We start from the raw sequence: 57,671 nt of genomic DNA, 5'->3' as shown, positions 1-57,671 counted from the left end.
ACCTCGCCAACGAGGTCACGGCCCTCAAGGAGCGCACCGACGGCGAACTCCAGGTGCACGGCAGCGGGGCCCTCGTCCGCTCCCTGCTGGCCCTCGACCTGCTCGACACCCTGCACCTGATGACCTTCCCGGTCGTGCTGGGCGCCGGCCGCCGCCTGCTCACGGAGGGCGCCGTACCGACCGCCTTCCGGCACGCGGGCGGCCGGGTCACGGCAGCGGGCGTCTCCATCCAGTCGTACGAGCAGGCCGGGCGTCCGGAGTACGGCTCGTACTAGGAGCCGAGCCTCCAGCACCCTGCTTCATGGGGGAAGGGCTCTCGGCCCGCAGCCCCCACGGACATCAGCCGCGGGGCGAGGCACGTCCGACGCGGGTCAGGTGGTGGAGCCGCCGTCGACATGGATCGAAGCGCACGCCTTGCCGTTCGTCCGCCCGGGAGGGTCTCGCTCAGCCCACCAACGGCCACATACTGCCCTGGGTCTCCGCCACCCCCACGGTCCTGCGCTCGCGTCGCGACATCTCACAGGCCTCGGCGATCCGCAGTGCCTGCAAGGCCTCCCGTCCGTCGCACGGATTGGCCAGCGCCCCCCGTACGACGTCCACGAACGCGCACAGTTCGGCCTCGTAGGCGGGCCCGAACCGCTCCAGGAACCCCGTCCACGGCTTGTCCGCGGCCGGCGGCCCCGTCGGCTCGGTGGACGCGATCGGCGTCCGGTCGTCCAGGCCCACCACGATCTGGTCCAGCTCCCCGGCCAGCTCCATGCGCACGTCGTACCCCGCCCCGTTCAGGCGCGTCGCCGTGGTCGTGGCCAGCGTGCCGTCGTCCAAAGTGAGCAGCGCCGCGCCCGTGTCGACGTCGCCCGCCTGCCGGAACATCGCCCCACCCGCGTCGGACCCGGCCGCACACACGTCGACCACCTCGCGCCCGGTCACCCAGCGCAGGATGTCGAAGTCGTGGATCAGGGTGTCCCGAAAGAGCCCGCCGGACACCGGCAGATACGCCGCCGGCGGCGGCGTCTGGTCGGAGGTCAGTGCCCGCACGGTGTGCAGCCGTCCGAGCCGCCCCGAGCGCACCGCCTCGCGCGCCCCCGCGTAGCCCGGGTCGAAGCGGCGCTGGAACCCCATCTGCAGGATCGTTCCGGCCGCCTCGACCTCGCCGATCGCCTCTAACGTGCCCGCCAGATCGAGGGCGATCGGCTTCTCGCAGAACACGGGAAGCCCCGAGCGCGCTGCCCGACCGATCAGTTCGGCGTGCGCCGACGTCGACGTCGTGATCACCACGGCGTCCACGCCCCAGTGGAAGATCTCGTCCACCCCCGGCGCCGCCGTCTCGCCCAGACGGTGCGCGAGCTCCTGGGCCCGCGCCGGGTCGGCGTCCGTGAGGATCAGGGAGCCGACCTCCCGGTGCCGGCTGAGTGTGTTCGCGTGAATGGCCCCGATGCGGCCTGTACCGATGACTCCGATGCGCATGGGAACAAACTGCGTGCGGAGTCGCCACGATGTCAATGCGCATGTCCGGACAACCGAACTACACAACTTCCCGTCAACAACGCACGGAGCTACGCTCGGCCCCGTGCCGAAACCAGAGGTGGTCCCGACCGTGCCGCTCGATCTCCGTGTGGATCGCAGCAGCCCCGTGCCTTTGTACTTCCAACTGTCCCAGCAACTGGAGGCCGCGATCGAGCACGGAGCGCTCACCCCCGGCAGCCTGCTGGGCAACGAGATCGAGCTTGCCGCGCGGCTCGGCCTGTCGCGGCCCACCGTGCGCCAGGCCATCCAGTCGCTCGTCGACAAGGGCCTTCTCGTGCGCCGCCGGGGCGTCGGCACCCAGGTCGTGCACAGCCAGGTCAAGCGGCCGCTGGAACTCAGCAGCCTCTTCGACGACCTGGAGGCGGCCGGTCAGCGCCCCGCGACAAAAGTCCTCGTCAATACGGTCGTCCCCGCGCCCGCCGAGATCGCGGGCGCCCTCGGCCTGGCCGAGGACAGCGACGTACACCAGGTGGAACGGCTGCGCCTCGCGCACGGCGAGCCGATGGCGTACCTGTGCAACTACCTGCCGCCCGACCTGCTCGACCTGGACACCGGGCAACTGGAGGCGACCGGCCTCTACCGCATGATGCGGGCCGCGGGGATCACCCTGCACAGCGCCCGCCAGTCCATCGGCGCCCGCGCGGCCACCGCCGCCGAGGCCGAGCGGCTCGGCGAGGAGGCGGGCGCCCCGCTGCTCACCATGCAGCGCACCACCTTCGACGACACCGGCCGCGCGGTCGAGTTCGGCACCCACACCTACCGGCCGACCCGCTACTCCTTCGAGTTCCAGCTGCTCGTCCGGCCATGAGCATCGCCCTCGTACGGTCCTGACGAAGCCCGTTCTGTACACCGGGTTCGTCGCAATGTCAGGACAAAATGACCACCGTACCCTGGAGGGCGGAAACGGTCGGGCGATCTCTTGTTGTCCACTGCTGTCCATTGCTATCCATTGCTTTCTCCTGCCATTCGCTGCCATTCGCTGCCATTCGCTGCCATTCGCTGCTATTCACTGGCATTCGATGGCATGAGCCGCAGCGGGTTCGCGAGGCGCGGGACTGTTTTCTCCGCCGCGTGGGCCCGCCGGGGCCCCGCCCTCGCACCCGCACCGCGCTCGGAAATCGGCAGGAACCGCCCCATTCTTCCCCCATGCAGCACACAGCGTGAACGTGCGGCAGAATCGGGCCCGATGAGCACCTACGGCAACTTCAGCGCCCCCATCGGCTCCCGCCGCGCCACAGCGCTGCGCACCGTCGGTACAAGGGAGCGTCGTTCGCACCTGACGGCGCCCCGCGTGCCGACTGTCGGCATCGACATCGGCGGCACGAAGGTGATGGCGGGTGTCGTCGACGCCGACGGCAACATCCTGGAGATGCTCCGCACGGAGACCCCGGACAAGTCCAAGAGCCCCAAGGTCGTCGAGGACACCATCTGCGAGCTGGTCCTGGACCTGTCCGACCGGCACGACGTGCACGCCGTCGGCATCGGCGCGGCCGGCTGGGTCGACGCCGACCGCAACCGGGTGCTCTTCGCGCCTCACCTGTCCTGGCGCAACGAGCCCCTGCGCGACCGCATCGCCGGCCGTCTCGCGGTTCCCGTCCTCGTCGACAACGACGCCAACACCGCCGCGTGGGCGGAATGGCGGTTCGGCGCCGGCCGCGGCGAGGACCACCTCGTCATGATCACGCTCGGCACCGGAATCGGCGGCGCGATCCTGGAGGACGGCCAGGTCAAGCGCGGCAAGTACGGCGTCGCGGGGGAGTTCGGCCACATGCAGGTCGTGCCCGGCGGCCACCGCTGCCCGTGCGGCAACCGCGGCTGCTGGGAGCAGTACAGCTCCGGCAACGCGCTGGTCAGGGAGGCCCGCGAACTGGCCGCGGCCGACTCCCCGGTGGCGTACGGCATCATCGAGCACGTCAAGGGCAACATCGCCGAGATCACCGGCCCGATCATCACCCAACTGGCCCGTGAGGGCGACGCCATGTGCATCGAGCTGCTCCAGGACATCGGGCAGTGGCTCGGCGTCGGCATCGCCAATCTGGCCGCCGCGCTCGACCCGTCCTGCTTCGTGATCGGCGGCGGTGTCTCGGCCGCCGACGACCTGCTGATCGGCCCCGCGCGGGACGCGTTCAAGCGGCAGCTCACCGGTCGCGGCTACCGCCCCGAAGCCCGTATCGCCCGTGCCCAGCTGGGCCCCGAGGCCGGCATGGTCGGCGCCGCCGACCTCGCCCGGCTGGTCGCCCGCCGCTTCCGGCGTGCCAACCGCCGCCGGGTCGAGCGGTACGAGCGCTACGAGCGGTACGCGGAGGCCCGCCGTACGTCCGAGGGGTCCGCGTGACCGCTTCGCTCCCTCACCAGACCGCGTCGTACCCGGCCGGTCAGACCGGGCCGGCCGAGGACCGCCGGCACAAGATCCGCCGCCGGGCGCTGACGCTGAGCATCATCGTCCTCCTGATCGGCGTCCCGGCCGGCTACCTGGTGATCTCGGCCAACCAGAGCCGCGACAGCGGCAAGGTCAAGGAGGCGAAGTACTCGGCGACCGGCCTCACCGCGGGCTGGCCCTCCAAGGTCCAGCGCCGGCTGTACCAGATCCCGGTCCCGCACCCGGCGGACCGGGTCGCGTACTACGAGACCAACAACTGGAAGACCAGCCGCCTGTACATCCAGTTCCGCACGTCTGACGCGGGCCTGGACGCCTTCCTCACGGGCATGGGCGTCAACCGGGGCCAGCTCAAGCAGGACGACATCACCATCGGCGCCCGTGACCAGCACATCACCGGCTGGTCCTTCAAGGGCCCCGGCCCATGGTCCGGCTTCGTCCACCGGCAGAAGAACCCGGCCCCCACCCAGGACATCGTCGTCAACCTGTCCGACCCGGCGTCCCCCATGGTGTACGTCGTCTCGCGCGCCGTTCCGTGACGAGGGGCTCCGGCCGGTCGCCGGGGCCGATTGTCAGACCCCGCCCGTAGAGTCGAAGACGACTGATCCGACACACGGGCGGGAGGTGGCAGGACGTATGAGCGACACGGCATCGATGGCCGGGCGTGCGGGGGAGAGCGTCCCCCTCCGGCTCGCCGCCGTCTTCCTGCCCGCGCCCCTGCCCCGCGAGGGCCGCGTCGCCTTCTGGGACCCCGAGGACGCCGAGGTGCCCGCCGCCCCCGGCGAGATCACCGTCGTACGGTGGCACGGTGCCGGAGTACGTCGCAGGACCGCCCCGGCGCTGTCGCTGCCCGTCGGCGAGGCCCTGCCCCTGCTCGTCCGCGCCCGGCGTGACCCCGCCGCCCACCCCGCCACCGCCTGCTGGGGCGCGGCCGCGCTGCACGCGCTGCGGCTCATCGCCCGCGGCCGCCTGCTCCCCGGCCTGACAGCCACCGGCCACGACGCCTGGCGGGCCGGCCCCCTCGACCCGGACGACATCGCCCACCTGCGCGCGGTCGCCGCCGCCCTGCCGTACGAGGGACACGCGGTCCCGCTGTCCGGCCCGGGCCCGATCCGCCTGCCCGAACCGGAAGCGCTGATGCGCTCGTTCCTGGACGCGGTCGCGGACACCCTGCCCCGCACCCCCGCCGCGCCGTACGCCTCCGGCAGGCCCTTCGCCGCCCGCCAGCCCCAGCGTCTGCCCGACGCCCAGGACTGGGCCGCGGAGGTCGCCGCCGGGATGGACGCGGGCGTGCGGATCTCGCTCCGCCTCGACCTGTCGGCGTACGACCTCTTCGACGACTCGGGCGTAGGGGCCCGCAGCGCGGGCGCGGCGATCGTCCAGGTGCACAGCCTCGCCGACCCCACGCTCATCACGGACGCGGCGGCCCTGTGGGCGGGCGCGGCGGACACGGCCTTCGGTCCCCGCGCGCGGGTGGACGCCGCTCTCGCGGTGCGGCGCGCGGCCCGGGTCTGGCCACCGCTCGACCAGCTCTCCGAGCAGGACGTGCCCGACGTACTGGCCCTGTCCGACGAGGAGTTGGGCGATCTGCTCGGGGCCGCCGCGACCCGGCTCGCCGCGGCCGGGGTCGCCGTGCACTGGCCCCGGGACCTCGCCCAGGACCTCAGCGCGACCGCGGTGGTCCGGCCCGCGCCGGGCTCGGCGACCGACGGCACCGGCTTCTTCGAGAGCGAGGAACTGCTCCAGTTCCGCTGGCAGCTGGCGCTCGGCGGGGACCCGCTCAGCGAGGCCGAGATGGACGCGCTCGCCGAGGCCCACCGCCCCGTGGTCCGTCTCCGGGACCAGTGGGTGCTGGTCGACCCGGCTCTCGTCCGCAAGGCCCGTAAGCGCGAACTGGGTCTGCTCGACCCGGTCGACGCGCTCTCCGTCGCGCTCACCGGCACCGCGGAGGTCGACGGCGAGACGGTCGAGGCGGTACCGGCCGGCGCCCTGGCCGCCCTCCGGGACCGCCTCACGGCCGGACTGCGGCCCGCCGAGCCGCCCGCCGGCCTGCGGGCCACCCTCCGCGACTACCAGCTCCGCGGTCTGGCCTGGCTCGACCTCATGACCTCCCTCGGCCTCGGCGGCTGCCTCGCCGACGACATGGGTCTCGGCAAGACGATCACCGTCATCGCCCTGCACCTGCGCCGGGCCCGCCGGGAGCCGACTCTCGTGGTCTGCCCGGCCTCCCTCCTCGGCAACTGGCAGCGGGAGATCACCCGGTTCGCGCCCGGCGTCCCCGTCCGCCGCTTCCACGGCCCCGAGCGCACCCTGGACGACCTCGACGGCGGCTTCGTCCTCACGACGTACGGCACGATGCGGTCGGCGGCACCGCGGCTGGCCGAGCAGCGCTGGGGCATGGTCGTCGCCGACGAGGCACAGCACGTGAAGAACCCGTACTCGGCGACCGCGAAGGCGCTGCGTACGATCCCGTCGCCGGCCCGCGTTGCCGTGACCGGCACCCCGGTCGAGAACAATCTCTCCGAGCTCTGGGCGCTGCTGGACTGGACGACACCGGGGCTCCTCGGCCCCCTGAGGTCCTTCCGCGCCCGGCACGCGCGCGCGGTGGAGAACGGTGAGGACGAGGAGGCGGCCGTCCGGCTCGCCCGACTGGTGCGCCCCTTCCTGCTGCGCCGCAAGAAGTCCGACCCCGGCATCGTGCCCGAACTGCTGCCCAAGACGGAGACGGATCACCCGGTCCCGCTCACCCGCGAACAAGCGGCGCTCTATGAGGCGGTGGTGCGTGAGTCGATGCTGGCGATCGAGACCGCCGAGGGGATCGGCCGCAGGGGTCTCGTGCTGAAGCTGCTGGGAGCGCTGAAGCAGATCTGCGACCACCCCGCGCTGTATCTGAAAGAGGAGGTCCCGGTGACGGCCGGCGACAGGCTCGCCGCCCGCTCCGGGAAGCTCCTCCTCCTCGACGAACTGCTGGACACCCTGCTGGCCGAGGACAACTCGGCGCTCGTCTTCACGCAGTACGTCGGGATGGCCCGCCTGATCGCCTCCCATCTGGCCGCCCGCGCGGTCCCGGTGGACCTCTTGCACGGCGGCACGCCGATAGCAGAGCGGGAACGGATGGTGGACCGCTTCCAGGACGGGGCGACCCCGGTCCTGGTGCTGTCGCTCAAGGCGGCCGGCACGGGCCTGAACCTCACCCGCGCGGGACACGTCGTCCACTTCGACCGCTGGTGGAACCCGGCCGTCGAGGAACAGGCCACCGACCGCGCCTACCGCATCGGCCAGACCCAGCCGGTCCAGGTCCACCGCCTCATCACGGAGGGCACGGTCGAGGACCGTATCGCGGAGATGTTGGAATCCAAGCGAGCCCTCGCCGACGCGATCCTCGGCTCCGGCGAGTCGGCCCTCACAGAACTGACGGACCGCGACCTGTCCGACCTGGTCTCCCTCCGGAGGACATCATGACGGCCCGCCCCGCCGACGCGGCCCGCCGGGCCCTGCGGGAGGCGCGGGAGGCGCGCGAGAAAGCGGACCGGGAGAAAGCCGACCGGGAGAAGACGACGGACGCCGACGGGCTGAGGGCGCCGTTCGGACGGGCCGAGGACCAGCCCAGGGCGAAAGGCACCGGCGACGACGCGCCGGCCCGTCCCGGAGGTGCCGCGACGGACCGTACCGAAGATGCCGCGAAGTCCCGCGCCGAGGCTCCCGAGGCTCTTGAAAGTGAGGGCGAAAGGTCCCGGCGCCAGGAAGCGCGCCCCGCGGATGTCGCGCGCGAGGCGTTGCGTGCGGCGCGCAGCGAGGCCCGCCAGGCTCACGGCGACGCCATGCCGCCCGAGGGCGGTGGTGCACCTCGGGGTGAGGCCCTTCGGCGACCCGGGCGAACCGCCGCCACGAGCCGGGAGCGCGGCCCGGCGGCGGTCCGTCCGGACGCGTCTGTGCGGGCGCGTGACCTGCGGGCGCTGTTGGCCGACGTGGCCGACGCCTTCCGGATGCCTGACATGGCGGTCACGCCGGAGGGGGACCCCGGCGACGAGCACGGTGAGCGGCACGAGGGTCCCGGCCCCCTCACCGGAACGCCGACTCCTGCGACGACCCCGGAGGACGTCGGCGCCGCCGACACCAGGCCCGCCTCAGCCCTGTCAACGGCGCGTACGGCCACCCGCCCGTCGACCTCGGGCTCGGCGCCCGCCGACCTCGACTTCCGGCTGCCTCCTTCGGCGCCCGCCGGCCCTGGCTCGCGGCTCTCACCCCCGGTGGCGGCCGATCTGGGCTCCCCGCTGTCGTCTTCGGCGCCTGCTGATCCCGGTTCCCGGCTGTCGTCTTCGGTGCCTGCTGATCCTGGTTCCCGGCTGTCGTCTTCGGTGTCTGCTGATCCTGGTTCCCGGCTGTCGTCTTCGGCGCCCGCAGATCCCGGCTCCCCGCTGCCCCCTCCAGCACACGTCGGCCCCGGATTCCCGTCCGCGACCCTCCCGCCGGTCACCCCAACTCCACCGCCCTGGCCCCACGGCACCGCACCCTCCACGCCCGCTCCACCCCGCCACCCCCGCTCCATGGCCGCCCCCGCACGTGACGGTGAGCTCCGCCGTACCTTCCCCGCGTTCCCGGCCCTGCCGTCCGGCGGGGGCGGGTTCGCCGAGACCTGGTGGGGGAACGCCTGGGTCGCCGCGTTGGAGGAGGGCACGCTGGACACCCAGCGGCTCGTGCGTGGTCGTGGGTATGCGGAGCAGGGACACGTGGACGCCATCACCGTGACGCCGGGTCTCGTCCTCGCCTATGTGCAGGGGAGCCGCCCCCGGCCGTACCGTGTCCAGGTCCGGCTGCGCACGCTCGACGACGCCGACTGGGACCGCTTCCTGCACAGCGCAGCCGAACGGCCCGCTGACATCGCCGCGTTGCTCGACCGGGAGATGCCCCACACGCTGGCCGACTCCGGCGTGCCGTTGCTGCCGGGTCCGGGCGACCTCGACCCCCGGTGCAGCTGTCCCGACTCCGGCCACCCCTGCAAGCACGCCGCCGCCCTCTGCTACCAGACCGCACGTCTGCTGGACGCCGACCCGTTCGTCCTGCTCCTGCTGCGCGGTCGCGGCGAACACGAGTTGCTCGGCGCCCTGTCCCGACTCAGTGCCGCCCGCGCGGCCCGCGCCGCCCAGGAACGGGGCCCGGCACCCCTGCCCGGCGTACGGGCCACGGATGCCCTCAAGCCCCGCCAACTCCCGCCCCTCCCTGCACCGTTGCCGACGCCCCGGCATCCGGAACAGCCCCCGGTGTACCCCGCGACCGCGGGTGGCCCGGACCCCTTCGCCCTGGACCAGCTGGCGACCGACGCGGCGACCCGCGCCCACGCCCTGCTGGCCACCGGCCGTGACCCGGTCGGCGAACTGACCCTGTGGCAGGACGCGGTACGGCTCGCCGCGGCCCGCCCCGGTTCGGGCCTCACCGCCGGTACCCGCGCCCTCTACTCCTCACTCACCTCCGCCACCGGCCGAGCCCCGGGCGACCTGGCGCGTGCGGTCGCCGCCTGGAGACAGGGCGGCCTGGAAGGACTGAGCGTCCTGGAGGAGCCCTGGGACCCACCGGCCGGCCGCTTCGACCGTGCCCGCCCCCTCCTTCTCGCCGCCGACCTCCCCGCCTTCCGGCCCTGGCACAACCATCTCACCCACCCCCGCGGCCACGTCCAGCTCCGCCTCGGCCGCGACGGCCTCTGGTACGCCTACGAGTCCGAGCCCGCCCACGACGACTGGTGGCCCCGCGGCACCCCTGACCTGGACCCGGTCGGCGCACTGACCGGCCTGTGAGCACCGGGCGCACTCAGGGACGACGGACGCGCGCCGGCGGTACTGCGCCCCACATGCGCAGGCGAGATCCTCCTGACCGCGAAGGCACCGGGGTGCGAACCGGTGGACGCCGTCGTCACGGCCGAGTAGCACCGCTTCCCTCACTTCGCCGACGGACTCGTGGCCGAGGATCGACCCGGCTGTCGGCTGAGGACCGGGTCAGAGCCGGACGGCGATCAGGACGGTGTCGTCGCTGTTGCCGGTGGCGGGAAGAAGATCGGCCAGGAGGGCGTCGGCCAGGGTCTCGGGGTCGGACTGCCGGTGCCGGGTGAGGGAGTCGGCGAGACGGCCCAGGCCGGTGTCGATGTCCTCGGTACGGCGTTCGATCAGGCCGTCGGTGTACAGGACGAGGGTGGAACCCTCGGCGTAGGGCGTGCGGGCCTGGGGGCGGGGGAGGTGTTCGGGGCGGGCCGCGAGCGGGGGGTCGGTGGCCTGGTCGAGGAAGGTGACGGTGCCGTCGGGGTGCAGCAGGGCCGGGGGAGGGTGGCCGGCGCTGCTGTAGGTGACGCTGTGGTCGTCCCGGTCGATGAAGGTCGTCACGGCGGTGGTCGATTCGGCGCCGTCGACGGAGCGGGCGTACAGGCCGAGGGCCTCCAGGGCCTGGGCGGGGCCGTCGGCGACGCGGCAGGCCGCGCTCAGCGCGCTGCGCAGCTGCCCCATGACGCCGGCGGCGGCGAGACCGTGTCCGACGACGTCGCCGACGGCGACCGCGAGATTCCCGCCGGGCAGGTCGGCCAGGTCGTACCAGTCGCCGCACACGTTCAGCGCGCCGACGGCGGGCCGGTACCGCACGGCTGCCGCGTGCTGCCCCGACGGGCCCGGCGCGGGCAGCATCGCCGCCTGCAGGGCCAGGGCGACCTCGCGTTCGCGGGCGTGCGCCCGGCGCAGACGTTCGTTGACCTCCTGCAGTTCCCGTGCGCGGGTGTACAGCTCGGCCTCCAGCACCCGGGACCGGCTGTCGCCGCCCGGCCCGCCGAAGGCGCGGATGAGTTCGGTGACCTCCTCCACCCGGTGCGCGACCAGCGCCACCCGCCCGTCGGAACCGAGGACGGGCGCGTTCACCGGGCTCCAGTAGTGCTCCTGCCACACGCCGGGCCGCTGGGGATCCTCGATGTCGTAACGCAGCAGCGCCATCGTGTCGCGCTCGCCGGTGGCCACCGTACGGAGCATCGACGCCTCGGTCTCCCGCATACCGGCCGCGGCCGGGTCGTTCGGGTTCTCGGGGAAGACGTCGAAGATGTAGCGGCCCAGCAACTGCTCGCGGGTGCGCCCGGACAGCCGTACGAAGTCGTCGTTGGCGTCGGCGTACACCAGGTCGGGGGTGAGCAGCGCCACCATGCCGGGAAGGGCCCGGAAGACCGCGGCGTAGTCGATCTGCGGTTTCCTCATGTCCTGCCTGTCTGAGTCGGAACCGAGCGTCGCTGTGCTGTTCCAAGATTAGAAGCGAAAACGCCAGGAGGCCCTGGCACTGCTCCGTCCAAGGTCCCGACCGTGGCGTGGCCCAACCTGGTGAAGCACCGGCCGGAGGGCACGGTGGTGCGCTCGACGGCGGTGCGGGTGCGATTCTCCGGTCCGGGTGCGATTCCCGGCTTGGCCGATCCCGGGCGGACCGCAGGGGGGGGGGCGGACCGCCGCGGGGCTTGCGCCGGGGCGGGCCCTCGCCGCGGCGCAGGGCCTCCGGAGAAGGTCACCTCGATCGCCTGCCGCGCGCGCAGCGGGCGATCAGCCGCGCGACGGGGTGGTGAGGCCGGTGGTGACCAGGGGGAGGCCGGTGGTGACCGCGGCGAGGCCGTAGCCGGTGTCGGTGGCGTCGGCGCGTAGCCGGATCACCCGGACGGTTCGGGTGCGGAACGAGGCGCACCACCGTCAGGCGCACTGGGCCCGGTGCACTGGGCTCGGTGCACTGGGCTCGGTGTCGTTGCGCTGAGGGCGTGCGACCGCGGCAGGAGCCGAGCCGAGCGTGGCGGCCGGCTCCTGCGCGGAGGCGCTTGGCGTACAGGGACCAGTGTGGAAGTTCTTCTGTCCCTGTACGCGAAGTGTCTACATGACCGGCCCAGCGCGGTGTTCAGTACTGCTCGGTCTCCACAAAACCGGCATCCGCGTCGCCGTCCGCGTCGAAGGCGGCGACAGTCGTCGGGTCGAATCCGGGCGGGCTGTCCTTGAGGCCCAGGCCCATGCCGGCCAGCTTCGCCTTGACCTCGTCGATCGACTTCGCACCGAAGTTGCGAATGTCGAGGAGGTCGGCCTCGGAGCGGGCCACGAGCTCACCCACCGAGTGGACGCCCTCGCGCTTCAGACAGTTGTACGACCGAACGGTGAGGTCGAGATCCTCGATCGGCAGTACCAGGTCGGCGGCCAGCGCGGTGTCCGTCGGGGACGGGCCCATGTCGATGCCCTCGGCGTCGATGTTCAGCTCACGAGCCAGACCGAACAGCTCGACCAGGGTCTTACCGGCCGACGCCATGGCGTCACGCGGACGCATGGCCTGCTTGGTCTCGACGTCGACGATCAGCTTGTCGAAGTCGGTGCGCTGCTCGACACGGGTGGCCTCGACCTTGTACGTGACCTTGAGAACCGGCGAGTAGATGGAGTCGACCGGGATACGACCGATCTCCTGGCCCACCTGCTTGTTCTGCACGGCGGAGACGTAACCACGGCCACGCTCGACCGTGAGCTCCATCTCCAGTTTGCCCTTGCCGTTGAGCGTGGCGAGGACGAGGTCGGGGTTGTGCACCTCGACACCGGCCGGGGGCGCGATGTCGGCGGCGGTGACCAGACCCGGGCCCTGCTTGCGCAGGTACATCACGACCGGCTCGTCCTGCTCCGAGGAGACGACCAGCTGCTTGATGTTGAGGATCAGGTCGGTGACGTCCTCCTTGACGCCCGGCACGGTGGTGAACTCGTGCAGAACGCCGTCGATGCGGATGGACGTGACCGCCGCACCCGGGATCGAGGAGAGGAGCGTACGACGCAGGGAGTTACCGAGGGTGTAGCCGAAGCCCGGCTCCAGCGGCTCGATCACGAACCGGGAGCGGAACTCGTCGACGACCTCTTCGGTCAGGGATGGACGCTGAGCAATCAGCACGGGGTGTTGCCTCCAGAGGTTTGGCGCCCGCTATGTGACGCCGTAGTCACCACGAAGGGTACGGGCGATACCGGCGATACGGTCTCCGATGGCCGCGCCGTACTTCTTCGTGGTGCACGGCCACCGCAACCTCGACCGCCTCACGGGATGAGCTTCGATGCTCGTCCCCGATGGCCTGACCTCGTACTTCGTCCTTCGAGACGGGCTCCTGACCGAGGTCGCACCGGGGATGGTGAAGCCGGAGCCCGGCCGGTCAGGCGTCGATGATGACGGGGATGATGAGGGGCCTGCGGCGGTGGGTGCGGAAGGCCCAGTTCGCCACGGCGCGCGCGATGAGCTGTTCCAGCTGGCGTGCGTCGCCGACGCCCTCCTGGGCCGCGGTCGCCAGAGTCTTCTCGATGACAGGGATGACCGGTTCGAAGGTGGTGTCGTCGTGGACGAACCCGCGGGCCAGGAAGTCGGGAGCCTCGGCAAGGGAGCCCGTGTCGGCATCGACGATCGCCACCACGGTGACCACGCCTTCCTCCGCGAGGGTGACGCGATCCTTCAGGGACGCCTCGGTGGCGCCGCCGACCTCCATGCCGTCCACATAGACGTTGCCCGCGGGCACCTTGCCGGTGATCGACGCACGCCCGTCCACGAGGTCGACGACGACGCCGTCCTCGGCGATGACCACCCGCTCGGGGTCGACCCCCGTACGGATGGCCAGGTCGGCGTTGGCCCGCAGGTGCCGCCATTCGCCGTGTACGGGCATGACATTGCGGGGCTTGACGATGTTGTAGCAGTACACGAGTTCACCTGCGCTCGCGTGCCCGGAGACGTGCACCTTGGCGTTGCCCTTGTGGACGACATGGGCACCCCACCGGGTCAGCCCGTTGATCACCCGGTAGATGGCGTTCTCGTTGCCGGGGATCAGCGAGCTGGCGAGCAGGACGGTGTCGCCCTTGCCGATGCGGATCACGTGGTCGCGAGTGGCCATCCGGGACAGAGCCGCCATCGGCTCGCCCTGGGATCCGGTGCACACCAGGGTGATCTTGTGGTCCGCCAGTTTCTCCAGTTCCTTGGTACTCACGACCAGGCCGCTGGGAACCTTCAGGTATCCGAGGTCGCGGGCGATGCCCATGTTGCGAACCATGGAGCGGCCCACGAAGGCGACCTTGCGGCCGTGCTGGTGCGCGGCGTCCAGGACCTGCTGGATGCGGTGCACATGGCTGGCGAAACTGGAGACGATCACCCGGCGCGGGGCGGTACGCATCACCTGCTCGATCGCCGGGTTCAGGTCGCGCTCGGAGGTGGTGAAGCCAGGGACCTCGGCGTTGGTGGAGTCGGTGAGGAAGAGATCGACGCCTTCCTCGCCGAGGCGGGCGAAGGCGCGCAGGTCGGTGATGCGGTCGTCCAGCGGGAACTGGTCCATCTTGAAGTCGCCAGTGTGCAGCACCAGCCCGGCCCTGGTGCGGATCGCGACCGCGAGGCTGTCGGGGATGGAGTGGTTGACCGCCACGAATTCGCAGTCGAAGGGGCCGAAGGCGCGCCGGTCGCCCTCACGTACCCGCACTGTGCGCGGCCGGATTCCGTGCTCTTTGAGCTTGGCCTCCAGGAACGCCAGTGTGAGCTTCGAGCCCACGACAGGGATGTCGGAGCGCTCTCGCAGCAGATACGGCACGGCACCGATGTGGTCCTCGTGGCCGTGGGTGAGGACCACCGCCACGATGTCGTCCAGGCGATCACGGATCGAGGTGAAGTCCGGCAGGATCACGTCCACGCCGGGCTGGGTCTCTTCGGGGAACAGCACGCCGCAGTCGACGATGAGCAGCTTGCCGGCATGCTCGAAGACGGTCATGTTGCGGCCGATCTCACCCAGACCGCCCAGGGCGGTGACCCTCAGCCCTCCTTCAGGCAGGGGAGGGGCGGCTTTCAGTTCAGGATGGGGATGACTCATATTCTGACGTTACCGGAGAGTCCGCCGAGCTGATCCACTGGCTGCCCGACCAGCCGTCAGGGGGAGGGCTCGTCCGGCTACCGCACCGTCGCCTGCCAGGGGAAGACAGAACGTGTTCACCGTGTGGTGTTCAAGCTGCTGGTTGGGGAGATCCCGGAAGACTTTCAGATGAGTCACGCCGAGCCACGGGGATCGAACCACACTCGATGCCGCAACCCGCGTCACCTGGAAGCCGTGACGAGGGAGGAAGCTCTTCGAGGCCGGGATGCGGACAGGGCACGCGCCCGCAGGACCCACTGCCGACACGGTCACGAGTACACGCCGCTGAACACGTACCTGGGACCCCCGAGGGTTCCGGCAGTGCCGGACGTGTCGCAGTGAGAGGAACAAGAGCCGTTGTGCGTGCTACTGCTTGACCAGGCTGAAGTCGCCCTTGTTCCCTGCCACGTCGTACCAGGTCCCCGTGTAGCGACCGCCATCTGAAGCTTCTCGCAGCCCACTATGGAATGCGACGTACTTTGGCCCGACGTTGTTTTGCTTGATGCTGATGACTTCTTGTTGTCGAACACACACTTCACCCGAGAACTTGCTTCGGTCTGTGGTGCTGACGTATTTCGCAGTGAAGCTCTCGCCTTGACTATCGACAATCTCGATGGTCTCGGTCCCTACGGACCCTCGCTTGATGGTCCAACGGCTACCCACTGGCAATGACATGTTGACTCCCTTGTGTGTGCAGGCCGCACCCTCCGACGCGTAGCACATTCGGTATTGTTCCTTGACCGCGCCGAGAGGTGGTGGTGCATGAGGTTCATGCTGTCCTCAGAGAGGGGTCGAGGCGCATCCAATACACCCATGTGTGGATGTCGCCCGCCCCGTCGATCAAGCAAGGCCCGCCAATTGGGCTCTAGCTGTATTGATCGCGCTTCGCCGCCATCGCAACGTCCTCGGCCTGGATCCGTTGGCTTCCGCGCGCTACTCGGGAGGTGCCATAATGCAGTACTCGACGCATCTCCACTCATGAGCGGTCAACTTCCACGCACAGCACCCCAGGTCGGTGGGCATGTCAGGAATGGGATCGGGAATCCGGTCGACGAACTTGGTGACGATCTCACCATCCTGAACGTTCGACATCGCAACCTGGCGACCGAAGTCGACTTTCATGAAGTCAACTACCCTACCGATATGCCGGACGGAGTAGTTCTTTGCGACATCCGGATGCCTGTCGAACACCGCCTGAAGGTCGTCGAAAAAAGCGGTGTCGTGAGTTGGTCCGATCTTGGCCTTAATCTTCATGGATGCTCCGGGGGCGCTGGTTTTCCCTGGTCACTCATCCTGCGCATAGCGCCTGATGAGCAGCTACACCACTATGGTTGTCCCATCTGATTGATGTTGCCACCGGAACGGCTGCAAGACCGCCGACCGGGTAGTCGCGCCGCACTTGGACACGGCGAAGTCGACCTCCTCTCTCTTGCTCAGATGGAAAGCCCTGATCAGTTCGTGAACAAGGCCAAGTGATGCTGCGCCGACATCAACGGCATTCTTCTCCGTTCCCTGGTGCACCTCTGACCCGGGAGGGTCGCATGGTGATGTGGTTCGGTTCCTCTGGGCCACGAGGGGCACGTCGGGAGACTTCAAGTACTCGACCTGGGCCTGGGGCCGGTCACGGTGTCCTGGACGGTGGCCATCCTCGGCTTCGTCGGCTACCTGGCCACCTCCCGTAAGGACGTCCAGCGCGACATCGCACAGTGATACGCCGACAAGCGCCGAGCGGCGCCGCAGTCACCCGGCAGACAGGCTGTCGTGGAACGCTGGGCCGACGAACAAGCGGCCACGGTGGTCGGCGACCGCGCCGGCACCGCACTGGTCCGCTTCGCGCTGGCCGTCGTACTGCTCCTGGCCTCGCCCCGGACCGGCGGGTGACCGCGCGGTCGGTGAAACCAAGTGCGCGTGACGGCTCCCGGCGTCCGGCCGTGAGCGCTGCCCGCGCGAGCAGAGCGCGTACGACCGCTTCCGGATCTGGGCGACGCGGGGCGCAGGCGGTCCAGGGCGCGCCCTGTGGGGTGGGTCCCTCGGCTTCGCCCTGCTGCACGCCGCCGTACTGGTTGCCGTGGTCAGGGCGCTGGACGTGACCGTGCCCGCCGGTCATGTCCTGCTGGCCTACCTCCTTGCCAGCGGTGCCGCCGCACTGCTGCCCACCCCGGGCGGCCTGGGCTCGCTCGACGCCGCGCTCGTGCTGACGCTCACCGCTGCCGGAGCGCCCCCGGCCGCGGCCCTGTCGGCGGTCTTCGGTTACCGCCTGCTGACGGCCTGGCTGCCGCTGCTCCCCGGCCTGCTGGTGCTGGCGCTGCTCGCCCGCCGCTCCGTCCTGTGATCGAGGCCGGGCGCCGACGGGGTCCGCAACCTGAACGTCCCGGTCGGCATCGCAGACCGCGATCTGCGCGTGTGGCCCGGCCGTTGACTGTCACCTGGACGGCCCCGGACATGAGCGGTGCAGCTCAGCCGTTCGGCCCCGCCGGGGTCGTGGTGGTCTTGAAGCCCTCGGTCTTGTTGGCCTGGATGGCGAAGTCGTTGGTGAACGTCTTGCTGAGGTCCACCGACGACTTCACGTTGCCGACCAGCTGCTCAGTCGCCAGAGAGGTCTTCGGGCCGCCGGCCGGCATCAGGCCGTCGGGGAGGAACTGGCCCTTGTCCTCGGTCAGGGCCGATATGTAGTCGGCCTTGGTCACCAACTGGTTCGACACGTACGACGCGGGCAACTTGTTCGCGATGTCGGCCGCGCTGTGCGTGTTGATCCAGTGCATGGTGGCGACCAGCGCGTCGACGACCTTCTGCACGGTGGCCTTGTGCGAGTTCACCCAGTCGGTGCGGGCGAGCACACTGGCCGCGGGATAGGCGCCGCCCATCGCCGCCGTGGCGCCGGAGGTGGTGGCCAGGTCGACGGCGGAGGTGCCGACGCCCTTCTTCTGGATCGCGGCCACCGTCGGCTGCGTCGTCATCACGCAGTCGACCTTGCCCTTCTGCAGCGCGGCGATGGCGGTGGAGCCCGCACCGACCCCGATCCGGTGGAACTGGCCGGTCTTGACGCCCTTCTTGGCGGCCAGGAACTGGGTGAGGGTGTCGGTGCCCGAACCCAGGTCGGTGACGCCGAGGGTCTTGCCCTTGAAGTCGGCGCCCGAGTGGACGCCCGACTTCGTGGTGCACATCTCGCGCTCGCCCGGCGCGCCCGAGAGCTGGACGACGTCCTCGACCGCCTTGCCCTTCGCCTGGAACTCGATCGTGTGGTTGTACCAGGCGCCCGCCATGTCTACCTGCCCCGATGCCATGGCTTCCTCGGCGCCGACACCGCCGTCCTGCTCGGTGCTCAGCTGGACGTCGACGCCGTACTTCTTGTAGAGACCGAGCTGCTGGGCGAGCTGGTACGGCAGGTAGATCTGCTTGTCGAGGCCGCCGGCCATGAGCTTTACGGTCGGTACGGAACCCGAACCGCCGGTCGAGGCGGACGAGTTGCCGGAACAGGCGCTGACCGCGCCGAGGGCGAGGACGGTGAGGACGGACGCGGCGACGGCGGCGGGTCGTCTGGACATGGCTGACCACATTCCTTTGCTGAGGGTTCTGCGATGACATTGAGGGAAGTGCGGGGGCGTCAGAGGGAGTTGGCCTCAGACGGCGCCGGTGGGCGCCAGGACAGCAGCCGGTGTTCGAGCTTGCCGATCAGCCACTCGGCGCCGAGCACGATGACCGAGATGACGAGCATCGTCGCGAACACGCCGTCGGGGTCGAAGTTGTTCTGCGCGGTCTTGATGACCAGGCCGAGGCCGCTCTGCGCGCCCAGTACCTCGCCGACCAGGGCGCCGACGACGGCGAAGCCGAAGGCGCTGTGCAGGCTGGCGATGATCCAGGTGAGCGCGGACGGCACGATGACGTGCCGGGTGATCTGCAGCTGCGAGGCGCCGAGCACCTTGGCGTTGGCGAGGATGTTGCGGTCGACCTCACGCACGCCCTGGAAGGCGTTGAAGAAGACGATGAAGAACACCAGCACCGCGGCGAGCAGGATCTTCGGCAGCACGCCGATGCCGAAAGCGACGATGAAGATCGAGCCGAGGACGATACGCGGGATCGCGTTGACCATCTTGATGTAGGGGCCGAGCACGTCGGCGAGGAAGCGGCTCTGGCCGAGCGTGACACCGAAGACCACCCCGGTGACGGCCCCGAGGGCGAAGCCGGCGAGCGCCTCCTGGATCGTGGTCCAGATGTTGGAGTAGAAGGACCCGAACTCGGTGCCGTGCTGGAAGAGGTCGACCAGCCGCTTGGCGATGCCGGACGGCTGCCCGAAGAAGAACGGGTCGACGATTCCCCAGGTGGTGAACGCCTGCCAGCCGCCCAGGACGAAGGCCGCGAGGCCGACGCGGGCCGCCCACACCTGCGCGGTGCGTCGCCGGGAGGCGCGCTTGGCGGCGTCCGCGGCCGCGGACGGTGCGCCGCCCTTGGCCAGGCCGGCGGAAACCGCGGACGTCGTGCTCATGCCGTACCTCCTGCGGTGCGGGCGTAGGCGCGCTCCACCTCCTCGCGCAGCGAGTCCCAGATCAGGTGCTGAAGTTCGATGAAGCGGGGCTGGAAGCGGATCTCCTGGACCGCTCCGCGCGGGCGCGGCAGGTCGATGTCGAAGACCGCCTTGATCGAGCCGGGGCTGGACGTCATGACGACCACCCGGTCGGCGAGCGCCACGGCCTCGTCGAGATCGTGGGTGATGAAGATGACCGAGGGACGGATCTGCTCCCACAGCCCGAGCAGCTCGGTCGACATGATCGCCTTGGTCTGCACGTCCAGAGCGCCGAACGGCTCGTCCATGATCAGGATCTTGGGCTCGTTGATCAGCGCCGCGGCCATCGCCACGCGCTTTCGCATCCCGCCGGAGAGCTGGTGGGGGTAACGATCCTCGAACCCCGTCAGGCCCACGCGGCGCAGCCAGTCGCGCGCCGAAGCCTGCGCCTGCTGCTGGGGGACGCCGCGGAAGACCGGGCCCATCAGCACGTTGCCGAGGACGCTCTTCCAGGGCAGCAGCGCGTCGGTCTGGAACATGAAGCTGACGCCGTCGGTGACGCCGTCCACTTCTCGGCCGCCGACCTTGACCGAGCCTTCGCTGGGCCGGTCGAGCCCGGACACCATGCTCAGCGTCGTCGACTTGCCGCAGCCGGTAGGGCCCACCACCGCGCAGAACTGGCCCGGCTCCACCGTGAAGGAGACGTCCTCCAGCGCGGTGAACACCTCACCCGCAGGAGTCAGAAACCGTTTGGTGAGTCCTGAAATCTCGACTCGCGCACTGTCCCGGCCGATCTTCTCGGCGACGGGGCTCGTCGCCACATCGTTTCGCGAAGCCATTCGAGGCCGTCTCCTTCCTTACCTCGGAGGTCCTCGGAGGTCGAGGAAGGCAGACGCTAAAGGCCGCCAGGTATTACGTCGCTGTTTCAGACGTATCGCGCGTTAGTCGTGTTAACGGGGGTTCTGCGCGTTCTGCTCAGCACGTCGGGGGCTGGGCAGAATGTCCTCGGTGGGACACAATCACGCCACCACGGGTACGGCGAACGGGCCGGGCCCGGCAGCACGACAAGGGCGAAGGCACCTGTGATGCCCATCCGTACCCGGATCGGCCGCGGCGGGAAGGGGAGGCTCTCCGCGCGGATCCTGGCCAACCAGCTGGTCATCCTGACCCTGACCGGGGCCATCGGCTTCGTACTGTTCGCGTTCGCCCAGCGGACCGAGATCGACCGTGCCTACGAGCAGCGGGCACTGGACATCGCCCAGACCACGGCCGCCGAGCCGCAGATCCGGCAGACCATGGAGTACGGCGGTGGCGGCGACATCGTGCAGACCGTCGCCCAACGGATCCGGAAGGCATCGGGAGCCTCGTACGTGGTCGTGATCGACCTGCACGGCATCCGCCACTCGCACCCCGACCCGGCACTGATCGGAGAGCCGGTGGGCGACCCCATCGCGGTGCTGGACGGCCGCCCGCACGTGGGCTCCGACCAGGGTGCGACCGGTCGGTCCGCCAATGGAAAGGCTCCGCTGTACGGACCCACGGGCGCGCTGGTCGGCGAGGTGTCGGCCGGCATCCCGGAACACGATGTGCTCGGTGAGCTGTGGCGGGAGCTGCCCACCTTCGGCCTGTACAGCGCGATCGCCGTCGCACTCGGCTCGGCGGCGGCGTTCCTGCTGGCCAGGCGGCTGAAACGGTCGACCTTCGGGCTGGAACTGGAGGAGATCGCCGGACTGCTCCAGGACCGCGAGGCCATGCTCCACGGGATCCGGGAGGGCGTGATCGCCTTCGCTCCCGACGGCCGGATCACCGTGGTCAACGACGAGGCCCGCGACCTGCTCGGCCTCGGCACGGCCCTCGGCAGCAGGCTCGACGAGGTGCTGCCCGACGGGCGGCTGCGCCGCGCCCTCGACGGCACCCTGCCCGGCACCGACCTCAGCGTGCTGACCGACGACCACTGCCTGGTCGTCAATCGGATGCCGGTGACACTGCACGGCCGTGAACTGGGCGCGGTGGTCACCGTACGCGACCGCACCGAGCTGATCGGGCTGCTGCGTGAACTGGACTCGGTGCGCGGGCTGACCGACGCCCTGCGCGCCCAGCAGCACGAGTTCACCAACCGCATGCACACCGTGGCCGGGCTGCTGGACATCGGCGACCACGACGCCGCCTACGAGTACGCCGTCGAGTCGGCCGGCGCCGACCAGGCGCTGACCGAGTCCGTACGCGAACGGATCGGCAACGCGCTGCTCGTGGGGCTGATCGTCGCCAAGACGACGGTGGCCGCGGAACGCGGGGTGAAGGTGGTGCTCAGCGACGACTCCGCGCTCGGCGAGGACCCGCCGCATCTGCGCCGACTGCTGACCATCGTCGGCAACCTGCTGGACAACGCGATCGACGCCGCGGCCGGCGGACCGCCCCCGGCGGGCGGCCGCGAGGTCGAGCTCTCGCTGATCGAGGCTGTCGACCAGGTGATGGTGCGGGTCGCGGACAGCGGCTTGGGGATTCCGCCGGGCGTTGCCGAGTCGATCTTCGAGGACGGCTGGTCGACCCGGCCCGACCGGGGCACCGCCCGGCGCGGGCTGGGGCTGGCGCTCGTCCACCGGCTGGCCCAGCGGCACGGCGGCACGATCGCGGTCAGTGAGGGGCCGGGCGCGGTCTTCACCGTCGCGCTTCCGCTGCCGGACGGAGCCCCCGTACCGCGAGACGCACAGTTCACGACGGCCTCACCGACAGGAGGCGACCGCGGATGATCCGGATCCTGGTGGTGGACGACGACTTCCACATCAGCCACATCCACTGCGACTACGCCTCCCGCGTCGAGGGCTTCGAGGTGGTCGGCCGGGCGGCGACCGTGGCCGAGACGCTGGACGCCGTGCGCACCCTCCACCCCGATCTGCTGCTGCTCGACGTCTTCCTGCCGGACGGCAGCGGACTCGACGTGCTGCGACAGCTCAGCGGAGACGAGGGCGGCGCCCGCCCCGACGCGATCATGATCACCGCCGACCGCGACATCACCTCGGTACGGACCGCCATGAAGCTCGGCGCCGTGGGCTACCTGGTCAAGCCGTTCGGCGCCGCCGACCTGGCCGAGCGGCTCACCGCCTACCGCGAACTCCAGCACCGCGTGGACGCCCTCGGCCTGGCCCCGCGCACCGACCAGGCCGACGTGGACGCCCTCTTCAGCGCTGCCCGGCCACCGGCGGTCCCCCGGGTCCCGGCCAAGGGCCACTCCGCGCCGACCCTCGCCCTCCTGCACCAGGTCCTGCGCAGCGCCCAGGACGCCCTCTCCGCGGCCCAGGCCGCCGAACTCACCGGCGTCTCCCGCGCCACGGCCCAGCGGTACCTCTCCTACCTCGTACGGGAGGGCATGGTCCGGCTCGAACTCCGCTACGGAACCACCGGCCGTCCCGAACACCGCTACCGGATCGTGCACTGAGCATCCGCCGCAGGCGCGCACGGCAGCGTCAGCCCGCCAAGATCATCGCTTGGTGGGCTGGCGCATCTGTGCCATGCCCCCGCTTCAGATGCAGATCACCATCTTTCCGCGTGTGCGTCCGCGCTCGGCGTGCGCGTGGGCGTCGGCGATCCGCTCCAGGGGGTAGGTCTGTTCGATACGGGGTGTGTAGCGGCCTTGCCGACCCAGTTCCGCGGCCGCGGACAGGAGGGTGGAGTCGTTCTCCGCGTTGACCACATGCGTGCCCAGACGCTGCCCGCCTACGTGGTCGGCGACCGTCGCGACGCGCGTCGGGTCGCCCGTGATCGCGACGAGGTCGTCCAGGGATCCGGAGGCCGCGGTGTCGAGCGCGATGTCGACGCCGTGCGGAGCGAGAGCGGAGAGGCGCTGCGCGAGGCCGGGGCCGTAGGTGGTGGGAACGGCGCCGAGAGAGGTGAGGAACTCGTGGTTGCGTTCGCTGGCTGTCCCGATCACGGTGGCACCTTGTGCCACAGCGATCTCGACTGCCGCGCTGCCCACACCTCCGGCGGCGCCTTCGACGAGAAGGGTGCGCCCCGCGAGGGAGCCGAGCGCGTTCAGGCCACGCATCGCGGTCACGGACGCGAGACCGGCGCCCGCGGCCTGCTCATCGTTCCACGTGTCGGGGGAGTGGGCCCAGGCCGAGAGGATGACCAGCTCTGCGGTTGCGCCGGTGACACCGCCCAGCCCGAAGACGCGGTCGCCGATGCTCACCCCCTGCACTCCGTCACCGACTTCGTCGACCACGCCGGCGGCGTCGCGCCCGGGAATGGCGGGCAGCTCCAGGGGAAGCAGTTGGCGCAGGTCGCCGGCGCGCAGCTTCCAGTCGATGGGATTGACGCTGGCCGCCGCGACGCGGACACGGATCTCACCAAGTCCGGGGTGGGGCTCGGGGGCCTGCTCGATCACCAGGCTCTCCACTCCGCCGTATTCGTGACTCCTCCCCTTCGTGAACGAAGGGGCTTCTCACTCGACTCCGAGAAGTCTCGTGACGGTCAAGCCCTGACCGCTGCCGAGGCAGACCCGCAGCGTACTACGCCGCTTCGCGGCTCCGCCAATCAGGATGCGTTTCCCGCCCGGCCTGAAGGCCGGGATTCCCACGCAAGATCACGGATGGAAGCGGGCTGCACGCATAATGTCCTGCCTTACCTTTATGGGTCGAAATAATGGTGTTCATTCGACGCCCGTTACTCTGATGAGGTGCAAATCGGCACGCCGGCTGCCTTCCGGCCAGAGGAGGACGGGTGCGGATCGGTGAGGTTGTCGAGCAGGCGGGCGGCCACCCGCCCCGAAAACCACGATCCTGCCCGTCGTCGGAATACCTGCCGTTGAGCCGATGCTCCGGAAGATATCCAGAAGGTCGGTCACCATCTGGATACCAAGACCGGAGACGGGAGACCCTCCATGACGCAACGGCCACCGCTGCCACCCGACTTGTTCGACGAGCTGTGCCCGTCCTCGCTGCTGCCTTTCCGCTTCGGTGACAAATGGGCACCCCTGGTCCTCCGGTGCCTGGAAGACGGCCCGCGCAGATACTCCGAACTCCGCGTGCCACTGGGCCGCGTCACCCCGAAGACGCTCACCCAGTCGCTCCGCGGCTTGGAGCGGAACGGGTTCGTGTCACGCACCGTGCACGCCGACCCGAAACTGCGGGTGGAGTACGCGCTGACACCGCTGGGCCGCAGCACGCTGGAGCCGCTGGCCGCCGCGTGCCGATGGGCGACCGAGCACTGGGACGAGCTGCTCGACGCCCGCGAGGGCGGCATCTCCTCCATCGGCTGACTCGAACCTGCGTTGGCGCGTGCCGCACCGGACGAGCCGCACCTCTGTGTTGACTCGGGGAATCGCCAACAGCGGTGTCCGCGGCCCAGCCGTAGCCGCCGCCGCAGTGAAGATGTCGGAGGTCTCGGTGAAGCCAGCCCGGTCTGCTGAACGACGCCGGCCGCGTCGTGCCCCGGGATGTGTCCGGGACAGGCGCCGATCCTGTGGCCGCCTTGTCTGCAGGGCCCGGACCACACGAGCTGGTGGGACCGGACCCGGCTGTCACGCGGCTGTGGAGGCGGCGGCAGACCGAGAGGGGTTGGCGCACGGTCAGGGACGGCCAGGACCCGGGCCCCGGTGGCGTGGTCGAGGCGGCCGGTGGGCTCGTCCGCGAGGATCAGCCGCGGCGCCTGCGCCAGCACGCGGGCCACGGCCACCCGCTGGGCCTGACCGCCGGAGATCTCGTCGGGCAGGCGGTCGGCCGGCCCCGCCGCGCCGACCACGCCGAGCGCCTCGGAGACCGGCCGACTCGTCTGGTCTGCCAGCCGACAGCCTCATCCCCACTCTGGACGTCAGGAGGAGGCCGGCCCGGCGGGCGGCGGCTGAGCATGGTTCAGGGGCCTGCGCTGGGAGCGGGGCCGTGCCGGAGGCGGGTGACGATGCGGCTCGCGGCGGTCTTCTGAAGCAGGCCGTAGGCGAGGACCGGCAGCAGCAGGTGGGGTTTGTCGGGCAGGGACGCGGTGATCAGCACCGCGCTGGCGCTGCTGTTGTTCATGCCGCAGGCGAGAGTCAGCGACGAGGCGGTGCCCGCCTCAAGTCGCAGGACGAGGGCGGCGGCCCGGCCGAGGGCGAAGGAGAGCAGGCAGACCAGGGCCGCCACGGCCAGGGCGGCGGCGAACAGCAGCGGGCGGGGCCTCATGAGGACGGAGCCGAGGGCGCCGCTGGCGTTGACGTAGGTCAGCAGCAGCGAGCCGGTCAGGGCCAGGGGCGTCACCGTCAGCTGGAGGCGGTGCAGCAGGCGCGCGGGCAGGACGAGCGCGCCCAGGAGGCCCGCCGCACAGGGAAGGACCACGGCGGTGAGGGCGAAACCGCCCTCGGCCAGCCGGCCGGTGGCGGCGAGGGTCTGTGCGTAACCGCCGCTGAGCAGCGGCGCCAGGGTCTGCAGCAGCAAGGGGGTGGTGAGCGGGCTGAGGAGGGTGGAGGCCAGGACGAGGCCCACCATCGTCGGCTGGTCGCCGTCGCCCTTGTCGGTCCACACGGTGGCCCCGGCGGCGACGGGCATCGCCACGACGAGGATCATCGCGGTGAGCAGTCCGCTGCCGCCGTCGGTGTCAGGGGTGCGCCGCAGCAGGAACGCGACGAGCGGCACGACCGCCAGCGGGATCGCGAGGTGCAGCACGAGCCCGGCGAGCAGCGCCTTCGGCCGTCGCAGCAGGCGGCCCAGCGCGCGGACGGGGACCTGGAGCCCTGCCGAGAACAGCACCAGGGACAGCAGGAGCGGTGCGGTGTGCAGCGTCAGGTGCGTCGGCGTCAGCGGTAAGGGATGGGGGCGCCGCAGCCACAGGCCGGGGCCGGGCAGGAACAGGGCGAGTACGTAGGCGAGAACCACGGCACGGCCGAGCCGGTGCCGCAGCCAGGACGCGGCGCGGATGTGCATGGGCCCATCGTGATCAGGCCGCACCCGGCATGCCGGGAAAGCCGCGCGGCAGTCAGGATGCGTTCAGGTAACCGCTGGCACCGTCTGGCCCCATGACCTACGAACTCTCCGAGACTCCTGAGGCCGAACCGGGCACGAGTGCCTCTGCGCGTCCCTCCCACCGTCTGCGCTGGAACAAGGTCCCCGAGGTCACCGCCTATTTCTGGATCATCAAGGTGCTGTGCACGACGGTCGGCGAGACCGCGGCCGACCTGCTCAACGAGAAGGCCGGCCTGGGCCTGACGGGCGTGTCGGTCCTGATGAGCGCGCTGCTCGCGGTCGTCCTGGTCGTGCAGTTCCGTACGACCGCCTACCGCGCGGGCGTGTACTGGCTCGCCGTCGCCCTGATCAGCGTCGTCGGCACGCTGATCAGCGACAACCTCACCGACAACATGGGCGTACCGCTGGAGACGACCACCAGCGTGTTCGCCGTCCTTCTCGCCGTCGTGTTCGTCGTCTGGTACCGGCGCGAGCGCACCCTCTCCATCCACAGCATCGACACCACCAGCCGCGAGGCGTACTACTGGCTGGCCGTACTGTTCACCTTCGCCCTCGGAACGGCGGGCGGCGATCTGGTGTCCGAGCGCATGGACCTGGGCTACTGGCTGGCTGCGGTCCTGTTCGCGCTGGCCATCGCCGCCGTGGCGATCGCGCACTTCGCGCTGGGCCTGGACGCGGTCTGGAGCTTCTGGATCGCCTACATCCTCACCCGCCCGCTCGGCGCCTCGATCGGCGACTACCTCTCCCAGCCGACCGGCGACGGCGGCCTCGGGTTCGGCACCGTCGTCACCAGTGTGATCTTCCTGGCGGTCATCCTCGGCCTGGTGGTGTACCTGATGGTGACCCGCAAGGACGTGGCGGACCCTGCGCGCGTGACGCGGCAGGCGGCCTGAACGGTTCGGAAGGCGTTCAGGAAGCGTGCAGGCGATCACCGACAAGGTCGGACACCACGGTCGGCCTCCGTGGTCGGCCCGTGTGTCGCAGGGCGCCCGTCACGTGGCGACGGGAGCCCTTTCACACCGTGCTGACCCGCCCGCTCGGCGCGACAGCCGGCGACTTCCTGACCAAGCCGGTCGCGAAGGGCGGTCTCGACCTCGCTGCGGCGGGTTCGTCGGCCGTGCTGTTGGCCGTACTGGTCGGTCTGACGGGTTACGCCCACGCTCAGGAGCGCCGCAGCCTCGCCCCGTCTGCGGCCCTGCCGCCGCAGACGGGCGACTACGACCGGGCCACCGAGCGGGCCGACTGAGCGCGAACGGCGCCACGCTCGTCCGGCAGGCACGGCAGAGTTCCTGCGCCACCTCAGCACGTGACCGCTACGACGTGGCGAGAGAGGATGCGCCTGCCGGATTCGTCCGGCGAGGATGAAAGCGCCACCAGGAGGTGGGCCGATGTTCACGAGGCCATGTCCGGCCTGCCGGGCACGCGACACCCTGGGGAGGAGGTCGTGAAGCCCGCCCGCACCACGTCTGCCACGCCCGAACCGTCGGACGGACCTGTCCGGGGGCTCTCGGCGTGGCGGTTCGTGTTGGTGTTCGGGGGCGTCAGTCTGCTGATGGACTTCGTCTACGAGGGCGCTCGCTCCGTCACCGGCCCACTGCTCGCCCACCTGGGAGCCTCGTCCGGATCGACTGGTCGGACGGCCGTGGATACTGCGTGCCCGGCTCGGTCCGCGGCGATGAGCGCACTCGCGGTCAGCGGCGGGGCGTCGTAGTCGGATGCGGCCGCCATCAGGCGGCCCGCCGACTCCGCCCCGGTTTCGGGCGGGATGACGAGCAGATCCCAGCGGCCGGTGCCATAGGAGAGCAGCAGCAGCTTGTGCGGGTCGATCTCCGGCGTGAACCAGCCGACCTTCACGACATGGCCGTTGACGGGCACTTTGCGCGGGATGACCGGCCAGTGCTCGGGGTTGACGGCGATCCGGGTGATGCGGCCCCACACGGGGTCCAGCGCATCGGTCAGTGCGGGCAGTTCGCGCAGCAGGTCGCGCGAGCGCGGCCACCAGGCGCCGTCCAGGAGTCCACGGGAGGGGCCGTCCGTCTTCAGCACGAGACGGGCGGGAGGTGCTACTACGGCTACGGGTGCGGGCCGCGGCAGAGTTGCTTCGAAGGTCGCGGTCATGATGGAGACCCGTCTCCGGGCCGCCCCGGTGGCACGGCCCGGTTTTCATCTCTCGCCGAGGACGACCCGGCGTGGAAGCCGGTGTGCGAAATGCCCTCGGTCTCTGAAGCCTACTCCTCTGCCAACTCGCCGTGGTGGCCGTCGTACCGGCAGCAGTGGGCCGACAAGAACCATGGGCCGTCGTGGGTGATCAGAGGGGCCCGCTGCACGAGCCGAGCGCCAGGGGCCGCCCGCCTGCGTCGTCGCAGCCGGTCTGTCTCCGCGGCACTTCACGGGGTGCCACACGACAGACGGCAAGGCGAACGGTGTGACTGGCAGCGGAGTCACTTCGTCGTCCTGGGAGCAGTTCATGACCGACGGACCCGTCACCCCGGCGTCGGGCGCCGGCCGGTGGCTCGGCGGCCACCGCACATTACTCAGCTGCGCCGGAGCGGCTGTCCCGAGCGGCAGGAGTAGGCTGACAACGTCGAGGGCACCTCGTACGCCGGTGTCCGAGCCGGTCTCGTCCTCGGCGCACGTGAGATGCGGGCCGCTCAGGTCCGGGCCAGGTTCCGCCCCATGACATCCGAAGCCCCGTACCGCCCAGCGCTTCCCGAGGCCGCGCACGAGCCGAGTGGGCACCGCCGGGTGGAGGTCCGCCTGGTCTCCGCGGACCCCGAAGCGGCCCGACGCGTCGCGGACGTGCTCCGGTTGCTGTTCGCCGGCGACGAGCAGCGCAGCTATCCCGCGGGCCCCTCGGGGACGGGGACGAGGCTCCACCTCACACTGGACGCCTCGCTCGCCGCCGGTCCGCTCAGCTCCTGGCTCGATTCCAGCAGACCGCCCGTCGATCGCGCCCACCGGGGCGAGACCGCCTGACGGCCCCGTCGCCCGCTCCACGTCCCACCCGGTCCAAGCCCGTGTAGCTCCCCTGTCCGCCGCCCGTGCGACTCGCATCCGTTCTCAGCGATGCCGTACGCACTCACCGTCGCAAAGGCGCAGCCCAAGACCCCGGCCGCACTGTCGTCACCGAGGTCTAGGACCGCGCATGTCCCTCCGTATCCTCCGCCCCCCGTCCACCGTCCCGCCGGAAGGGACTCCACCGTCCCCGGAGTGCGACGGGAGGGCCGCCTTCCTGCGCGAGGGAACGGGTGCCGAGCGCACCGGCGGTGCGCGGCGGTCCTCGGCGATCACGGCGTTGATCGTCTTCCTCCCGCTTCCTGGCACTCGGTCCGGCCGTCCGGCCGCTGTGGGGGCGCCTGATCCAGCCCCTCGATGTTCTGCTCGCCGCGGCGCTCTGCACCGTCACGGGCCTGGGCCTCACGGTCGGCTTCCACCGCGGCCTGACCCACGGCGGCCACCAGGCCGTACGGCCGCTGCGCACCGTGGTCGCGGTGGCCGGGCCGATGAGCTTGCAGGGTGACGTGATCGGCTGGTTCGCCATCCATCGCCGCCACCGCCCCTTCCCCGCACCCCCCTTCCCCGCACCACGCCGACCCCACCTGCGCCCGGCACCGCGCCGACCGCGGTCGGTCCGACCCGTACGCCGCCGCGATCCGCCTCTTCGAACGCCTCAACTGGCCCAGGGATGTGCGATGGCCCACCCCGGGCCGTATCGCCGCCCGCCGCGTGTGAACCCGAACGACCGCATCCGCTGAAGGAGTCCCATGACAATCGCCCCGCCGCCGTCTCCGCTCTCCTCGCCGTCCGCCGTCCGCCTGCGTCTGGTGTCCCAGCCGGCACAGGGCCACATGCCCCGGCGCATCGACGGCGCCTGGTGGCCCCACTCGCCCGATCTGGCGTCCGAACTGCCCAGGTTGCTGGGCGGACTGCCGCACGCCTGGGGACAGGTCACCAGCGTCCTCGTGGACGAGGCCGTATGGTCCCCGTTTCCGGGTCGGCTGCTCGTCGCCAACCAGGTGGTACGCCTGCACCGGACGACCATCCAGCACTCCCCGTCCACCGTCTGCCTGTTGGCGCCCGGCCGCGGCCGGTGGGACCTGCTGGTGGTGCCGCCCGCGGCCACGGACGCGGAGGCGGGGCGGCTCATGGAGAGGATGGCCACCGTCGTGGAGGACGGCGTGAGGTGGGGAGTCGCAGTCGCTTGACGCCGCGCTGACGGCTCGCCTGGGCCCATCGCCCGCGTGGGCCTCGACGCGAGCGACTGGGACGAGACCCCGGGCCATCTGTTCGTCGACGGGCCACCGGCGTCACCCGCGCCGACCCGACCGGCGCCGCACCGCAGAGTTCCCGGCTGAGCCGGGCCGACGCACCAGAGCCTCAACAGCAGCCCGAGACCCCGGCCGCATCACAGACGACAGGCCGGGGTCCTCCCGTGCCGTGTGCTTCCCGGACCGCTCGGGTCCGGGACCGTCATCGACGTAGGGAAAGTGAGAACCATGGGTGTTCTGATCACCGTGCTGGTGGTGTGCGCCGTGGCCGGGCTCGTCCTGCTCGCCCTGAGCCTGCGCAACGTCCAGCAGTACGAGAAGGGCGTGGTGTTCCGCTTCGGGCGGCTGCTGCCGGACATCCGCGGGCCGGGCCTGCGGGTCATCCGGCCGATCGGGGACCGGATGCGGAAGGTGTCCGTACAGACCGAGGTCCTCGGTATCCCGCCGCAAGGGTCCATCACCGCCGACAACGTGACGCTCACCGTCGACGCGGTCGTCTACTTCAAGGTCATCGACCCCGTCAAGGCCCTGGTGAACGTGCGCAACTATCCTGCCGCCGTCTCCCAGATCGCCCAGACGTCGCTCCGCTCGGTCATCGGCAGGGCCGACCTGGACACGCTGCTCTCCGACCGTGACCACATCAACGCGGAACTCAAGAAGGTGATGGACGCCCCCACCGAGGAGCCCTGGGGGCTGCGCATCGAACGCGTGGAGATCAAGGACATCGCCCTACCGGAGTCGATGATGCGCTCGATGTCCAAGCAGGCCGAGGCCGAGCGGGAACGCCGTGCCCGGGTCATCGCCGCCGACGGAGAGTTCCAGGCGTCCCAGCGGCTGACCGACGCCGCCGCGACCATGGCCGACACCCCCGGAGCACTCCAACTGCGCCTGCTGCAGACCGTGGTGGACGTCTCCGCCGAGAAGAACAGCACCCTCGTGATGCCGTTCCCCGTGGAGATGCTCCGCTTCTTCGACCACCAGAGCAGGGAAACCGACGGCGAGTCCGACGGACGGGTCACGCACCGGAGCACCCGGCACCCCACGGCGCCCGCGGCCGTCGTGATCCCCGAACCCGCCATCCCGGCACCGGCCATCCCGGCACCGGCCATCGCGCCCGCCTTCTCGCTGAGCGGAGAGCGGGTCGGCTCCGGCGGCAAGCGGATCGGCAGCCGTGCGGAGGTGGCCCGGGAGCGGGGGGACGACTGGCCTACCCGGAGGGACGCCGAGGAGTCACTGAACGGCTGACCGCTCCGCCGCCGGGGTGACGCGGATCGCCTTGGTGCTGCGCGGTGCCGCTGATGGCCCTGGTGACAGTACGTCACCGGGGTCGCAGCGGCCCGGGGTGGCTGAAGCGGCCGGCCCGCCGTTGGATGCGATGCCGGCGGGTGCGGTGGCGTACCGGCGGATGCGCGGCCCGCGCGTCGGCGCGGGCGTAGAAGACGTGCTCTGTGGCCTGCCACAGCGCGACGTCCAGCGCGTTCCCGCCGACCTGGTCGAGGTCGCCCTCGGTGGCCAGCAGGCCGAGCTTCAGCACCGTGTCGGAGAGGGTGCCGGCCGGGTCGAGGGCCGCCTCGAAATGGATGCGGCCCTCGGTGAGCGTGCCGGTCTTGTCGGTGACCAGGACGTCCATGTCGCCGAGGTCCTCGATGCACACCAGCCGTTTGACGAGGACCTTGCGCCGCGCCAGCTGCCGTGAGCCGGTGGCCAGGCTCGTGCTCACCACGGCGGGCAGCAGCTGCGGGGTGATGCCCACCGCGATGGCCAGCGAGAAGAGCAGGGCGTCGAGCAGCGGCCGGTGGAGCAGGAGGTTGACGGCGAAGATGCCGGTGGTGAGGGCGGCGGCGACCTTGAGGAGCAGCATGGAAAAGCGGCGCAGCCCCGCCTGGAAGTCGGTCTCCGGCTGTCGTTCTCCCAGCCCCAGTGCGATCCGCCCGAACTCGGCTCGGCCCCCGGTGGCGACGACCACTCCGGTCGCGCTGCCCCCGTGCACCACCGTCCCCATCAGGGCGCAGGAGGTCAGCTCGGCCAGTGCCGCCCCCGCGGCGACGGGCTCCGGGTCCTTGTCGGCGGGGGCGGACTCCCCGGTGAGGACGCTCTCGTCGCAGGCGAACGCCGTGCACTCCAGCAGGCGCAGGTCCGCGGGCACCACCTGCCCCAGCGTCAGACGTACGACATCGCCCGGCACCAGCTCGGTCACATCGACCTCGGCAGCCGCGCCACCCCGGACCACGACGGCCGTGTGCCGCACCCGCGAGTGCAGGGCCTGAGCGGCCTTCTCCGCCCGGTACTCGTTGACGAATCCCAGCGCCACGCTCAGCACCAGGATCCCCGCGATGATGATCGCGCCGGTCCGCTCGCCGAAGAAGTACGAGACCCCTGCCGTCACCGCCAGCAGGATCAGCAGGGCGCTGCGCAGCTGCCGTCCGAGGACCGCCAGGACGCGGACGTGGTGCGTGCGTACGGCGTTCGGGCCGACGGCCGCGAGCCGCTCGGCCGCCTCACCCGTCGCGCCCCCCGACAGGCCCTCGGGACTGCTTGCGAGCGCGGCCAGCACGGCTTTCGCGTCTTCCGCGGCAGCCTCCCCCACCCGCAGCTCCGCTGCCCGGCCGGTCACTGACTCCAGGTCCAGTCGGCGACCTCGGGCAGGTCCTCCCCATGGGCGCGGATCCAGTGGTGATGGCGGTAACGGACGTCGACCATCTGCTGCCGCAGCGCAGCCGCGCGGACCGCGAGAGCGGGCACCCTGTCGATGACGTCCATGACCAGCCGGTACCGGTCGAGGTCGTTGCGGACGACCATGTCGAACGGGGTCGTGGTGGTGCCCTCCTCCTTGTAGCCGCGTACGTGCAGGTGCGGGTGGTTGGCGCGGCGGTAGGCGAGCCGGTGGATCAGCCATGGATAGCCGTGGTACGCGAAGACGACGGGTTTGTCGGGGGTGAACAGCGCGTCGTACTCGCTGTCGGGCATCCCGTGCGGGTGTTCCTCCGCGGGCAGCAGACGGGCGATGTCGACGACGTTGACCACCCGTACCGCGAGTTCGGGCAGGTGGTGGCGGAGCAGCGAGGCCGCGGCCAGTACTTCGAGGGTGGGCACGTCGCCCGCGCAGGCGAGTACCACGTCGGGCTCGCCGGGCTCGGACTCGGTGCCGGCCCAGTCCCAGATCCCGGCGCCGCGGGCGCAGTGCGCGCGGGCGGCGTCGAGGTCGAGCCAGTCGAAGCAGGGTTGCTTGCCCGCGACGACGACGTTGACGTAGTCGCGGCTGCGCAGCACGTGATCCGCCACGCACAGCAGGGTGTTGGCGTCCGGCGGACAGTAGACCCGAACGACTTCCGGCGACTTGTTGAGCACGTGGTCGACGAAACCGGGGTCCTGGTGTGAGAAGCCGTTGTTGTCCTGGCGCCACACGTGTGAGGTGAGCAGGTAGTTGAGGGAGGCGATGGGGCGGCGCCAGGGGAGGCGGCGGGCGACGCGCAGCCACTTGATGTGCTGGTTCGCCATGGAGTCGACGATGTGGACGAAGGCTTCGTAGCAGGAGAACAGGCCGTGCCGGCCGGTGAGGAGATAGCCCTCCAGCCAGCCCTGGCAGGTGTGTTCGGAGAGGATCTCCATCACCCGGCCGCCGCGCTCCAGGTGCTCGTCCGTGGGCAGTACCTGGGCCTCCCACGCCTTGCCGCTCGCCTCGTAGACGGCCTGGAGGCGGTTGGAGGCCGTCTCGTCGGGGCCGACCAGCCGGAAGTCGCGACGCTCGCCCGTGTCGGCCATCACCTGCGCCAGCAGGTCGCCGAGGACACGGGTCGGCTCGTGCGCTGTCGCGCCGGGCTTGTCGACCGGGACGGCGAACCGCTCCAGGGGTGGCAGGGGCAGGTCGCGCAGCAGCAGGCCGCCGTTGGTGTGCGGGTTGGCGCCCAGGCGGTGCGCGCCGTCGGGGACGCAGGCCAGGACCTGTTCCCGAGGGCGCCCGCGCTCGTCGAAGAGCTCCTCGGGCCGGTAGGAGCGCAGCCATCGCTCCAACTGCCGCAGGTGGTCCGGGTTTTCGCGCACGGTCGGGAGCGGCACCTGGTGCGCTCGCCAGGTGCCCTCCACCGGGACGCCGTCGACTTCGGCCGGTCCGGTCCAGCCCTTGGGCGTACGCAGCACGATCACCGGCCACCGCGGCCGTTCGGTGACGGCGGAACCGGCGCCTTCGTTGCGGGCGGCGTGCTGGAAGGCGGCGATACGGTTCAGGGCCTCGTCCATGGCGTAAGCCATCGCGTGGTGGACGGCGCGGGGGTCGTCCCCCGTGACATGGAGGGGCTCGTGGCCGTATCCCCTGAGCAGGGAGTCGAGTTCGGGCTCCGGTACCCGGGCCAGAATCGTCGGGTTGGCGATCTTGTAGCCGTTGAGGTGCAGGATCGGCAGGACGGCACCGTCTCGTACCGGGTCGAGGAACTTGTTCGAGTGCCAGGAGGCGGCCAGCGGACCCGTCTCGGCCTCACCGTCCCCGATCACGCAGGCCACCAGGAGCCCCGGACTGTCGAACGCGGCCCCGTAGGCGTGCGAGAGGGAATAGCCCAGCTCGCCGCCCTCGTGGATCGATCCGGGGGTCTCGGGCGCGACATGACTGGGGATGCCGCCTGGGAAGGAGAACTGCCGGAAGAGGCGGGTCATGCCGGCCGCGTCCCGCGTGATGTCCGGGTAGGTCTCGGTGTAGCTGCCCTCCAACCAGGAGTTCGCCACCACGGCCGGCCCGCCGTGACCGGGCCCCCAGACGCAGATCGCGTCCAGGTTCCGAGCCTTGACGACCCTGTTGAGGTGGGTGTGGACCAGGTTCAGCCCCGGTGAGGTGCCCCAGTGCCCGAGCAGTCGCGGCTTGACGTGCTCAGGTGTCAGGGCCTCGGTCAGCAGAGGGTTGGACATGAGGTAGATCTGCCCGACGGCCAGGTAGTTCGCCGCCCGCCAGTGGGCGTCCAGAGCGCTGAGCTCCTCCTCGTCGAGGCGGTCGGGGATGCCAGGAGTGTTGAGGGAAGTCTCGGTAGGGGGGCCGAGTGGCATGACAAACCCTTCTCGCAGGGACCTGATCAGGAATTTCCGGGACTGAGACCGGGGAGGTGTTCGGTTTCGTCGATGAAGGCGCGGGCGACGTCCGCCAGGCGGCGGTTGTGGGCGCGGGCGTAGGCGCGCAGCGCCGTGAAGGCCCGTTCCATGTCCGTGTGGCGGCGTTCGGCGAGCTTTCCCTTGGCCTGTTCGATCAGGACGCGGCTGTTGAGGGCGGTCTGCAGCTGTTCGTTGAGGAGGGTGCTGCGCTCCGTGGTGCGTTGTTGCAGCAGGCTGATGGTGGCGACGTCGGCGAGGGCCTGTGCGAAGGGGGTGGCGCTGGGGCTGATGGGCGCCGGGGTGGTGTGGAACAGGTTGAGGGCGCCGACGACCTCGTCGCGCAGGCGCATGGGCAGCGCCTGGACGGCGGTGAAGCCGATGCGCTGGGCCTGGGCGGTGAACAGGGGCCAGCGGACGGCCTCGTCGCGCAGGTCGTGAACGGAGACCGCGATTCCGCTGTGGAAGCAGTCCAGGCAAGGGCCTTCGTGGTTCTGCAGCTGGAAGAGTTCCAGGAGGCGCACCCGTTCGTCGGAGGCGGCCATGACGCGCAGCACTCCGTCGCGGTCGGCGAGCAGGACGCCCGCCGCACTCGCGTCGAGCAGATCGACGCAGCGGTCGGTGAGCAGTCGCAGGAAGTCCATGAGGTCGAAGTCGGCGACGAGACTGTCCGCCAGCTCGACGAACGTCCGGGCCATCAGCTGTTCCTTCATCGTGCGCACCTCTGTGTATGGGGCGTGAGCATCAGGGCTCCTCGTCGGGAGGTCGCGCATCCGGCGGTTGGATGTCGGACGGTGTCATCTCCAGGGGGAAGCGGAGCCGATGGGCGACCACGTCGGCGGCAACCACCGAGATGCGTGTCCCCCGGGCGTACGCGTGGGCGCGCAGCCGGATGAATGCTTCCTCGACGCCGACGCCGAGCTGGACCACCAGGATGCCGGTGGCCTGGTCGATCTCGGCCCGGTAACCGCCCAGGTCGTCGGAGAGTGCGGAGTCCGGCCGGTCGGTGCCGGCCGCTTCGGTGTCGAACGGGACACCCGTCTCACTGATCCTGGCATCGAGCAGAAGCAACGTGGCTGTGTCGGCGAAGGCCATCGCGTCGGCAACCGCGTCCGCGTCCAGCTCGACCGAGCTGCCGGAGTAAAGGTCGAGTACGCCGGGGCTGATGGCCCCGATCTGCAGGGGCAGAGCGAAGACCGCCCTGGCCCCGGCTTCCAGGGCCGCGTCGGCGAACACCGTCCAATGCCGTCGGAGTTCACCGGCCGACAGATCGGGGCAGAGGACCGCGGAGCCGAGGACGAAGGCATCCACGCACGGTCCCTCACCCAGTGCGAGCTGGAGTTCTTCCATCTGTTGACTGACGGAGTCGGTGCTGCACAGCGGATGACTCGCCCGGTCGCGGGACATCGCGGACACCCCGGCCCCGCCGACCGGCAGCGTCGCCACAGCCGCCGTACACACGTCGATGAGGCCCACCCGGGCGCCGCGCAGGGCCGCCTGCTCGGCCACGAGAGCCTGGATCCGCGCCGACCGGCTGCCGGGGATCACGGTGACCACCGGATCAAGGGGGGTACCAGCGCCAGGAACACGGCACCGGCGGCCGGTCCGCGGACGTTTCCGACGTCCTTCCGGTTCCGGCAGCGCAGGGAGGCCATGATCGGTTCGTCGGCCCCGCCCGCCATGGTGACACCGAGTGATGCCTGACGCTCGGAGAGGAGCGGTTCCTTCGACCCTCGGGTCACGTTGCGGTGCTGCGGCACCGTAACCATCAGCCCGGCGAAGGCGCAGCCGGCGCCGGTGATCCGGTCGACGGCGGGCGTGAGCGCTCCGTCGCATCCCGGCCACCCCAAGCCGCCTCGGCGTAGGACGAGAGCGGCGCGAGCGGACGTGAGCCCTGCCGGCGGATGGACAGCCGCAGAGTGGAGCATGACACCTCTGTTTCAGCCGTTCAGGTGTTCTCGGGACCGCTACCGGGCACCGAACTCGATGTGCCGGGCTGTGTACCCGGCGGGGTGCGACCGAGGTCGGGGCGTACGAGGACGTGAATGGTCACCCGTCGGGGTTCCGCGCTCCGAGGCTCGATGCCCGACAGGGATCTCCTTGAAGATGCGACGGGTCCGGACGGGAATCCGCTCCTGTGGCATCGTGGTCAGCAGGCCGTGCGTCCACCGGGGTCCTGGGCGTTCGCTCACCAGCATAGTCCCCGGCCCTTCGCCGGACAGGTCCGAACGGGCCGGAATCCGACAACCGGGCGGCTGCGGAAAGGCGTGGGGAAGCCGGGGGCGAGCCGATGGTGACGTCTGGTCCAGGTAGAGGGTCCGGGCAGAGCGTCTGCCGGGCAGCCTCCCGGCGTCCTGCTTCCGTGAAGCCCAGCCTCGCCTCTTGATCGCCCAAGCGATCGGGATTCCGCGTCCTTCGAAGTGGCCGCTGCTTTTGGGCAGGCGGAGCGGTGCCGCAGTCGGTCCGGCCCCTGGCACGCTGGTGCACGTCTGCCGGCGGACCTCGCCGAAGCGACCGGGCTGGCGGGCGAGGTGTGCGGATGCCCGTGGCGTGGGCCACGGCTTCGGTACTCGTGGCGCCGGTTCATCGTGTCTTCCAGAAAGTAGGCCAGATCGTGCATGGGCGAGGGCCTTCATCGAGGGCGGGGCCGCAGGGCCCACTCATCCGACGCGGGAAGAACTCGAGGGAACTTGCCGCGCTTTACTTCCGTCGCAGCCTGCCCCGTTCGAGCGATTCGCCGGGAGCGTGCGTCGGTTGTGGGCGGTGAGCGGTGGCCGGTGCGTGATGATCGAACGATGTGCATGCTTGTGGGACGGGAAGGCCGTCGCCGATTCGCGAAGGTGATCGGCAATGGGCCGGCCAGGCCGGCGGGGGACAGTTGTGGCCGAGGGTGAGCGGAAGCCTGACAAGGCCAGGGTGGACCGGTCGGAAGGATTCGGAGAGCGGTTGCTGGGGGTGCTGCTGGACCGGGCGCACGAGATGCCGCCGCAGTTGATCGCTCCGTTGATCGCGGAGGAAGTTGCCCGAGTCGGTGGACGCGAGGTCTCGATCCTCCTGCAGGATTATGGGCAGGAGTTCCTGGTGCCGCTGCCTGGGAGGGGACTGCTGGTCGGTGAGCCCGAGGAGATCGGTGACTCCGCGGCGGGCACGGCTTTCCTGCGGATGGCCCCGGTCGAGGTCCCGCAGACCGACGGCATGCGGATGTACTTGCCGTTGCTGGACGGCAGCGACGAGGTGGGGGTGATGGCTCTTACGCTGGGCAGCGTCGATGACGACGACCGGCGGCTGCTACGCAGGCTGGCGGGTCTGGTCGCCGACATGCTGGTCACCAAGCACGCCTATACGGACCGGTTCTTCCAGGCCCGGCGCCGAGAGCCGATGAGCGTGGCCGCTGAGATGCAGTGGACTCTGCTGCCGCCGCTGTCGATGTCCGTGCCGCAGGTCGAGGTGGCCGGCATCCTGGAGCCCGCCTACGACATCGCCGGCGACAGTATCGACTACGCACTCAACGACGACATCCTCCACGCGGCCGTGATTGACGCGATGGGCCATGGCCTGGACGCGGCCACCATGGCGACCGTCGCGGTCGGCGCCTACCGGCACGCCAGACGCGCCGGCATCAGCCTCGCCGAGAAGTACGCGTTCATGGACCAGGCGATCGCCGAACAGTTCGGGCCCGACCACTTCGTCACCGCACAGATGATGAACTTGGACATCGCCACCGGCCGCCTGAAATGGGTCAACGCGGGCCACCCCGCACCTCTGCTGATCCGCAACCACGAGGTCGTCCGCCAACTGGGAGGCCCCACCACCCTGCCCGTCGGCCTCGGCGGCCCATCACCCCAGATCAGTGAGTACACACTCCAGCGTGGCGACCGGGTGCTGTGCTACACCGACGGCCTGACCGAGGAGCGCGGCATGGACGGGCAGCAGTTCGGCGAGGAACGACTCATCGCCTGCGTCCACAGCATCGAGCGCAGAGAGGAAGGACCACGGGCAACAGCACTCCGGCTCTCCCACGCCCTGAAACAGGAACGCGGGACGACCAGTGATGACGCGACCCTCTTCCTCATCGAGTGGCGCGGCGGCGCGGCCGACCACCTCGCCGTCCTGGAGTAAGCCACGCTCATAGCGGCGCAAGCCGCACTGATGTCCGAGGAAGACAAGCCGCCGCCCGGGATCGTGGCAGACCTCAGCGGCGGGACCTCCATGGACTCCATTGGGATCAACGTCTTCGTGGCCGCCCACCGGCGTGCGAGCCACGCTCAGGGGTGGCTGCGCATCGTTGCGGCTCATCGCTGCGGGTCGGGTCTGGTTTCGGCCGGCCGGCTGCGATTGCTGTGCCAGTCCAGTATGAGGAGCGTGGCGTCGTCCTTGAGGCTGCCGTGGCAGGCGTCGAGCACCGCGGCGGTCAGGCTCCGGACGGCTTCTCGCGGGTGCAGCGCGCGGGTGTCGTGAACGACCGAGGCCAGGTCGACGGCCGCGGCACCGCGCTCCTGCATGCCGTCGGTGAGCAGGACCGGGCGGTCCCCGGGACGCAAGAGCAGTTCCTGGAGGCGGTAGGGGGCGGATGCCACCACACCGAAGGGCTGGGCGGCCTCGCAGCAGGGAGCCGAGGGTAGGAGTTGGTGCTGGATCTCCGCGGCCAGGCTGGTCTCGGTGGTGCGCCGGCCCAGGTGGTACAGATCGGTGAAGCGCCCGTCCGTGACGATGATGTAGGCCAGTGCGTGGGCCGCGTCGCGGACCTGTCGCAGCACGGTGTCGTCCGCGGACTGCAGGGTCACCTCCAGGACGCCGATGCAGTCGCCGCGGTTGGTGACCGGCGTGATGACGCGCCGTCCGCCCTGGCCGTCCGGCTCCACACGCTGGCGCTGGCTCTGCAGAACGCTGTCGTAGACGCTGCCCTGCAGGTCGATCGGCTCGCCAGGGTCGGCGGGCTCATCGCCGGCCGCGGCGAGGCGTACCAGCCGCTGGCCGATGAGGTCGACGAACAGGAAGGACACGGTCTCGGCACCGAACCGCTTCTGCAGGTCGTGTGCCACGACGCCGACGGACTCACCGGGCGGGGCCGCTTCCGCAGCGGCCAGCAACTCGCCCAGTTCCAGATCTCCACCCTCCACGGCAACCTCCTGTCGTAGCCGACCTCTCCGAGGATGTGACCGAGGTACAGCTCGCCGGGCTGGAGGACCTCTCCCTCCGGGGTGATCGTGATCTCACGGGCGGAGTTGGGGCGGTGGGCGTCCGGTACCTCGGCGGCGTAGAACCGACCCGCCGAGGCGGCCTCAGGCCGGCCAGGGTCGCGTCACAGAGCGCACTGACCTGGTCACCGACGCCCTGGCCGCGGCTGTTGGCACCCGCGGTGGCAGGGTTGACGGCGTCATCCGCCGCAGCCACATGCCCGTGGACAACAACATCCCGGCTGCGCCGGTCGCCGACGGCATCGGCGCGGTGGTCATGACGCGGATCCAGGGGCCTGCGGTCCGCGACCCCGGCGGCGCAGGAACCGGCCGTGCGCGGCTTCCTCGTGAGTCACGATGTATACGTCGATGTCGTCGCCGGAGCCTTCCACGATGGCGGTGCCCACGCCCCGGCTGAACAGCCCTTTGATACGGCTGCGCCGCGTGGCGCCGATGACGATCTGGGTGACGTTGGCCTGCCGGGCGAATTCCACGACGGCCCGGGCGGGGTCATCCCCGACCGCCGTGTGGTAACTGCCGCCGAGGCTCTCCACCATGGCGCGCTGGTGATCCAGGAGCTTCGGGGAGGAGGAGACCAGCCCGTCGCCGCGGACGACATGGATGGCGAGCAGTTCGCCGCCCGCTCCTCGCGAGGCGATCCTCTCGCCGCGCCGGATGAGGGTTTCGCCCTCCGGACCGCCGGAGAGGGTCACCAGCACGCGTTCCCTGGTGGCCCAGGGTTCCTCGATGCCCTGTTCCTTGCGGTACCGCACGAGGGCTTCCTCGACGCGGTCGGCGGCCCACAGCAGGGCGAGTTCCCGCAGAGCGGTGAGGTTACCCGCGCGGAAGAAGTTCGCCAGGGCGGCGTCGATCTTCTCCGGCGGGTAGATGTTGCCGTGGGTCATCCGCCGGCGCAGGGCTTCGGCCGACATGTCCACCAGTTCGATCTGGTCGGCGCGGCGGACGACCTCGTCGGGTACGGTCTCCCGCTGCCTGATGCCGGTGATCTCCTCGACGACGTCGTTCAGTGACTCCAGGTGCTGGATGTTGACGGTGGAAATGACGTCGATGCCGGCGTCGAGCAGTTCCTCGATGTCCTGCCAGCGTTTCTCGTTGCGGCAGCCGGGGATGTCGGTGTGCGCGAGTTCGTCGACCAGCGCGACACTCGGTTGGCGGGCGAGGACGGCGTCGAGGTCCATCTCGGTGAAGGCGGCGCCGCGGTACAGCACGGTCTTGCGGGGCACGGTCTCCAGGTCCTGGGCCATCTGCCGGGTCAGGGGACGGCCGTAGTCCTCCACGAAGCCGATGACCACATCGGTGCCCCGCCCGGCGCGGCGCCGGCCCTCGCCGAGCATGTCGTACGTCTTGCCCACTCCGGGCGCCGCCCCGAGGTAGACCCGGAGGGTGCCGCGCGGCACACTTTGCTCCTTTCGGGCCAGCCCGTCGAGCGTCGGGCTCCTCTCCATGGTCCTGCACGAGCGCCCCCGCCGCGCCACGAGGTCGACGGGGACCTCTCTGCCGGAAGACCTGTCGTCACTGATCAGCGAGGACGACCGCGACGCGGCCGTGCAGCGCCTGCGGGTGGCGTACGCCGAAGGGCACATCTCGCACGAGGAGCTGGACGAGCGCCTCCACCAGGTGCTCACCGCCAAGACCACCAACCCGGCGAACCTCTGCGGTCACAGCAATGGCTAGGACAACCCGGAGGCCCGCAGAACCGCCTGTGCTGTCTCGCCGTCGATGCGTTCGGCCAGCCGCCGGACCACGTCTTCGCCTTGGGAAAGGGTGCCCTTGTCAAGGGAGCGGCGGACGCCGGTGTCGAGTTCGTGCCACAGGAAGGGGTTGCCGGCCAGGATGCGGGAGTCGACTTCGAGGCGGTGGCCGTACGCGTCCCGCAGTATGAGCTGGGCGCCGACGCCGTCGTACTGCCGTATGGAGACGAGAGCGTCCGTCCGTACAGCCCGTCGGCGCAGTGGGCCGCGTACCACCAGCCAGCCGTGGCCTGCCGTGACGCGCTGTGGAAGCAGGACGGCGAAGACCGCTATGGACAGGGCGAGCCAGAGCAGGGCGCGAGGTGGGGTCAGCGTGCCGGCGTCCCAGTCGACCAGGAAGGCCAGAGCACCGAAGGCGAGGGCACAGCCCGCCGCGAGCCGGGCGTTACCGCGCCAGTGGCGGTCGCCGGCTGGGCTCAGTGGTCCGCTCGGGTGCATGGCATTGACGCTAGGCGCGTGTGTGGGGCTGGGCGAGCGGTGCTGACGGGCTTCTGACGCCGTACCGGCGAAACTTGACGGGATCCTGACGCGGGCGCCGGATTCAGCCGGTGTGGACGCGGGGGCGGCGGGTGCGGTCCGGTTCGGCCTCGCGCAGGACCGACTGCGGTTCAGGGTCTCCTGATCTCGGCGTCGCCGGGTATCACCCGCCTCTTACGTCTCACGACGGCCCGCCCCTGCCCGGGGCGGGCCGTCGGCGTGTTCAGGCGCGTGTTCAAGCGGGCGGGGGGTTTCGTTCCCGCAGATGGAGGAGCCGACCGTATGAGTTCCATCAAAGCGGGACCCGTTGCCGTAAGGGAGGTGTCAACGGCGACCGATTCCGGCCACGGAGGCGGTTTTCTCTAACCGTCCGTTCCATTCGAACCTCATCTAGGAGCTCGCGATGGCCGACCTGGCCTTCGTCGTCACCACGATCGCGGTGTTCGCGCTGGTGGCTCTCGTCGCCAAGGGGGTGACGAAGCTGTGACCGCCGAGAACATCGTCGGCCTCGTCGTGGCCGTCGCCCTGCTGGGCTATCTCGTCCTCGCCCTGATCTTCCCGGAGAGGTTCTGAGAAGCATGAGTCCCGTCCTCGCCGGCATCCTCCAGCTTCTCGCTCTGATAGTGGCTCTGGGGCTCTCCTACGTCCCGCTCGGCGATTACATGGCCAGGGTCTACTCCTCCGACAAGCACTGGCGTGTCGAGAAGTGGATCTACAAGGGCATCGGCGCCGACCCCGACACCGAGATGCGCTGGCCCGCGTACCTGCGCGGCGTGCTGGCCTTCTCGGCGGCCGGCGTGCTGTTCCTCTACCTGCTCCAGCGGCTCCAGGGCGTGCTGCCCGGCTCGCTCGGCTTCTCCGCCATCGACCCGGACCAGGCGTTCAACAGCGCCGCCTCCTTCGTCACCAACACCAACTGGCAGTCGTACTACGGCGAACAGGCCATGGGCCACGTCGTGCAGACCGGTGGTCTGGCCGTGCAGAACTTCGTCTCCGCGGCCGTCGGCATCGCCGTCGCCGTGGCGCTGGTACGGGGCTTCGCCCTCCCTCACTCTCGGCTTCGCTCGAGCGGGGGGACCCCCATCCGCACCGGTGAGCTCGGCAACTTCTGGTCGGACCTGGTGCGCGGTGTCATCCGCGTCCTCGTGCCGTTCTCGGTGATCGCGGCGATCGTCCTGGTGGCGTGCGGTGCCATCCAGAACTTCTCCGGCATCCACGAGGTCGGCCAGTTCATGGGCGGCTCGCAGCAGTGGAACGGCGGTGCGGTCGCCTCGCAGGAGGCCATCAAGGAGATCGGCACGAACGGCGGCGGTTACTTCAACGCCAACTCCGCCCACCCCTTCGAGAACCCGACCCCGTTCACGAACCTCTTCGAGATCTTCCTTCTCCTGGTCATCCCGTTCGCCCTGACCCGCACCTTCGGCCGCATGGTCGGCAGCCTCAAGCAGGGCTACGCGATCCTGGCGACGATGGCCACGATCTGGGTCGGCTTCATCGCCCTGATGATGTGGACCGAGTTCGCCCACCACGGCCCGGCGTTCGACATCGCCGGCGGCGCGATGGAGGGCAAGGAGACCCGCATCGGGGTCGGCGCCTCGTCGATCTTCGCGGTGTCGACGACGCTCACCTCGACCGGCGCGGTGGACTCCTTCCACTCCTCGTTCACCGGTCTCGGCGGCGGGATCACCATCCTGGGCATGCAGTTGGGCGAGATCGCGCCCGGTGGTACCGGTTCCGGCCTGTACGGCATGCTGATCATGGCGATCATCGCGGTGTTCATCGCCGGTCTCATGGTCGGCCGTACGCCCGAGTACCTGGGCAAGAAGATCGGCACCCGCGAGATCAAGTTCGCGGCCTGCTACATCCTCATCACCCCGGCGCTGGTGCTCATCTTCACCGCCGCCGCGATGGCGCTGCCCACCCCGGGCAACTCGATGACCAACTCCGGCGCGCACGGGTTCTCCGAGATCCTCTACGCGTATTCGTCGGCCGCCAACAACAACGGCTCGGCCTTCGCCGGTCTGAACGCCGACACCCAGTGGTTCAACACCACCCTGGGTCTCGCGATGGTCCTCGGCCGGTTCCTGCCCATGGTGTTCGTTCTGGCACTGGCCGGTTCGCTCGCCGAGCAGAAGCCGGTGCCGGCGACCGCGGGCACCCTGCGTACCGAGAAGCCCCTGTTCACGGGCCTGTTGGTGGGCGCGATCCTGATCATCACCGGTCTGACCTACTTCCCGGCCCTCGCGCTGGGTCCGCTGGCCGAGGGGCTGGCGTCATGACCACTCGTACAGAGAAGCAAGAGGACTCGATGTCCACTGCCCCCCCGACCCGGGCGCCGCACAGTGATGTGCCGACCGGCCACAAGGACGAAGGGCGTGTCGGCGCGGGTCTGTTCGACCCGAAGCAGCTGCTGAAGTCGCTGCCGGACGCCTTCCGCAAGCTCCACCCGCGGGTGATGATCAAGTCCCCCGTGATGTTCGTGGTGTGGATCGGCTCCTTGCTGACCACCGTCTTCTCCTTCAAGGACCCGGGCGACTGGTTCGGCTGGACCATCAGCGCCTGGCTGTGGCTGACCGTGGTCTTCGCCAACCTCGCGGAGGCCGTGGCCGAGGGCCGCGGCAAGGCGCAGGCCGACACGCTGCGCAAGGCCAAGACCGACACCGTGGCCCGACGGCTCGTGGGTGACCGCGAGGAGCAGGTGCCCGGCACGGAGTTGCGTATCGGCGACCTGGTCGTCTGCGAGGCCGGCGACATCATCCCCGGCGACGGTGACGTCGTCGAGGGCGTCGCGTCCGTCGACGAGTCCGCCATCACCGGCGAGTCGGCGCCCGTCATCCGCGAGTCGGGCGGCGACCGCAGTGCTGTCACCGGCGGCACGAAGGTCCTCTCCGACCGCATCGTCATCAAGATCACGACGAAGCCGGGCGAGACCTTCATCGACCGCATGATCGCCCTGGTCGAGGGCGCGGCCCGGCAGAAGACGCCGAACGAGATCGCGCTGAACATCCTGCTCGCCTCGCTCACGATCGTCTTCCTGCTGGCGGTGGCGACGCTGCCGCCGTTCGCCGACTACGCGGGCACCCACCTCACGATGGTCGTGCTGGTGGCGCTGCTGGTCTGTCTCATCCCGACCACGATCGGCGCGCTGCTGTCGGCTATCGGCATCGCGGGCATGGACCGACTGGTGCAGCGCAACGTACTCGCCATGTCGGGGCGGGCGGTCGAGGCTGCGGGCGACGTCTCCACACTGCTGCTGGACAAGACCGGCACGATCACGCTCGGCAACCGTCAGGCGTCGGAGTTCGTGCCGGTGACCGGTACCACCGAGCCCGAACTGGCCGATGCCGCCCAGCTGTCGTCGCTTGCCGACGAGACCCCTGAGGGCCGCTCCATCGTCGTCCTGGCGAAGGAGAAGTACCGGCTGCGCGAGCGCCAGCAGGGAGAACTCCAGGGCGCCGAGTGGATCGCCTTCACCGCGCAGACCCGGATGTCGGGCGTGGACGTCGACGGGCGGAAGATCCGCAAGGGCGCGGCCGGTTCGGTCGTCGCCTGGGTCCGGGAGCTGGGCGGCGAGGTGTCCCAGGACGCCGGCGCGCTCACCGACCGGATCTCCGAGGCGGGCGGCACACCGCTGCTTGTCGCGGTCGAGGACACCGAGGGCGCCCGCGTGCTGGGCGTCATCCACCTCAAGGACGTCGTCAAGGACGGCATGCGGGAGCGGTTCGACGAACTGCGCCGCATGGGCATCAAGACCGTCATGATCACGGGCGACAACCCGCTCACGGCGAAGGCGATCGCCGAGGAGGCCGGTGTCGACGACTTCCTCGCGGAGGCCACCCCTGAGGACAAGATGGCGCTCATCAAGCGGGAGCAGGCGGGCGGCAAGCTGGTCGCGATGACCGGTGACGGTACCAACGACGCGCCCGCGCTGGCCCAGGCGGACGTCGGCGTGGCGATGAACACGGGTACGTCGGCCGCGAAGGAGGCCGGCAACATGGTCGACCTCGACTCGAACCCGACCAAGCTCATCGAGATCGTCGAGATCGGCAAGCAACTCCTCATCACCCGGGGTGCGTTGACGACGTTCTCGATCGCCAACGACGTCGCGAAGTACTTCGCGATCATCCCGGCGCTGTTCGCGGCCGTCTACCCGGGCCTGGACAAGCTCAACGTCATGGGCCTGTCCTCGCCGGACTCCGCGATCCTCTCCGCGGTGATCTTCAACGCGCTGATCATCATCGCGCTGGTGCCGCTGTCCCTGAAGGGCGTGCAGTACCGGCCGGTCAGCGCGGACAAGATGCTGCGGCGCAACCTCACGATCTACGGCATCGGCGGCCTGATCGCCCCGTTCATCGGCATCAAGCTCATCGACCTGCTCATCTCCCTCATCCCCGGGCTATAACGATGTGAAAGGGTGCTGATCCTCATGAACAACCCGGTATCGAACACCGCCCGGTTGCTGTGGGCGGGGCTGCGCGCGCTGCTCGTGCTGACGGTGGTGACGGGCGTGCTCTACCCCCTGGCCGTCACCGGTGTGGCACAGGTGCTCTTCAACGATCAGGCCAACGGCTCGGAGATCAAGGCGGACGGCAAGGTCGTCGGCTCGTCCCTGATCGGGCAGTCGTACAACCTGCCGCTGAAGAAGGGCCAGGAGACCCCGGAGCCCGACCTGAAGTGGTTCCAGGGCCGCCCGCAGAACGGGCTGGGCACCAACAGCGTCAACACCCAGTACAAACTGATCCTGTCCGGCGCGACGAACCGTTCCGGTGACAACAAGGACCTGATCGACTGGGTGACCGCCGCCAAGGCCGCAGTCGTCAAGGACAACTCGGTCGGCGGCTACACGGTCAAGCCCTCCGATGTGCCCGCCGACGCGGTCACGTCCTCCGGCTCCGGCCTGGACCCGGACATCTCGCCCGACTACGCGGACATCCAGGTCCACCGGATCGCCGAGAAGAACGGCCTGTCCGACGCCCAGGTGCAGAAGCTGGTCGACGAGCACGCCGACGGCCGCACCCTCGGCTTCATCGGCGAACCCCGCGTCAACGTCCTCGAACTCAACATCGCGCTCAAGGAACTCCTGGCGAAGAGCTGATGGCGTTACGCGCACCATGCGGGAGTCGACGGCCGGGGGACACCCTCATTCGTCGACTCCCGCTGCAATGGGGCCGGTTCCACTTGATCCGGCCCTCCGCACAAGCAGGAAGGGCGTACCCCGATGACCCGGGTACTGGTGGTGGAGGACGACCCTCAGCTCGTCCGGGCCCTCGTGATCAACCTGCAGGCCCGCCGGTACGGGGTGGACCCGGCGCCCGACGGCACCACCGCACTCCGGCTGGCCGCCGCCCGTCAGCCCGACGTGGTCCTGCTGGATCTGGGTCTGCCCGACATGGACGGCACGGACGTCATCAAGGCGCTGCGCGGCTGGTCCCGCGTACCGATTCTGGTGCTGTCCGCACGCTGGGCCTCCGACGAGAAGGTCGCCGCGCTCGACGCCGGCGCCGACGACTACATCACCAAGCCGTTCAGCATGGACGAGCTCCTGGCCCGCCTGCGCGCCGCCGTGCGCCGCACCGAGGATGTGCCGCTCGCCCCAGAGGCGACGGCGGTCACCACCGACGGCTTCACCATCGACCTGCTCGCCAAGAAGGCCACCCGGGGCGGACGCGACGTCCGCCTCACCCCGACCGAATGGCATCTGCTGGAGATCCTGGTCACCAACCCCGGCCGGCTCATCACGCAGAAGCAGCTGCTGCAGGAGGTCTGGGGGGTCTCGCTGAGCAACAAGACCAACTACCTGCGCGTCTACATGGCCCAACTGCGCCGCAAGCTGGAAGCGGACCCCGCTCACCCCCGCAACCTCATCACCGAGCCAGGGATGGGCTACCGCTTCGAGGGCTGAACGCCATCCCGCCCGCCCCGCTCCCGCCCCGCTCCCGCCCCGCACCCGCTCCCGCCCCGCACCCGCGCCCGCGCCCGCGCCCGCACCCCGGCCACCGACGGCCGAGACGAAGAGACGAGACCATGGCACGCGGCAAGCTTCGGATGTACCTCGGTGCGGCACCAGGCGTCGGCAAGACGTACGCGATGCTCTCCGAGGCGCACCGCCGAGTCGAACGCCGTACCGACTGCGTGGTCGCCTTCGTCGAGCACCACCGGCCGGCTGTAGCCGCCCAACGCGAGAGCGGCACTCTCCATGATTCTCTGAATTCAGGATGGCGTGTACTGTCGTGGGGTGCTGACTGTTGCCTCCGACATCGACGTGCTGGCCCGGTTCGGCCGCGCGCTCGCCGACCCGATCCGCTGCCGCATTCTGCTCGCCCTGCGCGAGGCCCCGGCCTACCCCGCCGACCTCGCCGACGCACTCGCCGTCTCCCGCACCCGGCTGTCCAACCACCTCGCCTGCCTGCGGGACTGCGGTCTCGTCGTCACCGTGCCCGATGGCCGTCGCACCCGCTACGAGCTCGCCGACGAACGCCTCGGCCACGCCCTGGACGACTTGCGCACGGCAGTGGTCGCTGTCGAGACCGACCGCACCTGCGCAGACGCCGACGAGAAGGGATGCTGCTGATGACCGCGATATCCCTCGGCCCGTCCCCGGCCCGCCGCGACGCGCTCACCCGCCGGATACGCCTGCTGGTCGCCGCGACCATCACCTACAACATCATCGAGGCGGTCGTCGCCCTCACCGCCGGAACGATCGCCTCCTCCACCGCCCTGATCGGCTTCGGCCTGGACTCGGTCATCGAGGTCTCCTCGGCCGCCGCGGTCGCCTGGCAGTTCTCCGCCCAAGAGCACGCCGTACGCGAGGCCCGTGAGAAGACCGCCCTGCGGATCGTCGCGCTGTCGTTCTTCGTGCTCGCCGCCTACGTGACGATTGACTCCGTACGAGCCCTGGTCGGCACCGGCGAGGCCCGAACATCATTCCCCGGCATCGTGCTCGCCGCCCTCTCCCTCGCGGTCATGCCGTTCCTGTCCGCCGCCCAGCGCCGCGCGGGCCGCGAACTCGGCTCCGCCAGCGCGGTCGCCGACTCCAAGCAGACCCTGCTGTGCACGTACCTCTCCGCCGTGCTCCTGGTCGGCCTGATCCTCAACGCCACCCTCGGCTGGTCCTGGGCCGACCCTGTCGCCGCCCTCGTGATCGCCGCCGTCGCGGTCAAGGAGGGCCGCGATGCCTGGCAGGGCAAGGGGTGCTGCGCGCCCGCGGCCGCTGCGGTGCCGACGGCCAACCCCGAGGTCAGCGACGCGTGCGGCTGCGGCCCCGGCTGCGCCTGCTGCAACTGACTGTCCACGCACGCCGAACGGGCCCGCTGTCGACCGAGGCGCTCATGGGTGCGGGCGTCGTCCGACTCGTCCCCCGTCCTCGGTGTCCGGTGTGCCTACACCTCGATGAGCGAGCCCATGATGACCGTGCGGTCGCGGGGCAGGCCGAAGTGCTCGGCGGCGTCGGCCGTGATGTAGGAGGTGGCGATGAACAGCCGCTTGGGGCTCTACCTCGGCCTGGTCGGGGTGATCGGCGCCGCCCTGGGCGCGCTGCTGCGGTCGGTGGCCGGCGGGATCTCGGTTTTGGTGGCCACCCTGATGCTGATCCCGGGGCTGATCTCGCTGCTGCCGAGCTCCTGGCAGGACAACATCAGCCCCTACCTGCCGTCCAACGCGGGTGAATCGATGTTCGCGCTGACCCACGACTCCACGTCCCTGTCACCGGGCGCCGGGCTGCTGGTGTTCCTCTGCTGGACGGCGCTGGCGCTGGGCGGAGCGGCGTACCGGCTCGCGCGCAGTGACGTCTGACGCCCGCATCATGGACAGGTGACGTCCGTGACCACCGATGACCTCAGCGGAATGGGACCGCTGGTCGCCCGTCTGTCCCGGGGCGGCCAGCGGTTGCGGCACGCCGACCGGAGACATCCGTGGGTGCTGGAAACCGCGGTCGTGGTCCTGGTCTTCCTGATGTTCTGCCTGCCCGACCTGCTCCACGGCGGTGTGGACGACGGCGACAGCCCGCGCCGGTTCCGGCTCGCCTTCACTCACCTGCCCGTCGCGGGAATGCTGGCCCTGCAGGCCGGCCTGGTACTGCCCCTGCTGTGGCGGCGACGCAGACCCCTCGCGGCGTTCGCCACCATCTGGGCGGTGTTCGTCCTCCAGTGGTCCCTGGACGCCGCGCTGCGCGCGGACATCGCCCTCTTCGTCGCCCTGTACAGCCTGGCCCTGCACGGGCGGCTGCGGCAGTTGCCGTGGGCCTGCGCGGCCATGGCGGGCGCCATGGCGCTGGTCGCGGTACGCGCGTCCTCGACCGTGTCCGTCTGGGACGCGCTGTTCTTCCTGCTGAGCACGGCGACCGCGGCCCTCGCGCTCGGCCTGATGGTACGGATCCGCCGGGCCCAGCTCGCCGGACTGCGGGAACGGGCAACCCGGCTGGAGATCGAGCGCGACCAGCGCAGCAGGCTGGCCACGGCCAGCGAACGCACCCGGGTCGCCCGCGAGATGCACGACATCGTCGGCCACAACCTGTCCGTCATCATCACGCTCGCCGACGCCGGCGCCTACGCCACCGACCTCGCTCCCGCACGCGGCAAGGAGGCCCTGCGGCTCATCGGCGACACCGGCCGGCAGGCCCTCGGCGAGCTGCGGCGCGTGCTCGGTGTGCTGCGCGCGGCGACGGACGGCTCCCCGGGCGGGCCCGAACTCAGCCCGCAGCCCGGCCTCGCGGACATCGACGCGCTGTGCGCCACCGTGCGCGCCGCCGGACTGGAGGTCGTCTACCGGACCTCCGGCGACGTGGACGTCCTGGACAGCGGCGTACAGCTGACGGTGTACCGCATAGTCCAGGAGGCCCTCACCAACACCCTGAAACACGCGGACACCGGCGCCCGGGTGCACCTGGCGATCCGCGTCGAGGGCAGCCGGCTGACCCTCCGGGTCCAGGACACCGGCCCGGCCACACCGTCCGGACCGCCGAACGAGGAAGGACACGGTCTGGTGGGCATGCGGGAACGAGCGGCTCTGTACGGAGGCACGGTCAGCGCGGGCCCGACGGGCGGCGGAGGATGGAGCGTCGAGGCCGTCCTCGACCTCACACCCCAAGGCGGTGACCGATGACCACCGTGCCGCGGCCACCGTCGCCTATCTGCAGGGAGACGGACGGGATGTCGAACTCGAGGACCACACCACGGCGCTGGCTCTTCTGGACGAACGGCGTGTGAACCTGGCCCAAGCCCGGGTCCGTACGGTCAACCAGCTTCACGCACTGCTGCGGGAAGGTCGTGCCATGAGTCGACCCTTTCATGAAATCGAGTCTCCATTCGAGCCGGGGCGGTTCACTCCTGCGAGCCCTGCTCGTCCTGGCGAACAGCGAAGTACAGCGGTGACGAGACAGGCGGACGATCTCACCCCGACGATCATGCCGCCTGCCAGCATCAGGACCTCACCGGCGGATCACGCCAGCCCCGCGTTGCCGCTCGAAGGCACAGCAACAACTCAGAAAGACAGGGCGACGACATCAGTTCGGTGATGCGCTGGTGGTGCTCTTCGGTGGCGGTACGGCCAAGCCCCATCGCCCGTTGGAGTAGTGGACGAGCAGGTGGGCCGCCGGCGGCCGTTGTCAGTGACCGGATCTACTGTGAGGCCCGTCGATCGCCCGTGCCGCGGGCGGATTCATCACAGGAGCGCCGACCTGGGGTCGGCGTGGGTCCGAGGAAGGGGCGGCCGTGCGGCGTTGGGAGCTGGCTGACGGGGGCAAGGACAGCCCGACCATGTTCTGGGAGGTCGGGTCGGACGGCGCGGTGGTGATTGTCCGTCACGGAGAGGCCGGTGCACAGGAGCGTACGCGGGTCGAGGACTGCGGCTCGGCGACGGCCGCGGAGGCGTACGTGGCCGAGGCCGTTCGGGAGAAGGAACGCCAGGGGTACGCGCCCGTGGGCGCCGGTCATACGCCGGACGCCGGGGGTACCGGAGATGTCGCGGCGGCACCCGACGAGGACTCCTTCACGCTGCCCGCCGCCTGGCGGCAGAGCCTCCGCCCGCGCCGGGGCGGCATCACCCGGTACTCGCACGCCCCCCACGAGTCGGCTCTCGACTCCTGGGACAGGCGGCTCGCGGCGGCGAGGGAGGAGGAGTGGACCGGAACGGCCCTCGGCGAGGCCGTCGCGGGCATCGACCCGGAGCTCGCGGCCGCCGCACGTCGCTACCTGAAGGGGGCGGCGGATCCGGTCGGCGCCGCGGTCCTGGCCGTCGTCACCGACCGCCGGAAGCTGCTGTACGAATATGTCGTCGACGCCTGGACCCTGCGGCACGGCCTGGCCTTCGCGGCCCGTGCCACGGTGGAGCTGTTCGGGATCCACCGCGAGGACCCCGTTCAGGACCGGACCACCGGACTGGCCGTCCTGCCCGAGGGCAAAGCAAAGTACCAGCTGTGGTTACGCCGGGGCGCCGCCGACCGGGTGCGGACGCTGCTGTACATGGCCGACGAGAACACGTACCGCGAGGCGGTGGCCGCGCTGGCCGCGCACCGCGGCGGTGCGCGGCGCCGGATCGTGGTGTCGTATCTGGTGCCGAGCGAGACCGGCTGGGTCGCGGAGTGCTGCGCCGACCCGGGGGAGAGCGGCCGGGAGGACCGTGTCGTACGCGCCATGCTGTTCGAGTCGCTGAACGACGAGGAGCAGCTGCGGGCTCTGCTGCGGGAGGGCGGCGTGTCCGCCTACGACGGCAGCCTCTCCGCGGCAGCCACCGTCGCCGAGGGCGTCGGCCCGGCCGTCGCCGCGCTGATCGCGGAGATCTGGCGGCACCGCATGCCGTCCCGCGGGGTATCGGCGGAAGAACTGGCGGGGGTCCTGGCTCAGTTGCCGACGGACGAGGCGTTCGAGCTGCTGATGTCCCACGCGGACGACAAGCAGGTGCATCCGGCGCTGCTGGAGGCGGCGCGCCGGTATCCGGTGCGCGCGGCACGTCTCCTGGCCGACCGGGCGGCGCCCGCCCCGGGGCGCAACGCCCACCTGCTGGGCCAGTTGCTGACCGCGCACGTCGCCGTGCACCGTGAGCTGATGGAGCCGCGGCTCGCACAGTTCCCGCCCAAGGCCGCCGAGGTGGTGCGGGAGCTGCTGCACCCGGCCGCCGCCGACGCCCCCGACGACGCGCTGCCCGAGCTGCTGGTGAGCCCGCCGTGGACACGCGAGCGGACGGCTCCGGAACCGAGAACCGTCAAGGGGCTCGTCGCGGGGGAGGAGACCCGCATGCTGTGGCAGCCCGGCGAGCGTGAGGCATGGGATGCCGCCGTCGAGGGGCCCGAGCGGCGGCGGCGCCGGCAGAACGAGCCGTATCCCGTCGTCGAGGCCGTGCGGCAGCAGTTCACGAACCTCGACGACTACCGTCTGGCCGCCCTGCTCACCGACGGCCCGGACGCGTACCGCCCGTTGCTGGCGCAGTGGACTCCCGAGTGGATGTGGGTGAAGAAGCTGAAGCCGGTGGCCGCCCGCTGGGAGGAGGACGCGCTGCCGCCGCTGCTGCACGCCGCGACGCGGGAGCCCGCCGTGGCCGGCGGACTGCTCCTGCCCTACCGTCAGCTGGCGGTCGCGCGGCTGATGGCCGACTGGTTCGTGCGGCTGAGGTCCGTCGCGCCCACGGCCCGCGCGTGGTTCGCCCGGCACGGCGCGGACGCCGCCGCGCTGCTGGTGCCCGACGCCGCCGGCCCGGCGGGCGCCGCCCGCCACAACGCCGAGCACGCGCTGCGGGCCGTCGCCGCCACGCACGGCCAGGACGCCGTGCTCGACGCGGCGGGCGGTCACGGTCCCGAGGCGGTCGCGGTCGTCCGTGACCTGCTGTCGGCCGACAGCAGGGAGCTCGCGCTGCCACCGAAGATGCCGGAGCCGGCCACCTGGGCGGCCCCCCGGCTGCTGCCGCGCGTGCTGCTGCGTGGCCGGACCTCGGCGCTGCCGGACGAGGCGGTGCGCCATCTGCTGACCATGCTGGCGATCTCCCGGCAGGGCGCGGTCTACACGGGCGTGGAGGTGGTGAAGGAGGCGTGCGATCCCGAGTCGCTGGCCGAGTTCGGCTGGTCCCTTTTCGAGCAGTGGCGGCTGGCCGGTATGCCGGCCAGGGAGAGCTGGGCGCTGCACGCCCTGGGGTGGCTCGGCGACGACGACACGGTGCGCCGGCTGACGCCGGTCCTACGGAACTGGCCCGGCGAGGGAGCGCACAAGCGGGCCGTGGACGGCCTGCACGTCCTGGCGGCCATCGGCAGCGACGTCGCCCTGATGCATCTGCACGGGGTGTCCCAGCGGGTGAAGTTCAAGGGGCTCAAGGCGCGGGCCCAGGAGAAGATCGAGCAGCTGGCGGCCGATCTGGGGCTGTCCGGCGAGGAACTCGCCGACCGGCTGGTGCCGGACTTGGGGCTGGACGCCGACGGCTCGACCGTCGTGGACTACGGGCCCCGGCGCTTCACCGTGGGTTTCGACGAGCAATTGCGGCCGTACGTACTGGACCAGGACGGCAAGCGGCGCAAGGACCTGCCCAAGCCGGGTCCCCGCGACGACGCCGAGTTGGCGTCGGCGGAACGCAAGCGGTTCATGGCGCTGAAGAAGGACGTGCGGACGGTGGCCTCGGACCAGGTGCGCCGGCTGGAGGGTGCGATGGTCGCGGGCCGCAGCTGGACGACCGGTGAGTTCCGCGAGCTGTTCGTCTCCCATCCCCTGCTGTGGCATCTGGTGCGGCGGCTGGTGTGGCTGTGCGTCCCGGCCGGGGCTTCGGAGAGGGCTCTGTACGGGACCCCGGCCATCAGCGGCGCTGGTGCGCTGACGGCGTTCCGGGTGGCGGAGGACCGCACCTTCGCCGACGTACGGGACGCGGAGTTCACGTTGCCGGAGGACGCCTCGGTGCGGCTGGCGCACCCGCTCCACCTCGGCGAGGAGCTGACGGAGTGGGAGGAGCTGTTCGCCGACCACGAGATCCTGCAGCCTTTCCCGCAGCTCGGCCGCGCCGTGCACCGGCTCACGGACGACGAGGCGGCCGGCGACCGGTTGGAGCGGTTCGAGAACATCACCGTGCCGACCGCCAAACTGCTCGGCCTGGAACGGCGCGGCTGGGAGCGCGACGAGCCGATGTTCGCGGGTGTGCAGTGCCGGCTGTCCAAGCGGGTCGCGAAGGACCGCTGGATCATCGTCAGTCCGTCGGACGGGTTCAGGCTCGGCGCCGTCGACGTCTCCACCGAGCAGTCGCTGGAATTCATAGGACTCTCCGAGCAGCCCAGTGCGTGGAACCCACCCGGGGAGCCGTCCAGGCTCGCCTTCGCCGGACTCGACCCGGTGACCGCGTCCGAGTTGCTCGCCGACCTCACGGAACTGGTGGCGCGGTGACGACGACGCACCACACCGCACGGCGCAGCTCGGGGACGGCGCGGCGGCACGCGACACCGCGGCCGCTACGACGCGGGAGGACGTAGCCGGTGCGTGTTCAAAGGCCCCTCCGCTGCTGCGGTGGTGCACGGTCACGGCGGCCCGCACGTCGGCCGGATCGATGACGACACCGGTCTCCTGGATCAGGTCGCGCAGTGCCCGGGTCCAGTCGGCCTCGTACGTCCATAGGCTGCCGTCGCCCATGATCGCCAGTGTGGCTTGTGGGGCGGCGATCCGGTGCGCCATCGCCAGCACGTCCGGGCCGCTCATCCAGTGGTAGGCCCGGCAGGTGATCAGGTCCGGCGTCCATCTGTCCTCCCCGGGCAGAGGGGCGAGGGGCGCGTAGACGTCGGCGGAGGTTTGGACGACGTTGAGGGTGCAGTCCCCGAGCAGGGGCGTGAGCGCGGCCCGGGCCTGGTCGAGCATCGGCCGGCTCCAGTCGACGCCTTCGATGTACGCGAGAGTGGGGAGAGCTTTCAGCAGTGCCCGGGGGACTTGTCCGGTGCCGGTGCCCAGGTCCAGCAGTGTTGGATCGGGAAGGTCCCGGACGGTGTCGGCCAGCAGCTACCCTCTCCGGATCACCGCTCCAGCGGCCCACGAAGACCTGGATCGGCACCGCGAAGCCGTCGACGCTCGTCGCCTCCTCCAGGGCATACGGCGTCAGGCCTTCCACCTCCAGGCCCTCTTCGGCGAGCTCCCGCCGCAAGGTCGCCTCCAGGCTGACGTCCTCCACCGTACGGCCGCCGCCGAGGAGAGCGAACGTGCCCGGGGCCCAGATGCCTTCACGCTGGTCCCGCAGGTGAAGCAGGTATCTGCCGTGGCCGTCGTGGATCAGCGCGGAGGCGTTGACGGGCTCTGGCCGCCCGTCGAGGCCCTGGTCTCGGGCGTCCAGGAGCTTGGTACGCAAGGTCGGGGACCGGACGTCGGCGAACTCGAGCCACCGGGCGCCGGCAACCTCATCGTCCTGCACTGTGAGCTGGGGGTGCTGCTCGGGCACGAGGTAGAAGACGAAGCGGAAGTCGAAGTGCTGGTGGGACCCTTCGCCCTTGGCGGGGTTCGCGTCGATGTCGTGGACGTCGATGTCGATCGGAGCCGCGAGGAACTGCGGAGTCAGGCACAGGTCGCCCGGCCGGATGCCGGTCTCCTCGCACGCCTCCCGCAGCGCCCCGGCCAGGAGCGTCCGGTCGTCTCTTCGACATGGCCGCCCGGCGAAGCAGGCGGGTTCGCTGATTTCTGACTGCTGAGTCGCGGGAACCTGCGCCTCGGTGGGCGACGAGACGCTCTGGACGGACGA

At 70.5% G+C, this 57,671-nt stretch carries 46 protein-coding genes and 7 pseudogenes (1 of these 53 only partly in view); 28 read left to right on the top strand and 25 right to left on the bottom strand.

Translation table 11 applies throughout. From position 1 onward, the window contains the following. Nucleotides 1-275: the 3' portion of a dihydrofolate reductase family protein gene (locus tag M2271_RS12470; protein ID WP_280887208.1), read on the top strand. The gene continues 334 nt to the left of window position 1, outside the view; 275 of the gene's 609 nt are visible here — the last part of the coding sequence; the start codon falls outside the window, past its left edge; the stop codon is at nt 273-275. Between the two features lie 169 nt (nt 276-444). On the opposite strand, the gene M2271_RS12465 is transcribed toward M2271_RS12470, so the two are convergent. Next, nucleotides 445-1,467, bottom strand: coding sequence for a Gfo/Idh/MocA family oxidoreductase (locus M2271_RS12465; protein WP_280887207.1), 1,023 nt, complete (start codon nt 1,465-1,467; stop codon nt 445-447). 130 nt (nt 1,468-1,597) lie between these two features. Here M2271_RS12465 and M2271_RS12460 point away from each other — a divergent pair, with 130 nt between their 5' ends. The 5 genes from M2271_RS12460 (at nt 1,598) to M2271_RS12440 (ending at nt 9,696) form a co-directional block, all read left to right on the top strand. Further along, nucleotides 1,598-2,335, top strand: coding sequence for a GntR family transcriptional regulator (locus tag M2271_RS12460; RefSeq protein WP_280887277.1), 738 nt, complete (start codon nt 1,598-1,600; stop codon nt 2,333-2,335). 378 nt (nt 2,336-2,713) lie between these two features. Further along, nucleotides 2,714-3,862: an ROK family glucokinase gene (locus tag M2271_RS12455; RefSeq protein ID WP_280887206.1), complete on the top strand. Its 1,149-nt coding sequence runs from the start codon at nt 2,714-2,716 to the stop codon at nt 3,860-3,862. Beyond that, nucleotides 3,859-4,443 (top strand): sugar kinase, encoded by a 585-nt coding sequence (locus M2271_RS12450; protein WP_280887205.1) that lies wholly within the window; start codon nt 3,859-3,861, stop codon nt 4,441-4,443. Before M2271_RS12455 ends, M2271_RS12450 begins: the two co-directional genes overlap by 4 nt. Nucleotides 4,444-4,540: 97 nt before the next feature. Continuing rightward, a complete protein-coding gene (locus M2271_RS12445) occupies nt 4,541-7,366 on the top strand; it encodes a DEAD/DEAH box helicase (protein WP_280887204.1) in 2,826 nt (941 codons plus the stop codon). Then, nucleotides 7,363-9,696 carry an SWIM zinc finger family protein gene (locus tag M2271_RS12440; RefSeq protein ID WP_280887203.1) on the top strand — a complete coding sequence of 778 codons (2,334 nt, stop codon included), beginning with the start codon at nt 7,363-7,365 and terminating at the stop codon, nt 9,694-9,696. The genes M2271_RS12445 and M2271_RS12440 overlap by 4 nt, the downstream gene beginning before the upstream one ends. A 198-nt stretch (nt 9,697-9,894) precedes the next feature. On the opposite strand, the gene M2271_RS12435 is transcribed toward M2271_RS12440, so the two are convergent. From M2271_RS12435 to M2271_RS12415, 5 genes are all read right to left on the bottom strand, one after another. Next, nucleotides 9,895-11,124, bottom strand: coding sequence for a SpoIIE family protein phosphatase (locus M2271_RS12435; protein ID WP_280887202.1), 1,230 nt, complete (start codon nt 11,122-11,124; stop codon nt 9,895-9,897). Between the two features lie 676 nt (nt 11,125-11,800). Continuing rightward, on the bottom strand, nt 11,801-12,820 hold the full coding sequence (locus M2271_RS12430; RefSeq protein WP_280887201.1) for a DNA-directed RNA polymerase subunit alpha: 1,020 nt from the start codon (nt 12,818-12,820) through the stop codon (nt 11,801-11,803). Nucleotides 12,821-13,073: 253 nt separating this feature from the next. Continuing rightward, on the bottom strand, nt 13,074-14,759 hold the full coding sequence (locus tag M2271_RS12425; RefSeq protein WP_280887200.1) for a ribonuclease J: 1,686 nt from the start codon (nt 14,757-14,759) through the stop codon (nt 13,074-13,076). 405 nt (nt 14,760-15,164) lie between these two features. Continuing rightward, nucleotides 15,165-15,473, bottom strand: a complete 309-nt coding sequence (locus M2271_RS12420; RefSeq protein ID WP_280887199.1) for a hypothetical protein — start codon at nt 15,471-15,473, stop codon at nt 15,165-15,167. A gap of 258 nt (nt 15,474-15,731) precedes the next feature. Further along, nucleotides 15,732-16,052 carry a hypothetical protein gene (locus M2271_RS12415; RefSeq protein WP_280887198.1) on the bottom strand — a complete coding sequence of 107 codons (321 nt, stop codon included), beginning with the start codon at nt 16,050-16,052 and terminating at the stop codon, nt 15,732-15,734. Between the two features lie 757 nt (nt 16,053-16,809). Here M2271_RS12415 and M2271_RS12410 point away from each other — a divergent pair. Continuing rightward, a pseudogene (locus M2271_RS12410) lies at nt 16,810-17,130 on the top strand (lysylphosphatidylglycerol synthase domain-containing protein); the annotation flags it as partial. A gap of 124 nt (nt 17,131-17,254) precedes the next feature. Here M2271_RS12410 and M2271_RS12405 read toward each other — a convergent pair. Genes M2271_RS12405 through M2271_RS12395 form a run of 3 tightly spaced genes read right to left on the bottom strand, consistent with a single transcriptional unit; the run spans nt 17,255 to nt 20,138 of the window. Further along, entirely contained in the window at nt 17,255-18,343 is a 1,089-nt protein-coding gene (locus M2271_RS12405) for an ABC transporter substrate-binding protein (RefSeq protein ID WP_280887197.1), read from the bottom strand. A gap of 59 nt (nt 18,344-18,402) precedes the next feature. Beyond that, nucleotides 18,403-19,281, bottom strand: coding sequence for an ABC transporter permease (locus tag M2271_RS12400; RefSeq protein WP_280887196.1), 879 nt, complete (start codon nt 19,279-19,281; stop codon nt 18,403-18,405). Continuing rightward, a complete protein-coding gene (locus M2271_RS12395; protein ID WP_280887195.1) occupies nt 19,278-20,138 on the bottom strand; it encodes an ABC transporter ATP-binding protein in 861 nt (286 codons plus the stop codon). Before M2271_RS12395 ends, M2271_RS12400 begins: the two co-directional genes overlap by 4 nt. 246 nt (nt 20,139-20,384) lie before the next feature. Here M2271_RS12395 and M2271_RS12390 point away from each other — a divergent pair, with 246 nt between their 5' ends. Further along, complete coding sequence (locus M2271_RS12390; RefSeq protein WP_280887194.1) at nt 20,385-22,049, top strand: sensor histidine kinase; 1,665 nt, start codon at nt 20,385-20,387, stop codon at nt 22,047-22,049. After that, on the top strand, nt 22,046-22,735 hold the full coding sequence (locus M2271_RS12385) for a response regulator (RefSeq protein ID WP_280887193.1): 690 nt from the start codon (nt 22,046-22,048) through the stop codon (nt 22,733-22,735). The genes M2271_RS12390 and M2271_RS12385 overlap by 4 nt, the downstream gene beginning before the upstream one ends. Nucleotides 22,736-22,819: 84 nt before the next feature. Here M2271_RS12385 and M2271_RS12380 read toward each other — a convergent pair whose 3' ends face one another. After that, entirely contained in the window at nt 22,820-23,692 is an 873-nt protein-coding gene (locus M2271_RS12380) for an NADP-dependent oxidoreductase (protein ID WP_348539163.1), read from the bottom strand. 483 nt (nt 23,693-24,175) lie between these two features. On the opposite strand from M2271_RS12380, the gene M2271_RS12375 reads away from it, so the two are divergent. Further along, complete coding sequence (locus M2271_RS12375; protein WP_280887192.1) at nt 24,176-24,553, top strand: helix-turn-helix domain-containing protein; 378 nt, start codon at nt 24,176-24,178, stop codon at nt 24,551-24,553. A 317-nt stretch (nt 24,554-24,870) separates the two neighbouring features. On the opposite strand, the pseudogene M2271_RS12370 reads toward M2271_RS12375, so the two are convergent. Both M2271_RS12370 and M2271_RS12365 read right to left on the bottom strand, forming a co-directional pair. After that, nucleotides 24,871-25,014 (bottom strand): annotated as a pseudogene (locus tag M2271_RS12370) (ATP-binding cassette domain-containing protein); the annotation flags it as partial. 131 nt (nt 25,015-25,145) lie between these two features. After that, nucleotides 25,146-26,189 (bottom strand): sodium-dependent transporter, encoded by a 1,044-nt coding sequence (locus M2271_RS12365; protein ID WP_280887191.1) that lies wholly within the window; start codon nt 26,187-26,189, stop codon nt 25,146-25,148. 92 nt (nt 26,190-26,281) lie between these two features. Between M2271_RS12365 and M2271_RS12360 the strand changes: the two genes are divergently transcribed. Further along, entirely contained in the window at nt 26,282-27,121 is an 840-nt protein-coding gene (locus tag M2271_RS12360) for a hypothetical protein (protein WP_280887190.1), read from the top strand. A 128-nt stretch (nt 27,122-27,249) separates the two neighbouring features. After that, entirely contained in the window at nt 27,250-27,474 is a 225-nt protein-coding gene (locus M2271_RS12355) for a hypothetical protein (RefSeq protein WP_280887189.1), read from the top strand. A gap of 317 nt (nt 27,475-27,791) precedes the next feature. Here the strand turns inward: M2271_RS12355 and M2271_RS12350 are convergent, their stop codons facing one another. Further along, a complete protein-coding gene (locus tag M2271_RS12350; RefSeq protein WP_280887188.1) occupies nt 27,792-28,346 on the bottom strand; it encodes a DUF5994 family protein in 555 nt (184 codons plus the stop codon). A gap of 558 nt (nt 28,347-28,904) precedes the next feature. Between M2271_RS12350 and M2271_RS12345 the strand changes: the two genes are divergently transcribed. Continuing rightward, a complete protein-coding gene (locus M2271_RS12345; RefSeq protein ID WP_280887187.1) occupies nt 28,905-29,204 on the top strand; it encodes a hypothetical protein in 300 nt (99 codons plus the stop codon). A gap of 311 nt (nt 29,205-29,515) precedes the next feature. Here the strand turns inward: M2271_RS12345 and M2271_RS12340 are convergent, their stop codons facing one another. Beyond that, the gene (locus M2271_RS12340) at nt 29,516-29,773 is read right to left on the bottom strand and encodes a hypothetical protein (RefSeq protein WP_280887186.1); all 258 of its coding nucleotides are present in this window, start codon (nt 29,771-29,773) and stop codon (nt 29,516-29,518) included. A gap of 219 nt (nt 29,774-29,992) precedes the next feature. Here M2271_RS12340 and M2271_RS12335 point away from each other — a divergent pair, with 219 nt between their 5' ends. Together M2271_RS12335 and M2271_RS12330 are read left to right on the top strand one after the other, a co-directional pair. Beyond that, a complete protein-coding gene (locus M2271_RS12335; protein WP_280887185.1) occupies nt 29,993-30,433 on the top strand; it encodes a DUF5994 family protein in 441 nt (146 codons plus the stop codon). Nucleotides 30,434-30,724: 291 nt separating this feature from the next. Beyond that, nucleotides 30,725-31,741: a slipin family protein gene (locus M2271_RS12330; RefSeq protein WP_280887184.1), complete on the top strand. Its 1,017-nt coding sequence runs from the start codon at nt 30,725-30,727 to the stop codon at nt 31,739-31,741. A gap of 73 nt (nt 31,742-31,814) precedes the next feature. On the opposite strand, the gene M2271_RS12325 is transcribed toward M2271_RS12330, so the two are convergent. The 5 genes from M2271_RS12325 to M2271_RS12305 are packed head-to-tail and all read right to left on the bottom strand — an operon-like array spanning nt 31,815 to nt 37,416. Further along, nucleotides 31,815-33,110 carry an HAD-IC family P-type ATPase gene (locus tag M2271_RS12325; RefSeq protein ID WP_280887183.1) on the bottom strand — a complete coding sequence of 432 codons (1,296 nt, stop codon included), beginning with the start codon at nt 33,108-33,110 and terminating at the stop codon, nt 31,815-31,817. Further along, on the bottom strand, nt 33,107-35,527 hold the full coding sequence (locus M2271_RS12320; RefSeq protein WP_280887182.1) for a phosphoketolase family protein: 2,421 nt from the start codon (nt 35,525-35,527) through the stop codon (nt 33,107-33,109). The genes M2271_RS12325 and M2271_RS12320 overlap by 4 nt, the downstream gene beginning before the upstream one ends. Before the next feature lie 26 nt (nt 35,528-35,553). Beyond that, nucleotides 35,554-36,279 carry a GAF and ANTAR domain-containing protein gene (locus M2271_RS12315; protein ID WP_280887181.1) on the bottom strand — a complete coding sequence of 242 codons (726 nt, stop codon included), beginning with the start codon at nt 36,277-36,279 and terminating at the stop codon, nt 35,554-35,556. A 31-nt stretch (nt 36,280-36,310) separates the two neighbouring features. Further along, entirely contained in the window at nt 36,311-37,114 is an 804-nt protein-coding gene (locus M2271_RS12310; protein WP_280887275.1) for an ANTAR domain-containing protein, read from the bottom strand. After that, on the bottom strand, nt 37,111-37,416 hold the full coding sequence (locus tag M2271_RS12305) for a hypothetical protein (RefSeq protein ID WP_280887180.1): 306 nt from the start codon (nt 37,414-37,416) through the stop codon (nt 37,111-37,113). Before M2271_RS12305 ends, M2271_RS12310 begins: the two co-directional genes overlap by 4 nt. A gap of 1,030 nt (nt 37,417-38,446) precedes the next feature. Here M2271_RS12305 and M2271_RS12300 point away from each other — a divergent pair. Continuing rightward, the gene (locus tag M2271_RS12300; RefSeq protein WP_280887274.1) at nt 38,447-39,685 is read left to right on the top strand and encodes a PP2C family protein-serine/threonine phosphatase; all 1,239 of its coding nucleotides are present in this window, start codon (nt 38,447-38,449) and stop codon (nt 39,683-39,685) included. A 173-nt stretch (nt 39,686-39,858) separates the two neighbouring features. Here M2271_RS12300 and M2271_RS12290 read toward each other — a convergent pair whose 3' ends face one another. Beyond that, entirely contained in the window at nt 39,859-40,686 is an 828-nt protein-coding gene (locus M2271_RS12290) for a SpoIIE family protein phosphatase (protein ID WP_280887179.1), read from the bottom strand. 332 nt (nt 40,687-41,018) lie between these two features. After that, nucleotides 41,019-42,161, bottom strand: a complete 1,143-nt coding sequence (locus M2271_RS12285; RefSeq protein ID WP_280887178.1) for a universal stress protein — start codon at nt 42,159-42,161, stop codon at nt 41,019-41,021. A 46-nt stretch (nt 42,162-42,207) separates the two neighbouring features. Here M2271_RS12285 and M2271_RS12280 point away from each other — a divergent pair. After that, nucleotides 42,208-42,399, top strand: a pseudogene (locus tag M2271_RS12280) (DUF1707 domain-containing protein); the annotation flags it as partial. A gap of 35 nt (nt 42,400-42,434) precedes the next feature. Here M2271_RS12280 and M2271_RS12275 read toward each other — a convergent pair. Then, nucleotides 42,435-42,953 carry a hypothetical protein gene (locus tag M2271_RS12275; protein ID WP_280887177.1) on the bottom strand — a complete coding sequence of 173 codons (519 nt, stop codon included), beginning with the start codon at nt 42,951-42,953 and terminating at the stop codon, nt 42,435-42,437. Between the two features lie 522 nt (nt 42,954-43,475). Here M2271_RS12275 and kdpF point away from each other — a divergent pair. The 10 genes and pseudogenes from kdpF to M2271_RS12225 all read left to right on the top strand — a co-directional run bounded on the left by kdpF (nt 43,476) and on the right by M2271_RS12225 (nt 52,091). Further along, on the top strand, nt 43,476-43,565 hold the full coding sequence (gene kdpF / locus M2271_RS12270; protein WP_016434100.1) for a K(+)-transporting ATPase subunit F: 90 nt from the start codon (nt 43,476-43,478) through the stop codon (nt 43,563-43,565). A gap of 5 nt (nt 43,566-43,570) precedes the next feature. Beyond that, the gene (gene kdpA, locus M2271_RS12265) at nt 43,571-45,271 is read left to right on the top strand and encodes a potassium-transporting ATPase subunit KdpA (RefSeq protein WP_280887176.1); all 1,701 of its coding nucleotides are present in this window, start codon (nt 43,571-43,573) and stop codon (nt 45,269-45,271) included. Then, nucleotides 45,268-47,394, top strand: coding sequence for a potassium-transporting ATPase subunit KdpB (kdpB, locus tag M2271_RS12260; protein WP_280887175.1), 2,127 nt, complete (start codon nt 45,268-45,270; stop codon nt 47,392-47,394). The genes kdpA and kdpB overlap by 4 nt, the downstream gene beginning before the upstream one ends. 24 nt (nt 47,395-47,418) lie before the next feature. Beyond that, a complete protein-coding gene (locus M2271_RS12255; protein WP_280887174.1) occupies nt 47,419-48,087 on the top strand; it encodes a potassium-transporting ATPase subunit C in 669 nt (222 codons plus the stop codon). A 123-nt stretch (nt 48,088-48,210) separates the two neighbouring features. Further along, a complete protein-coding gene (locus M2271_RS12250; protein WP_280887173.1) occupies nt 48,211-48,894 on the top strand; it encodes a response regulator transcription factor in 684 nt (227 codons plus the stop codon). Between the two features lie 122 nt (nt 48,895-49,016). Next, nucleotides 49,017-49,157 (top strand): annotated as a pseudogene (locus tag M2271_RS12245) (sensor histidine kinase KdpD); the annotation flags it as partial. A gap of 70 nt (nt 49,158-49,227) precedes the next feature. Further along, nucleotides 49,228-49,563, top strand: a complete 336-nt coding sequence (locus M2271_RS12240) for a metalloregulator ArsR/SmtB family transcription factor (RefSeq protein WP_280887273.1) — start codon at nt 49,228-49,230, stop codon at nt 49,561-49,563. Then, nucleotides 49,563-50,276 carry a cation transporter gene (locus M2271_RS12235; protein WP_280887272.1) on the top strand — a complete coding sequence of 238 codons (714 nt, stop codon included), beginning with the start codon at nt 49,563-49,565 and terminating at the stop codon, nt 50,274-50,276. Before M2271_RS12240 ends, M2271_RS12235 begins: the two co-directional genes overlap by 1 nt. Nucleotides 50,277-50,477: 201 nt before the next feature. Continuing rightward, nucleotides 50,478-50,783, top strand: a pseudogene (locus M2271_RS12230) (ABC transporter permease); the annotation flags it as partial. Between the two features lie 27 nt (nt 50,784-50,810). Next, nucleotides 50,811-52,091 (top strand): sensor histidine kinase, encoded by a 1,281-nt coding sequence (locus M2271_RS12225; RefSeq protein ID WP_280887172.1) that lies wholly within the window; start codon nt 50,811-50,813, stop codon nt 52,089-52,091. Here M2271_RS12225 and M2271_RS12220 read toward each other — a convergent pair. Next, the gene (locus tag M2271_RS12220; RefSeq protein ID WP_280887171.1) at nt 52,066-52,278 is read right to left on the bottom strand and encodes a hypothetical protein; all 213 of its coding nucleotides are present in this window, start codon (nt 52,276-52,278) and stop codon (nt 52,066-52,068) included. The genes M2271_RS12225 and M2271_RS12220 overlap by 26 nt on opposite strands. Nucleotides 52,279-52,699: 421 nt before the next feature. Here M2271_RS12220 and M2271_RS12215 point away from each other — a divergent pair, with 421 nt between their 5' ends. Further along, entirely contained in the window at nt 52,700-56,338 is a 3,639-nt protein-coding gene (locus M2271_RS12215) for a DUF4132 domain-containing protein (RefSeq protein WP_280887170.1), read from the top strand. 258 nt (nt 56,339-56,596) lie between these two features. Here M2271_RS12215 and M2271_RS12210 read toward each other — a convergent pair. Beyond that, nucleotides 56,597-56,893 (bottom strand): annotated as a pseudogene (locus M2271_RS12210) (class I SAM-dependent methyltransferase); the annotation flags it as partial. A gap of 457 nt (nt 56,894-57,350) precedes the next feature. Then, nucleotides 57,351-57,539, bottom strand: a pseudogene (locus tag M2271_RS12205) (NUDIX hydrolase); the annotation flags it as partial. Between the last annotated feature and the right edge of the window lie 132 nt (nt 57,540-57,671).

Origin of the sequence: Streptomyces sp. LBL (assembly GCF_029893585.1) — a bacterium.
GTDB lineage: Bacteria > Actinomycetota > Actinomycetes > Streptomycetales > Streptomycetaceae > Streptomyces.
This window is presented reverse-complemented; position numbering and strand designations above follow the sequence as displayed.

Excerpts from the sequence above, each read along its gene's own strand:
- M2271_RS12465 (WP_280887207.1), bottom strand. The coding sequence starts at position 1,467 with ATGCGCATCGGAGTCATCGGTACAGGCCGCATCGGGGCCATTCACGCG.
- M2271_RS12455 (WP_280887206.1), top strand. The coding sequence starts at position 2,714 with ATGAGCACCTACGGCAACTTCAGCGCCCCCATCGGCTCCCGCCGCGCC.
- M2271_RS12445 (WP_280887204.1), top strand. The coding sequence starts at position 4,541 with ATGAGCGACACGGCATCGATGGCCGGGCGTGCGGGGGAGAGCGTCCCC.
- M2271_RS12440 (WP_280887203.1), top strand. The coding sequence starts at position 7,363 with ATGACGGCCCGCCCCGCCGACGCGGCCCGCCGGGCCCTGCGGGAGGCG.
- M2271_RS12435 (WP_280887202.1), bottom strand. The coding sequence starts at position 11,124 with ATGAGGAAACCGCAGATCGACTACGCCGCGGTCTTCCGGGCCCTTCCC.
- M2271_RS12425 (WP_280887200.1), bottom strand. The coding sequence starts at position 14,759 with ATGAGTCATCCCCATCCTGAACTGAAAGCCGCCCCTCCCCTGCCTGAA.
- M2271_RS12420 (WP_280887199.1), bottom strand. The coding sequence starts at position 15,473 with ATGTCATTGCCAGTGGGTAGCCGTTGGACCATCAAGCGAGGGTCCGTA.
- M2271_RS12415 (WP_280887198.1), bottom strand. The coding sequence starts at position 16,052 with ATGAAGATTAAGGCCAAGATCGGACCAACTCACGACACCGCTTTTTTC.
- M2271_RS12405 (WP_280887197.1), bottom strand. The coding sequence starts at position 18,343 with ATGTCCAGACGACCCGCCGCCGTCGCCGCGTCCGTCCTCACCGTCCTC.
- M2271_RS12400 (WP_280887196.1), bottom strand. The coding sequence starts at position 19,281 with ATGAGCACGACGTCCGCGGTTTCCGCCGGCCTGGCCAAGGGCGGCGCA.
- M2271_RS12395 (WP_280887195.1), bottom strand. The coding sequence starts at position 20,138 with ATGGCTTCGCGAAACGATGTGGCGACGAGCCCCGTCGCCGAGAAGATC.
- M2271_RS12390 (WP_280887194.1), top strand. The coding sequence starts at position 20,385 with ATGCCCATCCGTACCCGGATCGGCCGCGGCGGGAAGGGGAGGCTCTCC.
- M2271_RS12385 (WP_280887193.1), top strand. The coding sequence starts at position 22,046 with ATGATCCGGATCCTGGTGGTGGACGACGACTTCCACATCAGCCACATC.
- M2271_RS12375 (WP_280887192.1), top strand. The coding sequence starts at position 24,176 with ATGACGCAACGGCCACCGCTGCCACCCGACTTGTTCGACGAGCTGTGC.
- M2271_RS12365 (WP_280887191.1), bottom strand. The coding sequence starts at position 26,189 with ATGCACATCCGCGCCGCGTCCTGGCTGCGGCACCGGCTCGGCCGTGCC.
- M2271_RS12360 (WP_280887190.1), top strand. The coding sequence starts at position 26,282 with ATGACCTACGAACTCTCCGAGACTCCTGAGGCCGAACCGGGCACGAGT.
- M2271_RS12350 (WP_280887188.1), bottom strand. The coding sequence starts at position 28,346 with ATGACCGCGACCTTCGAAGCAACTCTGCCGCGGCCCGCACCCGTAGCC.
- M2271_RS12345 (WP_280887187.1), top strand. The coding sequence starts at position 28,905 with ATGACATCCGAAGCCCCGTACCGCCCAGCGCTTCCCGAGGCCGCGCAC.
- M2271_RS12340 (WP_280887186.1), bottom strand. The coding sequence starts at position 29,773 with ATGGATGGCGAACCAGCCGATCACGTCACCCTGCAAGCTCATCGGCCC.
- M2271_RS12335 (WP_280887185.1), top strand. The coding sequence starts at position 29,993 with ATGACAATCGCCCCGCCGCCGTCTCCGCTCTCCTCGCCGTCCGCCGTC.
- M2271_RS12330 (WP_280887184.1), top strand. The coding sequence starts at position 30,725 with ATGGGTGTTCTGATCACCGTGCTGGTGGTGTGCGCCGTGGCCGGGCTC.
- M2271_RS12320 (WP_280887182.1), bottom strand. The coding sequence starts at position 35,527 with ATGCCACTCGGCCCCCCTACCGAGACTTCCCTCAACACTCCTGGCATC.
- M2271_RS12315 (WP_280887181.1), bottom strand. The coding sequence starts at position 36,279 with ATGAAGGAACAGCTGATGGCCCGGACGTTCGTCGAGCTGGCGGACAGT.
- M2271_RS12275 (WP_280887177.1), bottom strand. The coding sequence starts at position 42,953 with ATGCACCCGAGCGGACCACTGAGCCCAGCCGGCGACCGCCACTGGCGC.
- kdpA (WP_280887176.1), top strand. The coding sequence starts at position 43,571 with ATGAGTCCCGTCCTCGCCGGCATCCTCCAGCTTCTCGCTCTGATAGTG.
- kdpB (WP_280887175.1), top strand. The coding sequence starts at position 45,268 with ATGACCACTCGTACAGAGAAGCAAGAGGACTCGATGTCCACTGCCCCC.
- M2271_RS12255 (WP_280887174.1), top strand. The coding sequence starts at position 47,419 with ATGAACAACCCGGTATCGAACACCGCCCGGTTGCTGTGGGCGGGGCTG.
- M2271_RS12250 (WP_280887173.1), top strand. The coding sequence starts at position 48,211 with ATGACCCGGGTACTGGTGGTGGAGGACGACCCTCAGCTCGTCCGGGCC.
- M2271_RS12235 (WP_280887272.1), top strand. The coding sequence starts at position 49,563 with ATGACCGCGATATCCCTCGGCCCGTCCCCGGCCCGCCGCGACGCGCTC.
- M2271_RS12220 (WP_280887171.1), bottom strand. The coding sequence starts at position 52,278 with ATGAAAGGGTCGACTCATGGCACGACCTTCCCGCAGCAGTGCGTGAAG.